We start from the raw sequence: 53896 nt of genomic DNA on the forward strand, positions 1-53896 counted from the left end.
TATTCGGCCTATATGGTCCAGGGCCTCGACAAGAACGGCGACGGCAAGATCACCCCGGACGAACTGACCGAGCTCGCCAAGGTGAACATGGAATCGCTGCCGGATGTCGGCTTCTTCACCATCGCCAAGGCGAACGGCAAGGTGCAGGAATTCGGCACGCCGGGCGAAGCCTCGCTCGCCTATGAGAACAAGATCCTGACACTGACCTATACGCTGCCGCTGAAGACCCCGGCGACCGCCAACCGCTCCTTCGGCATCGAGGTCGGCGACCCCACCTATTTCGTCGCCTTCGAGATCGGCGAGGAGGCCGATGCGGTGGCGACGCGCGATGCGCCCAAGGGCTGCATCGTCCGGATCATGCGCCCGCCCAAGCTCGATGCGGCGACGCAGCAGCGCCTGGCGCAGGAGGACATCACCGCAACGCCGGATATGAGCGCCTATCAGGTCACCACCAGGGCGCTGGTTGCATGTCCCTGAGCGCTCCCGCCGTGCCGGGCCTGCCGCTCTGGCCGCGCCGTTTGCTCGTTGTGCTGCTGGCGCTGGCGCTCGTCGCCGGCGCGCTCGGGCTGATCGCCTGGCTGGCCAGTCTCTATTTCCCGCCGCCGCCCCCGCCGCCGCGCAATCCGTTCGGCACGGCCTTGCCGCGCGAGGCGCTGCCGGCGACGACCGGCCTCGGCGCGGTCATCCTCGCCTGGCAGTCGAGCTTTTATCGCGAGCTGACGGCGACGCTTAAGGCGATCGCGCAATCGCCGGCGGCGCTGCCCGGGCTGCTCGGGCTCGCCTTCGCCTATGGCGTCTTCCATGCGGCCGGGCCCGGCCACGGCAAGGCGGTGATCTCCGGCTACATCGTCGCCGACAACCGCAGCCTGAAGCGTGGGCTGGCGCTCTCCTTCGCAGCGGCGCTGGTGCAGGCGCTGGTGGCGATCGGGCTGGTCGGGGCGCTGACGCTGGCGCTGAACGCGACGGCCAAGACCATGGCTTCGACCACCTGGGTGATCGAGCAGGGCAGCTTCGCGCTGGTCGCGATGGTCGGGCTCTACGTGCTCTGGCGCAAGGCTGGCAGCCTCGTCGCGCTCGGCGGCGGCGCGGCGCATGACCCTGCAACCTGCGACCACGTCCATATGCCTGGTGCCGACGAGGTCTCGCGCCTGCGCTCGTTCCGCGAGATGGCCGGCGTCGTGCTGGCGGCGGGCCTGCGTCCCTGCGCGGGTGCGCTGATCATCCTGGTCTTCGCCAATGCACAGGGCCTGCTCTGGGCCGGCATCGCCGCGACCTTCGCCATGGCGCTCGGCACGGCGCTGACCACCGGGGCGCTGGCGGCGCTGGCGGTGTTCTTCAAGTTCGCGGCCCTGCGCTTCGCCGGCGGCGGCTCGTTGAAGGGAGCTCGGATCATCGCCGGGCTCGAAGTGCTGGCGGCCGCCTTCGTCGCGGTGCTCGGCGCGGCGCTGTTCTTCGGCCTGTGGGCCGCAGGGCAGGGGAGTTAAGCCACCTTCTCCCCCTCGGGGGAGAAGGTCCCGGCAGGGGGATGAGGGCGCTTTGACTGGGCGAGCCAACCTTCCCTCATCCGTCAGCGCTTCGCGCTGCCACCTTCTCCCCCGAGGGGAGAAGGGAAACCTTCACTTCGCCTCGTAGATGAGCAGCGTCGACTTGTCGTCATCCGGCACAAAATAGGCGCGCACGCCTTCACCCGCTGGTTCGACCCAGAACGGGTTCTGCGTCATCGGCAGACCGGAGGGCGACCAGAGCTCGACCGGCATCTGGAAGACCGGGCGGTTGTCCTTGAGGTCGACGATCTCGAAGCCGCCGAGGCGGAAGACCGGCCCGTCCTTGCTGGCGCGGTAATTGTTGAGGCCGGAGCAGAGCATCCGGCCCATGCCGATAAAGTGGCAGTCCTGATAGTCGATGTAGAGCGCCGGATTGGCGACGCGCAGGCTCTCCGGCGCAGCGTCGGCGTTGGTGATCTTGCCGTCGGCGCCGAGCGGCCAGGCGTAGAAGCGGCGCGAGCCCCAGCTGACGCCGTGCAGCGACTTGCCGTCGGTATTGTGGACGATGCCGCCGACATGGTCCTTGAAGCGGAAGACCTCGGTCGCCTTCAGCGTCGCGGGGTCGACCTTGTAGATGATCGACTGGCTGTTCGGCCGGTATTCGGCGACGGGGACCCAGAGATCCCGGCCGTCGAAATCGATGCCGCCGGGATGGTAGATCGTGCCCTCGCCGAGCGTGACGCTGCCGAGAAGCTTGCCCTGCGCATCGACCTTGAAGAGATGGCCGGCGCCCTCGCCGGTGTCGCGGTCATAGCCGTCCTTCGGCTCGGCGTAGCGCGTCGTCGGCTTCCTGATCTCGACCGAGGAAATGAAGAAGGCGTCGCCGATCTTGACCATGCCCTGCGGGTGGTGGGTCGGGAACTGCAGCTCGATCGCCGCCTTTTGCGTCCATTGCGTCGCGCGCGTCAGCTTCGGAAGCAGCGTGTTGAGCGCGGGGTCGGCGGCCAGCGCCGTCGTCGCCAGCACCGTGGCGGCGAGCGCCATTATTGCAGTCCTCATCGCGATCCTCCTGCGGCAGCCCGGTTCTCGGGTGTTGCCGGGATAATCGCGCTTCGTGACGAGGATGCAAAGCTGCGTTCAGCGCAGCGGGTCGTTCTCCAGCAGGATCGGCTTGCCGTGCGGCGTCGCCTCGGCGGCGCGCTCCCAGGCGGCGGCGCGGGCATCGACGCTCGTCTGCGAGGCGAGGCCCTTCTCGATCAGGAGCTGTTCCAGCGCCTCGCACCAGCGCTCGTAATAGTCCGAGCCGTCGCGGCAGCCGCCATTGGCCAGCGCCTCACGGATCTCGGCGCCGAGCGCCTGCGCCCATTCATCGGCGCTGAAGACGCCGCGGTTCTGCAGGGCGACGACGAGGGCGAAGGCCTGGGCCTGCCAGGGCTCGGCGAAGACCGGCCCCTCGGCGTCGCGCGGAATCGGTGTGCCGGCGGCGAGCGCCTCTGCGAGAGCGGTATCAGGCCGGCTCAAGATAACTCTCCCAGGCCTCTATGCTGACGGTCGACGTCGGATCGGCATCGCGGCCCCAGAGCTCCGGGCCGGTGAAGACGACGGTGTAGAGCCATTGCGCCGTCTCGGGCGCGCCATGGGCGCCGGTGTCAGGGAAGACATGGCAGCCGGTGACGCGCTCGATGACGCCCTGCTTGCCGCGGGCATAGCGCGGCAGGCGGGTATGGTGCTGCGGGTGCATCACGATGGTGCGGACGGTGTCGCCGACCTTGAAGCGGGCTGGTGCAGCCGCCTCGCGCTCATAGGGGAAGCCGCGGCGCAGGACGGTGGGAACCTCCTCGCCCTTCAAGACACGCTTGGGTTCCCGGCGCGCGGTCCCGGCGACGCCTGAGGCCAGTTCCTCCTTGCTCAGGAAGCCGTGCTGGACCAGCACCTTGTCGAGCGCCGCCAGCCAGATCTGGTAATAGCTCGACGACAGGTATTGTGCCGGCGGCAGGCTTTCGCGCGCATGGCGGATGCCGTCGATCGTCCAGGCGCCCATCGCGCCGGCGGCGACGTTGATCGCCAGGACCTTCTTCTCCCAGTCGGCATGGAAGATCGGCTCGTCCTTCTCGGGCACGACCGGGCCGAAGCCCATCTGGCCGCCAAGGTCGTGGGCGCTGTTCATGGCTTATCCTCGGGGGAGGGCAGGCCGACGCCGATCATCGAGTCGCGGCTGACGATCGATGCCAGTTCGTCCTCGCTCCAGCCTTCGGTGCCTTCCGGCCGCATCGGGATAACGATGAAGCGGGTCTCGGCAGTCGAATCCCAGACGCGGATGCGCTGGCCTTCCGGCAGGGTCACGCCGAAATCGGCGAGCGCGCCGCGCGGGTCGATCACCGCCTTGGCGCGATAGGGCGGCGATTTGTACCAGACCGGCGGCAGTCCCAGCACCGGCCACGGATAGCAGGAGCACAGGGTGCAGACGATGAGGTTGTGCTCCTCGGGCGTGTTGAAGCAGGCGACGATGTGCTCGCCGCCACGCCCGCCATAGCCGAGCTCGGCGACGGCGGCGGTGCCGTCGGCCTTCAGGCGCGCGGCATAGGCCGGGTCGCTCCAGGCCTTGGCGACGACGCGTGCGCCGTTGCGCGGCCCGATCCTGGTCTCGTAGGTGTCGATGATCGCATCGAGCGCGCTCGGGTCGACATAGCCCTTCTCGACCATCAGCGATTCCAGCGCCTTCACCCGCGCTTCGATCGGGGTGAAGTGGTTGTCGTGGTCATGGTCATGATGATGGTGGTGGTCGTGGCCGCTCATCGGGCCCTCCTCGTCATGCCAGCCTGATCCGCGCCGCCCGCTCGAACTTCACGGCAAAGGCGACGAGCGATTTGTCCGAGCCCTTCGGCCCGATCAGCGACAAGCCCAGCGGCGCGTCGTCGCGATGGGCGACGGGGATCGAAATCTGCGGGAAGCCCGACAAGCCCGCAAGGCAGAGCAGACGCAGGGCACGGTTGCGGAAATCCTCGAGCTCGGGCTCGCCGGCGCTGACCAGCGGCGCGACATCGGGCACCGTCGGCAGCAACAGCACGCCATCCTTGCCGAGCAGCCTGGCGAGCTTCGCGCGGAAGGCCTTGCGCACGCTGTCGCCGCGGGCGACCTCGGCATCGCTGACCGCCTTGCCGAAGGCGAAGCGCTCGGCGACCCCCGGCCCGAGCGGCACGGCGTGGCGCTCGATCATCGCGCCGTCCGAAGCCCAAGCCTCACGGCCCTGGATCCAGCGGAAGGCCCAGTAGAGCGCGTCCATGTCGCTGACGGCGCGCACAGCCTCGGGCTGGCCGAGGATCGGCACGATCCGCTGCACGACATTGCGCAGGATGCGCTCAGCCTCGGGCACGGCCTGGGCGAAGAGGTCGTCGGCGAGCAGGAGGCGCGGCGCCTCCGGCAGCGTCACCTTGTCTTTGCCGAGAACGGCGTTGGCGGCGCGGGCGAAGACCTCGCTATCCCGGGCGAAGAAGCCGGCGGTGTCGAGGCTCTCGGCCAGCGGCCAGGCGCGCTTCAGCGAGAGCCGGCCATGCGTCGGACGGATGCCGAACAGGCCGCCATAGCTCGCCGGCGCCCGCACCGAGCCGCCGGTGTCGGAACCCAAGCCGATATCGGCGAGCCGTCCCGCGACCGCAGCCATCGAGCCGGAGGAGGAGCCGCCGGTGATGCGGTCAGGCGCAGCCGGATTCACAGGCGAGCCGAAATGAGCGTTCTTGCCGTTGAGCGAGAAGGCGAGCTCGTCGGTATGGGTCTTGCCGACGAAGCGGGCCCCGGCCTCCAGGAAGGCCTTCACGATTGGCGCCGTCTTGGTCTTGATCCCCGACTGCGCCAGCACGGTCGGAGAGCCCGCGCCGGTCGGATAGCCCTTGACGTCGAACAGGTCCTTGACCGCGAGCGTCAACCCGGCGAGCGGGCCTGAGGAAGCATGTTTCACCGGCGCTTCGGGGTAAGGCACGAAGCAGCGGAACGGGTCGTTCTCGATCATGGTTGTCTCAGATCTCCCCCAAGATCCTAATCAGATGCCGCGGGCGTCGCCGTCCGAGCGCGGGTCATGCGTCGCCTCGACATGCCCCTTCTGGTGCTTCACCAGCATGCCGGCATGGCCGAACTGGTCGGAATAGGCCTCGCTGTATTCCTCGACCGGGTGGCCGGCGGCGGTCAGCCTTGCCAGCAGCATCGGATCGAAGCGGTTCTCCAGCTTGAGCGAGATCGAGCCGGCGCCCCAGGTGCGGCCGAAGAGCCAGCGCGGCGCATCGACCGCGTCGGCGACGCCCTGGCCGAAGCGGTAGCGCGACAGGATCTGCGCCTGGAATTGCGGCTGGCCGTCGCCGCCCATCGCGCCGTAGCTGACGATGCGGCCATCGTCGAACCGGGCGAGCGGCGGGTTCAGCGTATGGAACGGCTTGCGGCCGGGCGTCAGTGGATTGAGCGCCTTCGCATCCAGCGAGAACGAGACGCCGCGGTTCTGCCAGTTGACCCCGGTCTTCGGCAGGACGCAGCCCGAGCCGTATTCCCAGTAGAGCGACTGGATATAGGACACCGCAAGGCCGGAGCCGTCGATCGCGCCCATCCAGATCGTGTCGCCCTCGCCGGGGCGGAACGGCCAGCTCGCGGCGCGCCTGCGGTCGATGCTGGCGGCCTCGCGTTCCAGGGCCGTCTCGGTCAATAGGCTCGCCGGGTCGACCGTCATGAAGGCGGGGTCGGTGATCACCTTGTCGCGGATGGCGAGCGCCCGCTTCACCGCCTCTACCAGCCCGTGATGATGGTCGAAGCTCTCCGGCCGGGTGACGCCGAGCTTCTCGAAGATGCCGAGGATCATCAGGGCGGTGAGCCCCTGCGTCGGCGGCGGGAAATTGTAGACGGTGAGGCCCGGCAGCTTCAGCGACAGCGCCTGCACAGCCCGGGCGCGGAAGGCTTCGAGATCGGCGCGGGTGATCGGCGCGCCGATCCGGCCGAGGTCCTCGGCGAGCTCGCGGCCGATGTCGCCGCGATAGAAATCGTCGAGCCCGGCATGGGCCAACTGCTCCAGCGTCGCGCCGAGCGCTGTGGGCTTGCGGCGCTCGCCGGCCTTCGGCCGTTCTCCGTTCGGCCAAAAGAAGTCGCTGAAGCCGGGCGCCGCCTTCACGGCATCGACTTCCTGCGGCCAGGTGCGCAGCTCCGACTCCGAGATGTCGTAACCCTCCGCGCCATGGCGGATGGCGTCGGTGAGCAAATCCTTCAGTGGTAGCCTGCCGCCGAGGCTGGCGGACAAAGCGAGTGCCGCCTGCCAGCCGCCGATCGCGCCGGCGACGGTGATCGCCGCATCCGGGCCGCGCGCCGGCAGGACGTCATGCCCCTTCTCGCGATAGCGCTCGATCGTGGCGAGGCTCCCCGCCGGACCACAGGCCTCGATCGCATGGACCTTGCCGCCGGGCTCGTGCACCAGCCAGAAGCCGTCGCCGCCGATCGCGTTCATATGGGGGTAGACGACTGCGATGGTCGCGGCCATGGCGACCATCGCCTCGATCGCATTGCCGCCCTCGGCTAGGATGGCGCGCCCGGCTTCGGATGCGAGGCGGTGGGGTGCGGCGACGGCGGCCGAGTTGAAAACCGGTGAATCGGGCATCAGGTTCTTTTCATTCAGGCAGGCGGGACCATATGCCGGTAGGCGCGATTTTGTTGCATGCCGACGCCGGCTAGGCTAGAGCACGTTCCGCAAAAGTGGGGACCACTTTTGCGATCAGAACATGCTCCAATCTATTGATTTGGCGCGAATTCTGGTCGTTCGCCCGTTCCGGGCGACCGGAATGCGCGCCGGCGGTCCGTGCATGGGTTCCGAGGGTAAAAGCATGGCGGCTGGCCGCACCAACTGGCGCAACGTGATCATGGTGGTCTCGCTCGCCATCCTGATAGCGGTCGAAATCTTTGGCGTCGCGCTGGCGTCAGGCTGGGCGCTCGCCGGCCTGTTCGAGCTCGGCCACGTCGTCGCCTATGTTCTGATGGGCCTGTTCTCGGTGCTTGCCGCCTATGGCCTTGTGAATTTCATGCGCCGGGTCGTGAAGATCGAGCGCCTGACCCATCGCGGCTGAGGTTCAGCCGCACGCCTTCATCACCACCGGGTCGGCATCTGCCGGCAGCAGTTCGTCGAGCGACCGGCAGCGACTCTCCACGCAGATCCGCCAGTCGGCGGTCGCGCTGGAGCGGCGCATCACCACGTCCGGCAGCGCGGGCAGGTTCGGTTTCCAGCGCCAGAAGCCCTCGACCAGTTTCGCGCCATCGGGCGGGTCCATGCCGGCGCCCGAGCCCTCGATGCGGGCCTCGGTTATGACGAGGCCCTCAGGCGTTTCCTGCCAGACTTCCTCCCACAGCGATTTCTGCACCGAATGCCGCCAGGACAGCGTGATCTCGCTCGCGCCGAGCGAAATCACCAGCGCGCCGGCGGCGAGGCAGATGCTCATGTCGCCGGGTGCGCGTCGGCTCTCGCCCGCCAGAGATGCTGGCCGATCATCGCGGCGGCGAGCGCAAAGCCGATCTCGTCGGTGAGCGGGACCGCCGCGACGAGGAAGGCGGCGGCGATGGCGGCGAGCGCCCTCTCCCACAGCGCAAGTGATCGCGAGAGATAGCCGACGAAGGCCGCACCCCAGAGCACCATGGCGAGCGTCGCCTTGATGGCGATGTAGGCGACGGCGAGCCAGTAGGACGCGCCGGAGAGGCCGGCGACCGGCTGCAGCATCAGCGTCGGGTCATAGACCGCCATATAGGGCACGACGAAGCCGGGCAGGGCGATCTTCACGGCCTGCACGCCGATCTTCATGCCGGAGACCTTGGCCATCGGCGCCGCCGCGAAGGCGGCGAGCGCCACTGGCGGGGTCAGGTCGGCCATGATGCCGAAATAGAAGACGAACATGTGGCTGACGATCAGCGGCACATCGAGCTGCAGCAGGATCGGCGCGGCGAGCGAGGAGGTGATGATATAGTTCGGGATGGTCGGGATGCCCATGCCGAGGATCAGGCTGAACACCATGGTCAGGATCAGGGCGAGGAACATCGAGTTCTTGCCGATGCCGATCAGCCAGGAGCCGAAGATGGTGCCGAGGCCGGTCAGGGTCATGGTGCCGATGACGATGCCGACGAGGGCGCAGGCGAGGCCGACCGGCAACGCCTGGCGGGCGCCATCGGCGAGCGCTTCGATGCAGCTCCGCAGGACTTCGCGGCCGGAGGCGCCGCGCAGCACGTTCCAGATCACCAGAGCGAGCACGACGAGCAGCACGGTCGCGATGCTGACGCTCATCGAGGCCGCGCAGATCAGGCCGAAGCCGACCCAGAAGACGACACGCAGGGCCGGTGTCGTCAGTCCGGCCGAGACGGCCAGAGCCAGGATCAGCGCGACGGTGAGCGCAAGGCCGATCGCCCCGGCGAAGAGCGGGGTGAAGCCGGCGAAGAGCAGCACGACCAGCACAAGCAGCGGCGCGATCAGGTACCAGTGCCGGCGCAGTTCCTCTCGGGCGCTCGGCAGTTCGGATTTCGGCAGGCCGCGCAGGCCGAGCTTGCCGGCCTCCAGATGCACCGCCCAGTAGCAGGCGGCGAAATAGAGCAGCGCCGGGATGATCGCCGCCTCGACGATCTTGGAATAGGGCACGTCGATCGTCTCGGCCATGATGAAGGCGACGGCGCCCATCACCGGCGGCATGATCTGGCCGCCCATGGACGAGGTCGCCTCGACGCCGCCGGCAAAGGCGCCGTTGAAGCCGGAGCGCTTCATCAGGGGAATGGTGAACTGGCCCGACGCCACGACATTGGCGACGCCCGAGCCGGAGACCGTGCCCATCAAGGCCGAGGAGGCGACGCAGACCTTGCCCGGCCCGCCCTGCTTGCCGCCGAACACCGCCATCGACAGGTCGTTGAAGAAGTCGATCACGCCGGCGCGTTCCATGAAGGCGCCAAACAGGATGAACAGGAAGATGAAGGTGGCGGAGACGGCGGTCGGGGTCGAGTAGAGCCCTTCCGTGCCGAAGGCCATCTGCTCGATGACCTGCTCCAGGCTGTAGCCACGATGGTCGTAAGGGGCGGGCAGGTAATTGCCGAACAGGCAGTAGGCGAGGAAGGTGCCGGCTACCAGCGGCAGGGCGATGCCCATGGCGCGCCAGACCAAGAGGAACAGCACGATCAGGGCGCTGATGCCGACGACCATGTCGGCATGGGTCAGCTCGCCCGCCCGGTTCACCAGCTCGTTGTAGTTCCACCAGTGATAGAGGCCGAGCGTAAAGCCGACGATGCCGACCGCCCACCAGAAGATGCGTGCCGGCGGCGAGGTCTCGTCGGCATTGGCGAGCAACCCGCAGGCGGTCAGGCAGAGGAAGCCGACATGGAGGGTGCGCAGCACCTGGTTCGGCAAGGTGCCGGTATAGAGCGAGACCAGCTCGAAGGCGCCGAACAGGGTGAGAAAGGCGAGGATCGCCTCGATGTTCGCCCTGCCCCGCGCGGCGCCGAGCAGGATCCAGACCAACCAGAGCGCAAAGGCGATGCGGATCAGCAGGATCGGGGTCAGCCAGGACAGCGACGGCACGATCCGGAAATCGAGCGGGATGCCGAAGGCGGTGACGATCTGGAAGGCGGAGAAGGCGACGGCGATCCAGAACAGCAGGCGGCCCTTCCAGCCTGTGCCGAAGGTCGCCGGCAGGCCGTGTTCCGGGTCATGCGGCACGGCCGGTGCGGTGCCGGCAGTGTCCGGCACGGCCAGGGGCCTGCTGGTTTCGTTGCTCATGCCTCTTCCCCGTCCCCGTCGCGCTTATGCGCGGTCGTTCTTTGATCGGCTAACGCAAGCGGGGCCGGTCGTCCGGCCCCGCTGATGGCGAATCTGCCAATAGGCTCAGGAACCGACCTTCAGGCCCTTTTCCTTGAAATAGCGCGCAGCGCCGGGGTGCAGCGGCAGCGGCATGCCTTCGAGCGCGCTCTCGAGCTTGATCGAGCGCGCGGCGGCATGGGCGGCGGCGAGGTCGGGCAGGCTGTCGAAGACGGCCTTGGTCATCTGGTAGACCGTCTCCTCCTTCACGCCCTCGTGGGTGACGAGGTAGTTGACGACGGCGGCGGCGGGCACCGCCGCAGTCTGGCCGGTATAGGTGTTGGCCGGGATCGAGACCTTGACGAAGGGCGGGCCGGCCTTGTCGACCACGGCGGCGGGCACCTCGACCACGGTGATTTCGACCGAGGTCGCGAGGTCGCGCAGCGAGGCGACGCCGAGGCCGGCCGATTGCAGGGTGGCGTCGAGCTGGCGGTTCTTCATGAGCTCGACCGATTCGGCGAAGGGCAGGTACTCGATCTTGCCGAGATCCTTGTAGGACATGCCGGCGGCCGCGAGGATGGCGCGGGCGTTGAGCTCGGTGCCGGATTTCGGCGCGCCGACCGAAAGCCGCTTGCCCTTGAGGTCGGCCAGGGTCTTGATGCCGCTGTCCTTCGAGGCGACGATCTGGACATAGTTCGGGTAGATCGCGGTGATGCCGCGCAGCTTCTTCAGCGGACTCTTGAAGCCGGCCTCCTCGTCGCCCTTCCAGGCCGCGTCGAGCGAATCGCCGAGGGTGAAGGCGATCTCGCCCTTGCCCTGCTGCAGCAATTGCAGGTTCTCGACCGAGGCCTTGGTCGCCTGAACGGTCGGGCGGACGTTCTGGATCTTCTCGCCGTAGATCTTCGAGAGCGCGACGCCGAGCGGGTAGTAGACGCCCGAGGTGCCGCCGGTCAGCACGTTGATGAAATCCTGCGCACGCGCCGCCATAGGCGTGGCGGCGAGGGTGAGCGCGGCAATACCGGCCAGGGCCCGGCGATGAAGCGAAATAGACATGAATCCTCCCGAGAGACGAAAGACCGCATCCCGGCTCTCAAGGCCGGCTGACGCTGTTGTAGGACGCTTGCGGGCAAAAAGGGAACCCGCGCCAATGGGATAAGAGGCCGGCGCGTCGCCTTTCCGCGCGATTTTCGCCCTGCTCGCGCCAGGAAGCTGCGGAGATTGCCCTCGCCGGCTGGACAGGCTAGCCGGAAACACCAACTGTCGATCTTCCCCGATGGAGCGCCCCGCCCGATGCAACCGCGACAGCCGACCATACCTCTGATCGACCGCCGCACATTGCTCGCGGGTGCCGCCGGTACGGCCGCTCTCGCCGCAGCCGGTTTCTCCGGCACGGCGCTGGCGCAGCAGGGCCTGAAGCTCGGCGCCGCCGAGGCGTTCTCCTTCGAAGGGTTGAAGGCGCGGGCCCGCGATCTCGCCGCCAAGCCGTATGAGGCGCCGCCGAACCCCAAGCCTGACGTGCTCGAGAAGATCGACTACGACGCCCACGGCAAGATCAAGTTCAAGCCGGAGCTGGCGCTCTGGGCCAATGGCCCGTCGCCCTGGCCGGTGACCTTCTTCCATCTCGGCCGCTACTTCCAGAAGCCCGTGCGCATGCATGTCCTCGACGACGGCAAGGCGCGCGAGATCGTCTACGACGAGAGCTATTTCGAGATGCCGGCCGACTCCCCGGCGAAGCAGTTGCCTCCAGGCGCGGGCTTCGCCGGCTTTCGCTTCCAGGAGAGCCGCTCCGGCCATCCCGGCCGCAAGGGCGAGAAGCTCGACTGGCAGAAGAACGACTGGGTCGCCTTCCTCGGCGCCTCCTATTTCCGCGCCATCGGCGAGCTCTACCAGTACGGGCTCTCGGCCCGCGGCCTTGCGGTCGATCCGGCGGTCGGCGACCGGCCGGAGGAGTTCCCCGATTTCACCCATGTCTGGCTCGAGACACCCGGCGAGGCGGCCGAGCATGTCGTGGTCTACGCCCTGCTCTCGGGACCGAGCGTCTCGGGCGCCTTCCGCTTCCGCATGCATCGCGGCAAGGGCGTCGACATGGAGATCGAGCAGGAGTTGCACCTGCGCAATGATGTCGCGCGGCTCGGCATCGCACCACTGACCTCGATGTACTGGTATTCCGAGACCGGCAAGGCGACCATGGTCGACTGGCGGCCGGAGGTGCACGATTCCGACGGGCTCGCGCTCTGGACCGGCAGCGGCGAGCGCGCCTGGCGCCCGCTCAACAATCCGCAGCGTACTGTCGCCTCGTCCTTCGTCGACGACAACCCGCGCGGCTTTGGCCTGATGCAGCGCGACCGCGCCTTCGACCACTATATGGACGGCGTCTACTACGAGCGCCGGCCGAGCCTGTGGATCGAGACGCTCGGCCAATGGGGCAAGGGCGCGGTCCAGCTGATCGAGATCCCGACCGACGACGAGATCCACGACAACATCGTCGCCATGTGGGTGCCGGAAGCTCGCGCCAAGGCCGGCAATTCCTATAATTTCCGCTATCGCCTGCATTGGCTCGCCGACGAGCCCTTCCCGCCGACGCTCGGCCGCGTCGTCGCGACGAGGCTCGGCAATGGCGGCCAGCCCGGCACGGCGAGGCCCAAGGGCGTGCGCAAGTTCATGCTGGAGTTCAGGGGGCCGGCGCTCGAGGACATCCCGTTCGGGATCAAGCCCGAGGTCGTGCTCTCGGCCTCGCGCGGTACCTTCTCCTACATCTTCGCCGAAGCCGTGCCGAACGATATCCCCGGCCACTGGCGGGCGCAGTTCGACCTCACCGTCGACGGCACCGACCCTGTGGAGATGCGCTGCTTCCTGCGCGGCGGCGACAAGGTGCTGACCGAGACCTGGCTCTACCAGTACTGGCCGGCCTGAGCCGAGCCGTCATTGCGAGGAGTGCAGCGACGAAGCAATCCCGAGGCCGCAGAGCGCGACGACACCGGATTGCTTCGCTGCGCTCGCAATGACGGTTCAAACTAGCCCTCGATCTGGCGCTTCTGGACGCGGTCGACCGAGACGAAGAGCGTATTGGCCGCGCCGGGCTCGACGCAGAACACGTCGAAGCTCGGCGCCTGCGGATCGTCGGCTGGCATGTGCAGGGTCGCCGAGCCCTTGCGGCCGGCAAAGGCCATGACCTTGAAGCTCAACCCGTCCGGCAGGCAAATCTCGATCGCATCGGCTGCGATCTCGGTCGCGACGCCATTGCGTATCGCTTTGAAGGTCACCCGCTCGGCGCTCACCGGCCTGCTCCTGTTCGGATATCGTCGACGGTGCCGATAACGCAGTGGCGTTGCGCTCGATGCAAGGGTGATCGTGCTTGCTCCTGAACGAGCGTAATATTATATCATTTACTATGGCTCATGATCACGCCCACCATCGCCAGCCTGTCGCCGAGGTTCCCGGCTGGTCGCTGCTGCGGCTGTCGGCCGGGCAAAGGCTCGGTCTGGCAACCGGCGTGATCCTGCTGCTCTGGGCGGCGACCCTCGCCGTTATCGTGTGAACAAGAGTATCCCTGTGCCCGCCATCCGCTTCAGCGACCTGACGCTCGGCTATGACCGCCACCCGGCGGTGCATCATCTCTGCGGCGAGGTCGCACCGGGCAGCCTGACCGCGATCGTCGGGCCGAACGGCGCCGGCAAGTCGACCTTGCTCAAAGCCATCGCCGGCGCGCTCTCGCCGCTCGACGGCACGGTGACGCTCGCTAAGGGCAAGCGCCTCGCCTATCTCCCGCAATCGGCCGAGCTAGACCGCTCCTTCCCGATCCATGTCTACGATCTCGTCGCCATGGGCCTGTGGGGCGCGGCCGGCATCTTCGGCAAGATCGGCCTCAGGCAACGCGGCAAGGTCGAGGCGGCGATCGCAGCGGTCGGCCTCACCGGCTTCGAAAGCCGCAGCATCGGCACGCTCTCGGGTGGCCAGATGCAGCGCGCGCTGTTCGCCCGGCTGCTGCTGCAGGACGCCGACATCATCCTGCTCGACGAGCCGTTCACGGCGATCGATGCCCGTACCAGCGCCGACCTGCTGGCGCTGGTCCAGCGCTGGCATGGCGAGAACCGCACCGTCGTCGCCGTGCTGCATGACATCGAGACGGTGAAGCGCGCCTTCCCGCAGACGCTGCTGCTGGCGCGCGAGGCGATCGCCTGGGGCGAGACCGGCGAGGTGCTGACGGCGAACAACCTGCTCAAGGCGCGGCGCATGGTCGAGGCCTTCGACAGCCATGCCGCGCCCTGCGCGGCGTGAGCTTTGCGCCCTTCTTTTCGATTGAAACATCCTGTGCCGGGTCATCCCGGGCGACCGAGGGGAAACCCGGGATCCATTCCTGAACCGTTCCGGAATGGCTCCCGGGTCTTCTCTCCGCTACGCCCGGAACGACCGCGCCTTTGAATTGAACGCGATGCTCTACGACCTCCTGATCGGCCCCTTCGCCGAATTCGATTTCATGCGCCGGGCGCTGGTCGGCGTGATCGCGCTGTCGGTCTCCGGCGCGCCGGTCGGCGTCTTCCTGATGCTGCGGCGGATGAGCCTGACCGGCGATGCCATGGCGCATGCGATCCTGCCCGGGGCCGCGCTCGGCTATCTCGTCGCCGGTTTCTCGCTGCCGGCGATGACCTTGGGCGGCCTCGTCGCCGGTTTCACCGTGGCCCTCGCAGCCGGCGCGGTGGCGCGCCTGACCGTGCTCAAAGAAGACGCCTCGCTCGCCGCCTTCTACCTGATCTCGCTGGCGCTCGGCGTCACCCTGGTTTCGCTGCGGGGTTCGGCCGTCGATCTCTTCCATGTGCTGTTCGGCAATGTGCTGGCGCTCGACGACGACGTGCTGGTGCTGCTCTCCGGCGTCGCCAGCCTGACGCTCGGCGTGCTGGCGCTGGCCTATCGCCCGCTCGTGCTCGAATGCGTCGATCCCGGCTTCCTGCGCTCGGTCAGCCGGTCCGGCGGCTTCGTGCACCTGACCTTCCTCGGCCTCGTCGTGGTCAACCTCGTCGCCGGCTTCCATGCGCTCGGCACGCTGCTCGCCGTCGGGCTGATGATGCTGCCGGCCGCTGCGGCGCGCTTCTGGACCGCCGACATCACCCGGCTGATCCTGCTCGCCTCCGGCTTCGGCATGGCGTCCGGATATATCGGGCTCGTCGCCTCCTATGCCGCCGGCAGCAATCTCCCGGCCGGGCCGGCGATCATCCTCTCGGCCGGCGCGCTCTATCTCGGTTCGCTCCTGCTGGGATCGCAGGGCGGCCTTGCGCGGCGGCTCTTGCCGAGGGCCCATCTCCAGCGCTAGTTATGTTATACTGTTTCATATAGCGCGAGTGCCATCATGCTGAACCGCCGCTCCGTCCTCCTCGGCCTTGTTGCCGGCGTTGCCCTGCCATTGCCGGCCTTTGCCCAGGAGAAGCTGCCGGTCGTCGCGAGCTTCTCGATCCTCGGCGATTTCGTGCGCGAGATCGGCGGCGAGCGCGTCACGGTGACCACATTGGTCGGGCCCGACGGCGACGCCCATGTCTATTCGCCGACACCGGCCGACGCGAAGACGGTGGCCGGCGCCAAGCTCGTCGTCGTCAACGGGCTGAAATTCGAGGGCTGGCTGACCCGGCTGGTGAAATCGTCGGGCACCAAGGCGACCGTCGCGACGGCGACCACCGGGATCACGCCGCTGAAGATGGCCGACGATCACGGCCACGGCCATGGCGGCGAGGATCCGCATGCCTGGCAGAGCGTCGCCAACGCCAGGCTCTATGTCGGCAATGTCCGCGATGCACTCATCGCCGCCGATCCAGCCGGCAAGGCGACCTACGAGGCCAATGCCGCGGCCTATCAGACCAAGCTCGATGCGCTCGAAGCCGAGATCAAGGCCGCGGTCGCGCGCATTCCGGCAGACCGGCGCAAGGCTATCACCTCGCATGACGCCTTCGGCTATTTCGTCAAAGCCTACGGCATCGCGTTCATCGCGCCGCAGGGCGTCTCGACCGAGGCCGAGGCCTCGGCCAAGGACGTCGCCCGCATCATCCGCCAGATCAAGGCGGAGAAGGTGCCGGCGGTCTTCCTCGAGAACATCACCAATCCGCGCCTGGCCGAGCAGATCGCCAGGGAGAGCGGCGCGAAGATCGGCGGCCGGCTCTATTCGGACGCGCTTTCGGCCGCCGATGGTCCGGCCGGGACTTACATCGCGATGATGAAACACAATATAAGCCAGATCGAGAAGGCGCTCGTCGCCGGCCCGGCCTGACCGGACCGCGATCGCAGCAGCGCCACCAACCAGGTCGTTTCCCATGTCCGAGAAGATTCCCGTCACGGTGCTCACCGGCTATCTGGGCGCCGGCAAGACCACGCTCCTCAACCGCATCCTCACCGAGGACCACGGCAAGAAATTCGCCGTGATCGTCAACGAGTTCGGCGAGACCGGCATCGATGGCGACCTCGTCGTCGGCGCCGACGAGGAAGTGTTCGAGATGAACAATGGCTGCATCTGCTGCACGGTGCGCGGCGACCTGATCCGCATCCTCGACGGCCTGATGAAGCGCAAGGGCAAGTTCGACGCGATCATCGTCGAGACGACCGGCCTCGCCGATCCCGCCCCGGTCGCGCAGACTTTCTTCGTCGACCAGGATGTCGGCGACGCCACCAAGCTCGACGCGGTCGTGACCGTCACCGATGCGAAGTGGCTGCAGGACCGGCTGAAGGATGCGCCGGAGGCGAAGAACCAGATCGCCTTCGCCGACGTGATCATCCTGAACAAGACCGATCTCGTCAGCGCCGAAGGGCTCGCCGAGGTCGAGGCGGCGATCCGCGCGATCAACCCCTATGCCAAGCTGCACAAGACGACGCGCTGCGACCTGCCGATCGCCGAGCTGCTCGACCGCAACGCGTTTGATCTCGACCGCATCCTCGACATCGAGCCGGACTTCCTCGAAGCCGGCCACCATCACCATCACTCGGAGGACGTCCGGTCGATGTCCTTCACCATCCCCGGCGATGTCGATCCCGAGAAGTTCATGCCGTGGATCAACGACATCAGCCAGGTGCAGGGGCCGAACATCCTGCGCTCCAAGGGTATTTTGGCCTTCAAGGACGAGCCGCGGCGTTTCGTCTTCCAGGGCGTGCACATGATCCTCGACGGCGATTTGCAGCGCGACTGGAAATCCGGCGAGAAGCGTGAATCGCGCCTCGTCTTCATCGGCCGCGATCTCGACGAGGCAGCGCTGCGCAAGGGGTTCATGGCCTGCGCGGCTTGAGCTAAAGCGTGGGTATGGATTCGATCAGCAAACCGGTCTCGCTGCGCGAGCATGTCGTTCCCGTCGAAGCCGGCGAGCATGTCGTCGGCGCCGTCTGGCTGAAGCAGACGCTGGCGCTTGCCCTCGCCGATGGCCGCGTGCTGCGCTGGCGCGATGGCGAGACGCAGAGCGTCGAGGCGCATGGCGGCGGCCTGCTCTGCGTCGCCTCGGACGGTGCGCGCCTGATCAGCGGCGGCGATGACGGCCGCGTCGTCGCGACCTCGGCCGATGGCGCGCCGGAAGAACTCGCCCGCGATCAAAAGCGGCGCTGGATCGATGCCGTCACGGTATCATCGTCCGGCAGCATCGCCTGGAACAGCGGCCGCAATGTCCACGCCCGCGACGACAAGGGCAGGCTCAGGTCGATCGAGGTCGCCTCGACGCCACAGGGCCTCAGCCTGGCGCCGAAGGGCTATCGCCTCGCCATTGCCCAAATGAACGGCGTGCTGCTCTGGTATCCGAACACCGAGGCCAAGCCCGATTTCCTGGAATGGAAAGGCTCGCATCTCGACGTGACCTGGTCGCCGGACGGGCGCTTCATCGTCACAGCCATGCAGGAGAATGCGCTGCATGGCTGGCGGCTCGGCGAGAAGCCGAGCCATATGCGCATGACCGGCTACCCGGCCAAGCCGCGTTCGCTATCCTGGTCGCATGACGGGCTCTGGCTCGCCTCCAGCGGCGCGGATGCCGCGATCGTCTGGCCTTTCCAGGGCGAGGGGCCGACGGGCAAGGCGCCGCGCGAATGCGGCGCGCGACACGCCAAGGTCACCCGCGTCGCCTTCCATCCCAAGGCGCTGGTGCTGGCCGTCGGCTATGATGACGGCTGCATTCTGATGATCCGTCTGACCGATGCTTCCGAGCTGCTGGTTCGGCCGGCGCAACGCGGCAGCGGCATCACCGCCTTTGCCTGGGACAAGCTCGGCAAGCGCCTTGCCTTCGGCACCGAGGACGGTGAAGCCGGCGTCCTGACCCTGCCGGGTGGCTGAGCGGCGATGCGCTTCGGCCTCTTTGGCAGGGAAAAGCGCGAGGCCGCCGGCGCGGATGCCGCGGCGCAGGTCAAGCGACAGGTGCGCGAACTGCTCGGCCTGCCTGAGAACGCTGTGGTCGCGGTCAACGAGATCCTCTGCGCCGATCCCGCCTGCCCGGGCACCGAGACGGTGATTCTGGTGATGAAGCCAGGCGAGAAGACGAGGGCGTTCAAGGTCCAGATGGGGCTGGCGGAGCTGACGCCGGAGGCGCTGGCGCAGGCGTTGTCGACGGCAGGTTGAGCTAGCGAAGACCACCGCCATGATATGTCAGCAGATGGCGGCACCGCGCCTTAACCTTCGGCAATCGCATGGCTAGCTTATGCCGATGGCGACGCGACCGCGAAAGATCCTGACGCTCGACAAGGCCGAGGCGCGCCGGATCTGGCTCAAGGCCCAGAAGCTCGACACGCGCGAGCCCTTCGGCTCCGGTCCCGCGGCGACGGCGGCTGCGGTCGCCCATCTCGGTTATGTCCAGATCGATACGATCAACGTGGTCGAGCGCTGCCACCACCATATCCTCTACAGCCGGATCCCCGATTATCGCCGCGACGACCTCGCGCAGGCGCAGTCGCAGGACAAGTCGGTGTTCGAGTACTGGACGCATGCGCTGTCCTATGTGCCGACCGCGGACTTCCGCTATTTCCTGCCGGCGATGCAGGCGCACCGCGCCGAGCCCAAGCGCTGGGCCTCGGTCGGTAGCCGCGAGGAGGCGCGCAAGCTGCTGCGCCGTATTCGCAAGGACGGCGCCCTCACCATCCGCGACATCGACACTGACGTTCTGGTCGAGAAGGCGCATCTCTGGGCCAGCAAGAAGCCGTCAAAAGGGCTGCTCGAACGCGCCTTCTACGATGGCGAACTCGTGATCTCCGCCCGCTCCGGCATGCTCAAGACCTATGAGTTGATCGATCGGCACTTCGGCTGGGAGAAGCAGCCGGCGCCGGCATCCGAGCGCCAGATTGCGGCCTACAAGCTCGACCGCGCCCTGCGTGCGCAGGGCATCGTTAGCCTCGATTCGATCTGCCATCTCGATGCGCCCAGCAAGAAGGGCGTCGCCGCGCTGATCGCAGGACGCGTCAGGCGCAAGGAACTGGTGCCGGTCGCGATCGAAGGTGCAGAGAAGACGCCGCACTGGGCTGCGCCGGGCGTGCTGGAGCCGTCCAAGCCGGCCGATGACAGCCTGATCCACATCCTCTCGCCCTTCGACCCGCTGGTCATCCAGCGCAAGCGGCTGAAGCTGTTCTTCGGCTACGACCATGTCTTCGAGGCCTATCTGCCGAAGGAGAAGCGCGTCTTCGGCTATTTCGGCCTGCCGGTGCTGGCGGGGGACCGGATCGTCGCCGTCGCGGATCTCAAGACCGATCGGGCGGCGCGCAAGCTCCTGGTGCAGCAATGGACCTGGCTGGAGCCGGAGCCGTCACTCGAACTGAAGCGGCAGGTCGACGAGGAGATGCAGCGCTTCGAGCGCTTTCAGCTGGCCTGAGCCACCTCAGTTCGGTCGCGGCCAACGGAAATCGTCGGCGCGGCCGGGGCGCGGCTCCGGCGCGATGCCTTGGCCAAACACGCGCTCGAGCCCGGCTGCGACATCGCCGCGGCCGCGCGCCTCCTGGATCGAGGCGATCAGCGCGGCGTCGTCACCGGGGGAGACGGCCCCGGTCAAGGGCAGGATCGGGCCCGCGAGCGGCCGGAGCGGGGCCACCGGGACGAGCGGAAGATCGGTCGGGACGCCGCTGACCATGCGGTCGATCAGGCGCTCGACATCGATGGGCTGAGTCGGTGCGGGCGTGCCCTCTGCCTCGGGAGGAACAGGCAGGGCGATGACGTTCTGCGTCGGCGTCTTCTCCAGGATACGGCGGATGACGACGTCGACGAAATGAGCGGCCTTGCGGGCGCCGGCCTTGGTGAAATGGACGCCGTCGCCGAGCCGCAGCCGGGCGACCTGGCCGTTCACGTCCGGTCCCATGGCGGCGTAGCGGTTCTCGGCGTCGACATAGGCACCCCAGAGGTCGACGAACTCACCGCCGGCCGCCTCGGCGCCCTTGCGGAAGAGGTCGTTCAGCGTGGTCAGGTCGGCCGAGAGGCGTGCATTCTGCATCGGCGGCGCGCCGACCCAGATCAGCGGTACGCGTTTGGCGCTGAAGGCTGCCGCGACGGCCTCGATCCGCGCCTTGTAGAGCTGGAGCCAGCGCTCGCTCAGCGGCTCATGGGTGATCTCGCCCTCGCGGATCACCTGGCGGTCGTTCGGCCCGAGCACGACGACGCCGACCATGACCTTGGCGTCCCCCGCCAGCAGTTCGCCGGTTGCCTTCGGCCAGTCGTAGAAGTCGGTCCGGACAAGGCCGCTGTCGGCCTTGGCTTTGTTCACCACGGCGACATCGGCTCGGTCCTGCAGGCTGTCTTCCAGCCCTTCGGCGATCTGCCCGGCGAGCGTGTCGCCGATCACCAGGACATGGTGATTGACGTCCACCTTGGGGATAACCGGGTCGTCGCGGACGACAACGCGGGTCGGTGCCCGGCGCTGGGCCGGCGCGACGCGTTCGCGTGGCTGCCGTTGCTGTACGGCGGGCCGCTCGGGAATCTGCCAGAACATGTTGAAGAGGCTGCGGCCTTGCGGCTGTGCCTGCGGTATCCGGCCGGGCGGCACCGGGTTCTGGGCGATCGAAACCGGCCCGCCGGTCACGAGCAGGATGAGGGCAGCTGCCAGAACCATGAAGAGCGAACGCAGGCGCATCATGCTCTCGATCGACGCCGTGCGAGGGTGGCGCCGAGAGCCAATATAGGCGCGATCGCTCGCTCCGTCAGCGGGGCGCCTTCATCCGCGTCAGCAGGGCCGGGGTCGGGTAGCCGTCGGCGAGCAGGCCGACGCGCAGCTGGTACTGCCTGACCGCCTCGCGCGTGCCGGTGCCGATGCGTCCGTCGGCGTCGTGATTGTAGAGGCCCAAGCCCTTCAGCCGGAGCTGGACATCGGTGATCCCTGCCTTGTCGAGGCGCGGCGCCTTCACCGGCCAGTCGCCCTGCAAGGCAGGCCGGCCGACGATCCGGTCGCCGAGATGGCCGACGGCGAGCGCATAGGCGTCGGAGGAATTGTACTTCTTGATGACGTCGAAATTCGCGGTCAGCAGCAGGGCCGGGCCGGTATGGCCGGCCGGGTAGAACAGCCTGGCCTCGCCTGAGGACGGGAGCGAGCCGCCATCGGCGCGGCGCACCCCGGCCGAGCGGAAGGACGAGAAGCTGGCGCGGTAGAGATTATGGTCGAAGCCATCGGGCACCACGACCTCGATGCCCCAGGGCAGGCCGGGGGTCCAGCCATAGCCCTTGAGATAGTTGGCGGTCGAGGCGATGGCGTCGCTGCTCGAGGTCCAGATATCGGCATGGCCGTCGCCGGTATGATCGACCGCGTATTTCATGTAGCTCGACGGCATGAACTGGGTGTGACCCATCGCGCCGGCCCAGGAGCCGCGCAGCTCGCTGCGCTCGACATGGCCCTTCTCGATCAGCTCCAGCGCGGTCAGGAGCTCGTCGCGAAAGAAGTCGCCGCGATAGCGGATGTTCGCCAGCGTCGCGAGCGAGCGGATCACGTCCTTGTCGCCCTTGAACGAGCCGTAATTGGTTTCCATCCCCCAGATGCCGAGGATGATCTCCTTGGGCACGCCATAGCGGGATTCGGCTTGGGCCAGCACGCTGGCATGGGCCTCCAGCATCTCGCGGCCGCGCGAGATCCGGCCGCCGCCGACCGCGCTGTTGAGATAGCTCCAGATCGGCGCGGTGAATTCTGATTGCTTGCGGGTCAGCGCGACAATGGAGGGATCGGGCGTCACGCCCTGGAAAGCCAGGTCGAAGGTCTGGCGCGAGATGCCGCGCGCCTGCGCCATCGGCCAGAGCGTCCTGAGGAAGCCGTCGAAGCCGGGCGCAGCCGGCCGCGCCTCGGGCCTGGGGGTCTGCGCCCGTGCCGGATTGATCGAACCCGTCGTCTGCGCGAGCGCCGGCCCGAGGCCGAGCGCAACGGCGAAGGCGAGAACGGTGACGGGGCGCATGATGGCTCCTCTGGCTCGGCCGCGGTGTCTTTCCACCACAGCGCCCGATCGAGGTTAACCATGGGTTAACGCCGCGCCAAATCCCGTCGCTCAGCTCGCATTGCGCTTGCGCAGGCTTTCCTCCCAGGCGAGCGCTTGTGTCACGATCTGCGTGAGGTCGTCATGCTCCGGCTGCCAGCCGAGTTCGGCGCGAATGCGATCGGCCTTGGCGACCAGAGCGGCCGGGTCGCCGGGGCGGCGCGGCGAGAGCCGGACGGGGAAATCGACGCCGGAGACGTCTTTCACCACCTCGACCACTTCCTTGACCGAATAGCCGCGGCCATAGCCGCAGTTCAGCGTCAGATTGCCGCCACCGGCGCGCAAATGGTCGAGCGCGGCGAGATGGGCGCGGGCAAGGTCGGTGACGTGGATGTAGTCGCGCACGCAGGTGCCGTCGGGTGTCGCGTAGTCGGTGCCGAAGATATCGAGCCCGGCGCGCTGGCCGAGCGCCGCCTGGCTCGCGACCTTGATCAGATGGGTGGCAGTGGCGCTGGACTGCCCGGAGCGGCCCTTGGGATCGGCGCCGGCGACGTTGAAATAGCGCAGGGCGACATAGGTCAGGCCATGGGCGCGGGCGACGTCGCCGAGCATCCACTCGCTCATCAGCTTGGAGCGGCCATAGGGATTGATCGGATTGAGGGCGATCTCCTCCGGCACCGGCGAGACCGGCGGCTCGCCATAGACGGCAGCGGTCGAGGAGAAGATCACATGCTTGACGCCGCCACGCACGGCGCTTTCCAAGAGGGCGCGCGTCTTGACGGTGTTGTTGTGGTAATAACCGAGCGGATCCGACACGGAATCCGGCACGACGATCTTGGCAGCGAAATGGGCAATCTCGGTGATGCCGTGCTCGGCAATGGTGCGCTCGACCACGGCCTGGTCGCCCATGTCGCCACGCACGAGCGTCGCTTCCTGCGGCACTGCCCACCAGAAGCCGGTCGAGAGATCGTCGAGCACGACGACCTTCTCGCCGCGGTCGAGCAGCTCGAGGACCATGTGGCTGCCGATATAGCCTGCGCCGCCCGAAACCAGAATCGCCATCTTCGTCTCCTCGTCACGTGATCGGCATAATCCGGAATCACGACAGTTCGATCCAGCCTCTCCGGCGCACATGGCTAATCTCGGGCGCGGCGCGAGTGAAGCCATGCAAGAATGATGACCAGGGCGGCAAAGTGCGCCAAAGGCATTGACGCATCGGCAAGGTCAGAATGGTATTCGAAGATGGGGCTGGCCCGGCTTTTGCCAGAATCGCGGGCCAGCCTTCAGCGGCCGGCATGAATGGGCGACGCCGGCTCTCCCCGAAGCCCTCCGATTTTCAGCAGGCGCGCGCCGGGCGCGCGCGAGATGGACGCGCATGATCAAGAAAATCCGCAAGGCGGTCTTTCCCGTCGCTGGTCTCGGCACCCGCTTCCTGCCTGCCACCAAGGCGATCCCGAAGGAGATGCTGACCATCGTCGACCGGCCGGTCGTCCAGCACGTGGTCGACGAGGCGCGCGCTGCCGGGATCGAGCATTTTGTCTTCGTGACCGGGCGCAACAAGGCCGTGATCGAGGACCATTTCGACATGGCCTACGAGCTCGACGACACGCTGGCCAAGCGTGGCAAGACCAAGGAGCTGGAGGCGCTCAAGCACGATCTGCCGGCCGCCGGCGCAGCGAGCTTCACCCGCCAGCAGGCGCCGCTCGGCCTCGGACATGCCGTCTGGTGCGCCCGCGAGATCGTCGGCGACGAGCCGTTCGCACTGCTGCTGCCGGACATGCTGCACCATGGGGCGGGCAAGGGCTGCCTCGCCGAGATGATCGCGGCCTATGAGGAGCATGGCGGCAACCACATTGCGGTGGCGCCGGTGCCGGACGACCAGACCCATCAATACGGCATCGTCGGCGTTGCCGACGCCAAGGCCAAGGTCTCGCAGATCAGCAAGATGGTCGAGAAGCCGCCCAAAGGCACGGCGCCATCGAACCTGCACATCACCGGCCGCTACATCCTGCAGCCGACGATCTTCGACCTGCTCGCCAAGCAGGAGAAGGGCGCTGGCAACGAGATCCAGCTCACGGATTCGATGATCGCGCTGGCGCAGCAGGAAAAATTCTTCGCCGTGCGCTTCGACGGCGACATCTACGACACCGGCTCGAAGATCGGCTTCCTCAGCGCCAATGTCGCCTATGCGCTGGAGCGCGGCGATCTCGGTCCGCAATTGCGGGCCGAGATCGAGCGGCTGCTGAAGAAATAGAAAACGCCGACGCCATGGCCGGGGTCAGCCCGGCCATGGCGCTTTTCTCAATGACAGGGGATCAGCCCGACTTGGCCTTCTTGGCCCGCTCGATCGCCTCGACGATCAGCTGCTTGGCCTTGGCGGCGTCGCCCCAGCCGGTGAGCTTCACCCACTTGCCGGGTTCCAGGTCCTTGTAGTGCTCGAAGAAGTGCTGGATCTGGTCGAGCGTGATCTGCGGCAGATCGGTGTAGTTCGTGACGTTCTCGTAGCGCTTGGTCAGCTTGGGGACCGGCACGGCGATGATCTTCTCGTCGCCGCCGCCCTCGTCTTCCATCATCATCACGCCGATCGGGCGGACCGCGATGTAGGACCCCGGCACCAGCGGGCGGGTATTGGCGACGAGCACGTCGCAGGGATCGCCGTCTTCCGACAGCGTATGGGGGATGAAGCCGTAATTCCCGGGATAGCGCATCGGCGTATAGAGGAAGCGGTCGACGAAGAGCGTGCCGGCTTCCTTGTCCATCTCGTATTTGATCGGTTCGCCGCCGATCGCGACTTCGATGACGACGTTGACCTCGTCCGGGGGGTTCTTGCCGATGGCGATGGCGTCGAGCCGCATGTACCTGACCTATCGATGATAAAACTTCGGCGGCGTTATGCGCGGTTGCGGCGCAAAGGCCAAGCCCGGCTTTTAGTCGGAGTTACCGATTTGCGCAGCAAGGCTCCCGCTGCTATCGGGCGGGCATGACAGGTGCGATCCCATGCTGAACCGCTGGCGGCGGCCGGAAGACCGCTATGCGAGGCGCATGGCTCGGATCGCGCGCTGGGATCGCCCTTTGCGCGGCCGGCTCGATCGCGCTCGCGCCTGGACCAATATGCTGCTGTCCGACCACGGCATCTTCCGGCTCGTCTATCTCAATGCGCACCGCATCACCCCGCAGCTCTGGCGCGCCGCCCAGCCGGCCCCGACCGACATCGCCTGGTTCGCCCGCCAGGGCGTGAAGACGATCGTCAACCTGCGCGGCGGCCGCGAGCACGGCGCCTGGCCGCTGCAGAAGGAGGCCTGCGAGCGCCACGGCATCGCGCTGGTCGAATTCGTCCTGCGGTCGCGTGGCGCGCCGGACCGCGACACCCTTCTGGCTGCCCCCGCGTTCTTTGCGGGGTTGCAGACGCCTGCTCTGGTCCATTGTAAATCGGGCGCCGACCGGGCCGGTTTCTTCTCTGCGCTCTATCTGCTGATCCACGAGCGGCGGCCGCTCGCAGAGGCGATGGCCGAGCTTTCGCTGCGCTACGGCCATTTCCGCTTCGCCAAGACCGGGATTCTCGACGCCTTCTTCGAGACCTATGCGCGCGAGGGCGCCAGCAAGGGCACGCCGTTCCTCGACTGGGTGGCGAAGGAGTACGATCCCGAGCGGCTCGAGCGCGAATTCAAGCCGGGCTTCTTCTCCTCGCTGCTCGCCGACCGGCTGATCCGGCGGGAATAGCCTCGAGCATTTTCGAGCGAAGTGGGCACCGGTTCGCGCGAAGAAAATGCGATAAGAGAAAGACTTAGAGCAATTCTGCGATTCGAAGAATTGCTGAATAGCCTAGCTTGGGTTGGCCAATCGCTGGTCGCCGATCGCGGTCCATGTCAGGCGCAGATGCAGCAGCAGGCGCCCCAGCGAGATCAACCCGATCACCGCGAGCAGGGCGGGAGACAGGCTGCCGAACCCCCAGATCACGATCGCCGCGGCGGCCAGCGCCACCGCATTGGCCGTCATCTGGCTATGCGGGCGGGAGGAGAAGGCGCCCATTTCCTGCAAGGGGCCGGCCAGGGCGCCGCTGCCATAGAACAGCGCCATGATCGCCATCACCTCGCCAATGCCGTCCCATTTGGTGCCGCTCAGGAGCAATTCGTCGGTGCTGACAGCGACGAAGGCGATCGCGGTAAAGAGCATCGCCACGATGGCCACCATCCCCAGGGTGACGAGGCGGGCTCGCTTCTGCTGATCGTGGCCGCGATGCCTGCGCAGATTGTTCATCACCAGCGGCGTCGTCACCGCGCCGAACATCTGCGCCGGCACGTCGAGCAGGCGCGTCGCCAGGGCGACATGGGCCGCCAGCACCGGGTTGCTCGACATCGGCAGCGCCAGCAGCGGCGCCGCCGAGAAGCCGAAGGAGAGCAGTGCCGAGGGCAGGAGGAAGGTCGGCGAGTTGCGCCATTGCCAGCCTGCCATGATCAGCTCGGTCAGCGACCAGCGCGCGGGATGCATCAGGCGCAGCAGCGAGTCGCGTCGGCGCCAGGCGAGATAGCACGCCGCGACGGCGTGGCCGAATGCGTCTGCGGCGAACAGGGCCAGAGATACCGGCCCGAGCGGCCAGATCAGCAGGATCATCATCCCTGGCTGGAGCAGCGCCTGGGCGATATTGGTGTTGCCGATCGTGGCGAAGTCGCCTTCCGCCGTGGCTTCGGCCAGCAGCAGCCGGATCGCCGCCCGGCTCGCCAGCGAGATCAGGAACAGCGCGCCGAAGCCGCGCAGGATCCAGCCCTGCGCCGCTGCGAACAGGACCGCGATCACGGCCCCGGCGAGAAAGATCGTGCCGGTGGCGACCGCCAGGCGGAAGGCCCGGCCGAGCCGCAGCCGGTCGTTGTTCTGGAAGAACACCGCCTCGAACCGCAGCAGGACAGCGATCGAAGCCAGGTTCGCCAGGGCCGCGAAGATCGCGAAGTCGGCGAAGACCTTGGGTGGACACAGGGCGGCGGCCAGCAGCAGCCCCCAGACCGACAGGAGGCGCGCCTGCACGAAGCGCAGCGCCAGCATCACCCCGTTGCGGAAGCCCGCGTGCTTGGCGAGCGATGACAGCCCTGCTATGGGGCCGGCTGCGGACGCCGGCCCGATCAGGTCCTTGGCGAGGCTGACCCGTGTCAGGGCGAGCTGTGCCGCCATCGCAGCGTCCTCAGCCGGAGTCTCGGGCAGGCCGTCTGCGCCGGCCGGCCGGCCGTGGCGCTCACCTGTCGGAGGCCGTGCGCGATCAACGGTGTCGATCACGTCACTTGTCTCCGCAGCCAGAAAGCTGCGCTTCTATGGTTAACGCTTGGTAAATTCTCGATCTTTCGCGATATTTCAGGCCCCGCTCACCCGATATGGCGGTGCTTGTGGCGGAAGCGTGGCGACTGACGTCATTTGTCAGCGATCAGCCTGCGGCCATGCGCATGCTGCGTGACGAGAAAGCCCCCGCCGGGGATGGCGGAGGCTCGGATCAATTGCCCGTCAGCCGGAGTCGGTCGGTCTCAGGCGAAGTCGCGCTTCAGCGCCTCGAAGCGTGCGACCTGATCGGGCAGGAGCTCGCGCGCCGCATCGCGGCGGACGAAGACCTTGAACATCGCCTCGCCGGCACCATTGAAGAATTGCACCGAGCAGGAGCGGCGGCCGTGGAACTGCCGGTCGACGAGATAGATCGCCCTGCAGTTGCCGGCCTTGATATGACCGCCGATCGGGCTGTCGCCATGGATGTTGTAATAGCCGTGGCCGAACGAGCCGAACGGCAGCGAGCCCTCGCATTCCAGCACGATGTCGGGCGTGTGCACGATGAAGAGCACCGTGCCCCAGGTCGCAAGCTCCCGCCAGAGCGCCTCGAAGCGCTCCGCCGCGATGAAGCGGCGCTGCTCTTCCGGGGTGACCTCGAGCACGGCTAGGGTGGAGACGCCATGCTCGCGCGCGACCGCCTCGATCACGCCGTCCGGCTTGGCGGCGAGCGCCGCCCGGACCTTCGCCATGGCTTCGGCGGGAGCAGGCGGTGCCAATGTCTCGGCAAACGACATCGTGATCAGCCTCTCACTCGGCCGCCTGGCGCGGCAGATGCGGATTGTGCTCGGTCAGGATCGTCTCGAAGCCTTCGAATTCGGGATGGCCGAGATAGAGCGGCGTCGGCCGCGGCTGGCCGGCATTGCGGTGCGACTCGCGGAACTGGTCCGACTTGGTCCAGGCGGTGAAATCGTCCTTCGAGGCCCAGGTCGTATGCGAGGAGTAGAGGGTGTGATCCTCCTTCTCCGGCCCCTTGAGCAGATGGAAGGCGATGAAGCCCTTCATCTCATCGAGGCGAGTCTTGCGCGAGGACCAGACCGTCTCGAAGGCCTCCTCCTCACCCTTGACGACCTTGAAGCGGTTCATGGCGATGAACATCGGGAAATCCTCGGCGATTTGCAAAAGCGTGATGGTCCGGCAGCTTGCGCCGCTCTTGACCCTCCTTAGTAAAGCTGCATATCACCGTCAATAACGGCTCCAATAATCGTTGTTTTGAATGATTATAAAAGAGCCATTACTTTGTAATGACTTCAGTGTAGCTGGGCGTTGCGAGCGCTTCTGCTGCGCGTCGTCGCACGCACGAGATCGATCATGGGCACGCTGCAAGCGCCTTCATCCGCTCCGCTCGCAGGCTTCAGGGCCAAGCGCCTCGGCCGGGAGATCGCGGCTGCTGCGGTCGTGTCCCTGCTGGCGCTGGGCGGCCTCTCCGGGTCGCTGGAGTCGCTGGCCGTCGTCGCTCCCGCCCAGGCGCAGGCCGCCGAGCGTATCGTCGCTGCCGGCGGCGTCGTCACCGAGGTGCTCTATGCGCTCGGCCAGCAGGACAAGGTCGTCGGCGTCGACACCACCAGCCAGTGGCCGCCGGACGCGCTGAAGGACAAGAAGAGCGTCGGCTATGTCCGGGCGCTCTCGGCCGAGGGCGTGCTGTCGCTGAAACCCTCGCAGGTGATCGCGGCTGAAGGCGCCGGTCCGCCAGACGCGCTCGCTCTGCTCAAGGAATCCGGCACGCCGATCACGATGATCCCCGAGGCGCTTTCTCCGGAGGCAGTCGTTGGCAAGATCGCGGCGATCGGCAAGGCCGCCGGTGTCGCCGAGCCGGCGCAGCAACTCGCCGCCGCAGTGAAAGGGCGCTTCCAAGAGCTCGACAAGCTGCGCTCTGGCCTGCCCGGGCAGAAGCGCGTCCTGTTCGTGCTCTCGCTGCAGAACGGGCGCACCCTGGTCGGTGGCAGGGCCACCACGGCCGATGCGATCATCGCGCTCGCCGGTGGCGTCAATGCCGCCAGCGCCGTCGAAGGCTTCAAGCCGATGACCGACGAGGCGATCATCACCGCAGCGCCCGATGTCGTGCTGATGATGCGCCATTCCAGCGCCCACAATGCCGGCCCCGACGAGCTCTTCGCCATGCCGGCCTTCTCGGAGACACCGGCGGCGAAGCAGAAGGCGCTGATCCGGATGGACGGGCTCTATCTGCTCGGCTTCGGGCCTCGGACCCCGAACGCGGCGCGCGACCTGATGGCCGAACTCTATCCCGAAGCCAAGGTCGCCCAGCTTTCCGCCGCCAAATGACGCTTGCCGTGAAGCAGCCCCTGAGTGCGAGTGCTGCGGCGCTGGCCGTGCTCACGGCCGGCCACCGCCGCAAGGGCGTCATCGCCGTCGCCGCGCTCGTCGGGCTCTGCCTGCTGTTGATGCTGCTCTCGCTCGGGGCAGGGGCCTTCGCGATCGCGCCCGGCCGCGTCGCCGACATCCTGCTGGCGAAGCTCGGCTTCGGTCCGGCTGAGCTGCTGGGAAGCCGGGAGGCGCTGGTCGTGCTCAATATCCGCATGCCGCGCCTGCTGCTCGGCGCGCTGGTCGGGGCGGCGCTCGCGATCTCCGGCGCGCTGATGCAGGGCCTGTTCCGCAATCCGCTCGCCGATCCCGGCCTGGTCGGCGTCTCCGCCGGCGCCGGTCTCGCCGCCGCTGCGACCATCGTGCTCGGAGACCGCCTCCTCGCGGCCTTCGCGATGAAGCTGCCCTTCGCGGTGCTGCCTTTCGGAGCCTTTTTCGGCGGCCTCGTCTCGACGCTGGCGCTCTATCTGATCGCGACGCGCCAGGGCCGCACCTCGGTCGCGACCATGCTGCTCGCCGGTGTTGCGCTCGGCGCGCTCGCCGGCTCGCTCACCGGCCTGCTCGCCTTCGTCTCCGACGACCGGCAATTGCGCGACCTGACCTTCTGGTCGCTGGGCAGCCTCGGCGGGGCGAGCTGGACCAAGCTCTCGGTGGTAGCGCCGATCGTGCTGCCGCTGCTCTTCGCCGTGCCCTTGCTGGCGCGCGGCCTCAACGCTCTGATGCTGGGTGAGGCCGAGGCCTATCATCTCGGCGTGCCCGTCCAGCGCATCAAGGCGCTCGCGATCCTGCTGGTCGCCCTCGCGGTCGGCGCCAGCGTTGCCGCAGCCGGCGTGATCGGCTTCGTCGGCATCGTCGTGCCGCATCTGATCCGGCTCTCGATCGGTCCCGATCACCGCCTGCTGCTGCCGCTCTCGGCGATCGGCGGCGCCGCCCTTCTGGTCGGCGCCGACATCATTGCCCGCCTCGTCGTCGTGCCGGCGGAATTGCCGATCGGCATCGTCACCGCCTTCATCGGCGCGCCCTTCTTCCTGTGGCTGCTGCTGCGCCGCGGCCGGATCGCGGAGCTCTGAGCATGGCGATTCTCGAAGCCGATGGTCTTTCCTTCTCGGTGCGTGGCAGCACCCTGGTTCGCGGTGCCTCGCTTGCGCTCGAAGAGGGAGCGACCACGATCGTCGTCGGCCCCAACGGTGCCGGCAAGTCGACGCTGCTCAAGCTGCTGACCGGTGAACTCGCTCCCTCGCAGGGCACGGTCCGCATGGACGGCGCGACGCTGCCGCAGATCCCGGCCTGGGAACTCGCCTGCCGACGCGCCGTGATGGTGCAGAACCAGCGTCTCGCCTTTCCGTTCAGCGTCTATGAGGTTGCGCGGCTGGGGCTGGAAGGTGTCGGCCGGGCCCAATCGCGTGGCCGCAAGGCTGAGATCATCGCCCAAGCGCTGGAGATCGCCGGCGTGATCGGCCTTGCCGGCCGCCAGTATCAGACACTGTCCGGCGGCGAACAGCAGCGCGTGCAGTTCGCCCGGGCGCTCTGCCAGCTCGAAGCGGGCCGCAGCGTCGCTCAGCGCCAGATCCTCTTCCTCGACGAGCCGATCGCCAGCCTCGACCTCTGCCATCAGCTCTCGCTGCTCGACGCCGCCCGCAGCATCGCGGCGCAGGGCGCCGCCGTTCTGGTCGTGCTGCATGATCTCAACCTCGCCGTGACCTATGCCGACCGGCTGGTGGTGATGCATGAGGGTTCGATCGTCGCACAGGGCGAGCCGGCGACCATCCTCGACGACAACCTGCTGCGCGGCGTCTTCCGCGTCTCGCTCTCCTTCAGCCGCCTGCCGCCGGCCGGCCAGCCTTTCCTGCTGCCGCAGCAGCACCTTTCGGCAATTTAGCTCGGCCGGGCGCGACAACTTTGCGGTTGTGCGCTGCGACAACAGGTCTATAGCGGGCGCTCCGGCGCCTTCCGCCCGACCAGGCGAGCGGGCGCATCGCTGGACCGTCGAGCGCGCCATGAACCTCCCCACCGACCGGCTTTCCTTTCCGAAGGACCGCCTCCGCGTCCTCCTGCTCGAGGGAATCAACGATTCCGCCGTCGCTGCCTTGCAGCAGGCCGGATACACGAACCTCACCCGCCTGCCGAAGGCGCTCGATGAGGCCCAGCTGATCGAAGCGATCGAGAAGACGCACATCCTCGGCATCCGCTCGCGCACCCAGCTGACCGAGCCGGTCTTCGCCGCCGCCAAACGCCTCTTCGCCGTCGGCTGCTTCTCGGTCGGCACCAACCAGGTCGATCTCGACGCCGCCCGCCTGCGCGGCGTCCCGGTCTTCAACGCGCCCTTCTCCAACACCCGCAGCGTCGCCGAACTGACCATCGGCGAGATCGTCATGCTGCTGCGCCGGATTCCGGACCGCTCCCGCTCGGCACATGAGGGCGGCTGGGACAAGTCGGCCAACGGCTCCTTCGAGGTCCGCGGCAAGGTGCTCGGCATCGTCGGCTACGGCAATATCGGCAGCCAACTCTCCAACATCGCCGAGGCGATGGGCATGCGCGTGATCTATTACGATCACACCGACCGCCTGCGCCATGGCAATACCGAGCCGGTCGAAAGCCTGAAGGCCCTGCTCGCAAACAGCGACGTCGTCTCGCTGCATGTCCCGGAAACGCCGGCCACGCACAACATGATCGGCAAGGCCGAGATCGCGGCGATGAAGCAGGGCGCCTATCTCATCAACAACTCGCGCGGCACGGTCGTCGATCTCGATGCTCTCGCCGAAGCGCTGCGCAGCGGCGCGCTCGCCGGCGCGGCGGTCGATGTCTTCCCGAAGGAGCCGGCCTCCAACAGCGAGCGCTTCGTCACTCCGCTGCAAGGCTTGTCCAACGTCATCCTGACCCCGCATGTCGGCGGCTCGACGGAAGAGGCGCAGGAGCGCATCGGCGCCGAGGTGGCACGCAAGCTGGTCGACTATTCCGATGTCGGCTCGACCGTCGGCGCGGTCAATTTCCCGCAGGTGCAACTGCCGGCGCGCCCGGCCGGCACCCGCTTCATCCAGGTCCAGCGCAATGCGCCGGGCATGCTGCGCCGCCTCAACGACGTCTTCGCCAGCCGCAACATCAACATCGCCGCCCAGAATTTCCAGACCGACGGCGAGATCGGCTATGTCGTGATGGAGGCCGATCCGGTCGGCGAGGTCGCGCGCGAGATCATCGAGGAGATCCGCGCTCTCGACGGCACGATCCGCGCCCGGCTGCTCTACGAACGCGGCTGAGCGGAGCGCGAGCGTTAGTCCCCGAAGGGCTCGACCACCATCTCCATCCGCTCGCCGGCGAAGACGCTGTTGACGATGTGGATCGGCGTCAGGTCGGGCAGCGCGTCGACGGCCAGCGAGACCAGCACCGCCGCACCGGGCTCGATCCGCAGCAACGCCGCCTCGCGCTCTGTGGCGGGCCTTGCCGTCAACCGGGTCGAGCGGCGCACATAGTCAAGGATGCCATAGGCCTTGAACGCCGCCGTGATCGACGCCTCCGCATCGCGATAGACCTTGTCGAAGCCGGGGAACCGCGCGACCGCGAGCCAATGCGTCCCGGTCCCCATCGGCGTGCCGTCGGCGAGGCTGAGCCCTTCGCACCGCCATAGCGGCGTTCCCGGCTCGAGTGCCAGTGCCTCGCAAATCTCCGGATCACCCGCCACCACCTCCGCCGAGAGCATGCGGCTGGAGCCGATCATGCCGATCCGTCCGAGATTGGCGCGCATGCTGACGCGCCGGCCGAGCGGATAGGGCACGCGCCGGGAACTGACCTGCGTGCCGCGTCCGCGCGCGACCGTGACCAGCCCCTGTTCCGCCAGATGCCGAAAGGCCTGTCGTACCGTGTGCCGGTGCACACCGTATTGCTCGGCGAGCACGATCGCCGCCGGCAGCGTATCGCCGGGCTCGTATTCGCCTTGCTCGATCGAGGCCGCCAGCGCATCGGCTATCCGCCGCCAGGCTGTGCCGCCATCGCCGCCCTGATTGTCCGGCAAGCTCGGCGTCATCAAAATTTCATCCAAAATGTATAGACCTTTTCCAACGACACGCTTATCTTAGTCTAGACATTAGCCCTTGGCGAGAGGCCGACACGGTATGACGGACATCGCGACACGCCAGCATTGGATGGCAGTTCTGGCCCGTGCGACGCAAGGCGAGATCGACGCCTTGCTGCAGCAGACCGGCCCGCTGCCGACGCACGAGCTGCTCAAGGCGCCGCAGACCGGCACCGTCATGGTCGAGGGCCGCGCCGGCGGCGCCGGCCGCCGCTTCAATCTCGGCGAGGCCACGGTGACGCGCTGCGTCGTCCGGCTGGAAGGCGGCGCTATGGGCTTCTCCTACGCACTCGGCCGCGACGGCCGCAAGGCGCGCCTCGCCGCTGTCACCGACGCGCTCCTCCAGGGTGAGGCCGAGACCGGCCCGCTGCGGCGCGGCGTCTTTGCCCTCGCCCAGAAGCAGCAGGCTGCCCGCGAGCTCGCCTCGCGCAAGGCCGCTGCCACCAAGGTCGATTTCTTCACGCTGGTCAGGGGCGGCTGATGGCTCCCAACGACACCCTCATAGCCGCCGGCTTCGCCGATCCGGTCTTCCAGTCGCAAGGTGCCTTCCGTGCCCTCCTGGCAGCGCTCTCGGAGCCGGGACTCGCCTGCGATCTTGGCGATGCGATCGTGCCGCCCGCCGGGCTCGAAGCTGCGACTGCCGTCGCGCTGCTGACCCTCGCCGATTACGAGACGCCGATCTGGCTTCCGGCCGCCTTGCGTGATGGCCCGGCCGGCGCCTGGCTGCGTTTCCATTGCGGCACCGCCCTCGTCGATGATCCCGCCCGCGCCGCCTTCGTCATGATCGACGGTGCCGCGCCGGAGCCGAGGCTCGCCGCCTTCAACGCCGGCGATGACCAGTTCCCCGATCGCTCGACCACCGTGCTGATCCAGTGTGCCGGCTTCGAAGGCGGCGAGGCTGTCACGCTCGAAGGCCCGGGCATTGCCGGCCAGCGCAGCATCGCCCCGATTGGTCTGCGTCCCGGCTTCTGGGCCGAGGTCGAAGACAACGCTGCAGTCTACCCGCTCGGTGTCGACCTTCTGCTGGTCCATGGCGCGCAGGTGCTCGGCTTGCCGCGCTCGACGCAAATCGTGGGAACCCGCTGAATGCCCCGCCGGGAGCTTTGCTGATGTATGTCGCGGTCAAGGGCGGCGAAGCCGCCATCCTCGCCACCCATGATCTCGTTGCCGAAGCACGCCGCGGCGACGAAAGCGTGCCGGAACTCGGTGTCGCGCAGATCCGCGAGCAGTTGGGCCTCGCCTGCGGTCGCGTCATGAACGAGGGCTCGCTCTACGATCCCGACCTCGCCGCGCTGGCGCTGAAGCAGGCACAGGGCGATGCGATCGAGGCCGCCTTCCTGATGCGCGCCTATCGCACGACGCTGCCGCGCTTCGGCTCCTCCGAGCCGCTCGACACCGCCAGGATGGCGATCCGTCGCCGCGTCTCGGCGACCTACAAGGATCTGCCGGGCGGCCAGGTGCTCGGCCCGACCTATGACTACACCCACCGGCTCTTCGATTTTTCGCTGATGGACGAGACTGCGCCGAGTGAGACGCAGGCCCGTCCGGCCGCGCAGCCGCTCGACGCCTCGATGCCGCGTGTGCCGGATATCCTCGGCGCCGAAGGCCTGATGGAGGAGGAAGCGCCTCCCGCAGGCGATCCGCGCCCCTTCGATCTCACCCGCGAGCCCGTTACCTTTCCGGCCGAGCGCGATGTCCGCCTGCAGGCGATGGCGCGCGGCGACGAGGGCTTCCTGCTCGGCCTCGGCTATTCCGTGCAGCGCGGCTTCGGCGGCAACCACCCCTTCGTCGGCGAGATCCGGGTCGGCGAGGTCGCGGTCGAATATGTGCCGGAGGAGCTGGGCTTCGCCGTCGATCTCGGCGACATCACCCTGACCGAATGCCAGATGGTCAACCAGTTCGCCGGCTCCAAGGAGGTCCCGCCGCAGTTCACCCGCGGATACGGGCTCTCCTTCGGCCACAGCGAGCGCAAGGCGATGTCGATGTCGCTGGTCGATAGGGCGCTCAAATGCCGCGAATTTGGCGAAGCGGCGACCTATCCGGCCCAGCAGGACGAGTTCGTCCTCTACCACTCCGACAATGTCGAGGCTGCCGGCTTCGTCGAGCACCTGAAGCTGCCGCACTATGTCGATTTCCAGGGCGAGCTCGAACTGATCCGCCGCATCCGCAAGGAGCGCGAGCAGCGCCTTGCCGAGCAACAGAGCGAAGCCCTGCCGGAGGCCGCGGAATGACCGTGCACCAGAACATCACGGACGAGACCAGGCCGGCCTACAACTACGCCTATCTCGACGAGCAGACCAAGCGGATGATCCGCCGCGCGCTGCTCAAGGCGGTCGCGATTCCCGGCTACCAGGTGCCGTTCGGCTCGCGCGAGATGCCGCTTGCCCGCGGCTGGGGCACCGGCGGCATCCAGGTCACCGCTGCGATCATCGGGCCCGACGATACGCTGAAGGTCATCGACCAGGGCGCCGACGATACCACCAACGCCGTCTCGATCCGCCGCTTCTTCGAGCGCACCGCCGATGCGCGCACCACAGAGGCGACGCACGAGGCGACGATCATCCAGACCCGCCACCGCATCCCGGAGGCGCCGCTGAAGGCCGGCCAGATCATGGTCTACCAGGTGCCGCAGCCCGAGCCGCTCAGGAAGCTCGAGCCGCACGAGACCGAGACGCGCAAGATGCACGCCTGGGCCGAATACGGGCTGATGCAGGTCAAGCTCTACGAGAACATCGCCCGCTTCGGCGAGGTGACGACCACCTACGACTACCCGGTCATGGTCAACGGCCGCTATGTAATGGCGCCGTCGCCGATCCCGAAATTCGACAATCCGAAGATGCAGATGTCGCCGGCGCTGCAACTCTTCGGCGCCGGGCGTGAGAAGCGCATCTATGCGGTGCCGCCGCATACCAGCGTGCGCAGCCTCGATTTCGACGACCATCCTTTCCGCATCCAGAGCTGGGAGCAGCCCTGCGCGCTCTGCGGCGCGGCCGATTCCTATCTCGACGAGGTCGTCATCGACGACCAGGGCGGGCGCATGTTCGTCTGCTCCGACAGCCATCATTGCGAGACGCGGCGGGCCGACGGCCATCGCGGCGCCATGCTCGCCGACGCTTCGGCGCTGCATCTTGTCGAAGACGAGGCCAAGCCATGAACATGCAGGTCAACCCGCAGGAGCTCGCGCTCGATCCTGCCCCGCTGCTCTCGGTCGCCGGCGTCGGCCGCTTCTATGGCGAGCGCATCGGCTGCGCCGACGTCTCCTTCGACCTCTGGCCGGGCGAGGTTCTCGGCATCGTCGGCGAATCCGGCTCGGGCAAGTCGACCCTGCTGCGCTGCCTTGCCGGCATCGACAAGCCCGACGAGGGGCAGGTGCTGTTCCGGGGCGGGGTCGAACCGCTCGACATCTATTCGGTCGCCGAGCAGGAGCGGCGCCGGCTGATGCGCACTGCCTGGGGCATCGTCCACCAGAACCCGCGCGACGGTCTGCGCATGGACGTCTCGGCCGGCGGCAATGTCGGCGAACGCCTGATGGACAATGGCGCGCGGCATTACGGCAGGATCCGCGAGACCGCGCTCGACTGGCTGCAGCGCGTCGAGATCGCCGCGGGCCGCATCGACGACCGGCCACGCCAGTTCTCCGGCGGCATGCAGCAGCGCCTGCAGATCGCCCGCGTGCTGGTCTCCGAGCCGAAGCTGGTCTTCATGGACGAGCCGACCGGCGGCCTCGACGTCTCCGTCCAGGCCCGCCTGCTCGACCTGCTTCGTGTGCTGGTGCGCGATCTCGGCCTCGCCGCGATCATCGTCACCCATGATCTTGCCGTCGCACGCCTGCTCACCGACCGCCTGATGGTGATGAAGGATGGCCGCGTCGCCGAGCAGGGCCTGACCGACCAGGTCCTCGACGATCCCCAGCACGCCTACACGCAGCTCCTGACCTCCGCGGTGCTCACCGTATGAGCGCCGTCACATCCTCGTCACCGCGCCGGCCGAAGGCACTGACACCATGACCACGATGATTCACGTCGAGAACGTCGCCAAGGAATTCACCCTGCACAACCAGGGCGGCGTGCGCCTGCCGGTGTTCGACAACGTCAACTTCTCGGTCGCTGCCGGCGAGGCGCTTGTGCTGGCAGGTGCTTCGGGCGCCGGTAAATCCAGCCTGCTGCGCATCCTTTACGGCAATTACCGGCCGACCTCCGGCACCATCGCCATCACCCATGGCGGCCGGCAGATCGACATCGTTTCGGCCGTGCCGCGCACCGTGCTCGACATCCGCCGCCGCACGCTCGGTTTCGTCTCGCAGTTCCTGCGGGTCATCCCGCGCGTCACGGCGCTCGACATCGTCCGCGACCCGCTGCTCGCTCGCGGCGCCACGCCCGAGGAAGCCGGCGCGCGCGCGAAAGCCATGCTCGCCCGCCTCAACCTGCCGCAGCGCCTCTGGGACCTTGCTCCCGCAACCTTCTCCGGCGGCGAGCAGCAGCGCGTCAACATCGCCCGCTCCTTCGTCGATCCCTCGCCGATCATGCTGATCGACGAGCCGACCGCCTCGCTCGACGCCAACAACCGCAATGTCGTGGTCAGGCTGATCGCGGAGGCCCGCGAACAGGGCTCCGCCATCGTCGGTATCTTCCATGACGAAGCCGTGCGAGAGGCTGTCGCGACCCGCTATCTCGACATCACCGATTTCCGGAAGGCCGCCTGATGTCCACCATCCTGACCAATGCCCGCCTGATCCTCGAGGACGAGGTCGTCACCGGGACCATCGCCTTCGACGAGAGCGGCATCCGTTCAGTCGACCAGGGCCGCTCCTCGCTGCCGGAGGCGATCGACGCCCAGGGCGACTATGTCGCGCCCGGCCTCGTCGAGATGCACACCGACAACATGGAAAAGCACTTCATGCCGCGCCCCAAGGTCTTCTGGCCGAACGGGCTCGCGGCGGCGCTGGTCCATGACGCGCAGATGGCGGCCGCCGGCGTCACCACCGTCTATGACGCGATCTGCGCCGGCACGCCCTTCTCGGCCAAGGACTATCGCAAGGACATCTTCGCCGACGTGATGGATGCGCTGCGGCTGGGTACCGCCGAGAACGTCTTCCGCATCGACCACCGCATCCATATGCGCTGCGAACTGACCAGCCCCGATTTGCTGAGGGATATCGAGCCCTATCAGGACGATGCCCTGGTCCAGCTGATCTCGCTGATGGACCACACCCCCGGCCAACGGCAGTGGCGCGATCTCGCCCACTTGCGCACCTACGCGCTCGGCAACGGCAAGACCGAAGCGGAGTTCGAGGAGGATGTCAGCGTCCGCCAGCGCGAGGGGACGGCCAATGTCGGCCGCAACTGGAGCGCCGTCGTCGAGATGTTCCAGGCCCGCGGCATCCCGATCGCGACCCATGACGACACGACGATCGAGCATGTCGAGGCCGGCATCGCCTCGGGCGCGGTGATCTCGGAATTCCCGACCACGGTCGAGGCGGCGCAGGCCGCCAAGCAGCGCGGCCTCGCCACCATCGCCGGCGCGCCCAATGTCGTGCGCGGCGGCTCGCATTCCGGCGGCGTTTCGGTGGCCGAGCTCGCCGAGAAGGACCTGCTCGACGGGCTCTCCTCCGACTATGTCCCGGCGAGCCTGCTGCAGGCCGTGCTCAAGCTCCATGGCAAGCACGGCATCACCCTGCCGGCGGCGATGGCCAAGGTCACCTGGAAGGTCGCCGACATTCTCGGCCTGAAGGATCGCGGCCATCTCAAGCCCGGCCTGCGCGCCGATCTCGTGCGCTTCAAGGCGCTGGGCCCGACGCCGGTGATCGCCACCGTCTGGTCGCAGGGACGCCGGGCCTTCTGAGCGCAGCATGACCCAACCTGCGCCGCGCTACGCGCTCTACTACGCCCCCGCCGCCGAAAGCGCCCTCTGGCGCTTCGGCAGCGCCACGCTGGGTTATGATGCCGTCACCGGTGCGGATGTCGACTTGGCGGTCCCGCCGGGCTACGAAGGTCTCGACTGGTCGGAGATCACCGCCGAGCCGCGCCGCTACGGCTTCCACGCCACGTTGAAGGCGCCGTTCGAGCTTGCCAATGGCCGCAATGAGGGCGCCTTGCGCGCCTTCGCCCGCAATTATGTCGCCGGGCGCCCGCCGGTCCGGCTCGCCGGGCTTTCGATCAACGCGCTCGGCCGCTTCATCGCGCTGACTCCGTCGGAACCGAGCGAGGAGCTGCAGCGCTTCGCCTTCGACATTGTGCAGGCCTTCGAGCCGTTCCGCGCCCCGCTCTCGCAGGCTGATCTGGCGCGCCGGCTGCAGAGCCCGCTGACGCCGGCGCACCGGGCCTATCTCGAGGCCTATGGCTACCCTTATGTCGGTGACGCCTTTCGCTTCCACATGACGCTGACCGGGTCGTTGCCAGACGCAGAGGTGGCTTCGGTCAAGGCGGCACTGGCGCAGGCTTATGTGCAGGCCTTGCCGGCTGGCCCGGTCCCGATCGACCGCGTCGCCATCTTCAAGCAGCAGAGCCGCAGCAGCCACTTCGTGCTGCTCGACAGCATCCCGCTCGGCTAGTTCATCCCCAACGGAAGGCCCGTCATGGCAGGCAAGAAGCTCGGGCTCGAACCCGTGATCGACCCGACCGCGACCGTCCGCGACGCCGTGCTCGGCCGCTATACCGAGATCGGTGCCCGCACCGTCTTCGCGGAATCGACGCTTGGCGACTATTCCTATGTCGTGAACGATTCCAACATCATCTACACGACGATCGGCAAGTTCTGCTCGATCGCGGCGCATACCCGGATCAACCCCGGCAACCATCCGATGCAGCGGGCGAGCCAGGCGCATTTCACCTATCGCGCCAGCGCCTATTTCGAGGATGCGCAGGACGAGGCCGCCTTCTTCGACTGGCGCCGCTCGACGCCCGTCACGATCGGCCATGATGTCTGGATCGGCCATGGCGCCATCGTACTCGCTGGGCGCAGCATCGGCACTGGCGCGGTCGTCGCAGGCGGCGCGGTCGTGACCAAGGACGTGCCCGACTACACCATCGTCGCCGGCAACCCGGCCCGCATCATCCGCCGGCGTTTCCCGGAGGAGATCGCCGAGCGGCTGAAGGCACTGGCCTGGTGGGATTGGGAGCACGCCGCCCTGCGCACCGCGCTCGACGACTTCCGGGCGCTGAGCGTCGAGGCGTTCCTGGACAAATACGAGGGCTGAGAGCCCGGCGCCGTCAGAACTGCACGCGCAAGCCGACCTGCGCGACGTTCGCGGTGTAGTCGGAGCCCTGGTTGGTCGAGTTCAGCCGCTCATGGGTGAAGCTGGCGCGGATCGCGAAGGTCCGGGTCAGCTTGTATTCGATCCTGGCACCGATGGTGGAGAGGTTCTCGCGCAGGTCCTGGCCGTCATATTCGGTGCGGGCGAAGGTGGTGAAGCCGGTGACGGTCAGGTTGCGGCGTAGCGCATGCGCCACTTCGAGGCCGACGCGGCGCGCCGTCGTGCCGCTCGAGCCGGGGATGGTGGTGTCGCCGAGCTCGGCCGAGCCGCGCAGCGTCACCGTGGTCAGCGGCGTCGGCGTCCACAGGATCGCGGCATCGCCGACGAAGCCGCGCAGGTTCCGCAGGCGGCCATCCTCGTATTTGCGATCCTGATAGCCGCCGGAGACCTCGCCGGTGAGCATGCGGCTGATCTCGAAGCTCGAGCCGAGGCGAAGGGTATAGCCGTCGGAGGAGCGCATATAGCCGCTGGAATCGACCTTTTCGTCGAACTGGCGCGTGTCGATTTCGCCCTGGACGAAGGGCTTGAAGCCTGGCGTCACCTCATAGGCGGCGCGCAGGCGCAGGCCGTATTGCGTCTGGTTGCGGTCGGCCTGGCTGAGGATGCGGCCATTGCCGAGTTCGGCGTCCTCGTAGTCCTGCCGGTCGATTGCGCCACGCAAGGTCACCTGCAAGCGGTTGAAATCATGGGTGACGCCGGCCGCGGCGCCATAGTTCCAGGTGATCGGCCGGCCCTGCACGGCGGAGGTCAGGTCGGGTGAGCCCGGGCGCTGGGTGTCGAGCCGCAGGCGCGATTCGAGCAGGATGCGGGTGTCGCGCGTCGCGTCGAGGCGCAAGGACATGTTGCCTTCCGCGTCTGGGCGCGAGGCACTGTCGTTGCGATAATAGCGGCTGTAGCCGCCGCGCAGCATGCCGGTGAGCTCGTGAACGTTCCAGTCGGACTGGACGCCGAGCTCGCCCTCGGTGCGGGTGAACAGCGAACCCTTGCTCGGCCCGGAAATGCGCTCGGGATTGCTGTCGTAGCCGACCGAGCCGGTGATCGCCGGGCGCAGGATGACATTGCCGAGCCGCAGGCCGAGCGGCGCGTAGGGGTCTTCCTCCGGCCGCTTGCGCTTGCGCGGTTCGGGTACCGGCAGGGGCGCCGGCGGCAGGTTGGACACGCTCTGCGGTGGCGCGCGGAACTCACGCTGGGTGACGCCGCGAAGGCGCGAGGACCGGACCGGCTGGCTGGCGCGCGTCGGCTGGCCGTTTGAGATCGCGCTGGAGCGGCCGCGCGGGGCAGGGGCGGCATCGTCGACACCATCCGGCAGCGCGGACGCAGTCCCCGGAGCCGGGTTCGGCCTTTGCGCGACATAGTCCGGCGTACCGGTCCGCAAGGCCGGCGTCCGTGCGCGTGCCGGCGTATCGGCCGGCTGCGTCTGCGCGGAGGCCTGCTCCGGCCAGGCCGTCAGCCCGGCGACGCCGCAGCAGCCTGCGACGCCTGCCAGCCAGCAGATCTGGGCGAAACGGGACACGGGCGCGACGATGCTCCGGCGAGGCAAAGGCTTATCCGCGCCGGGTCGGCGCGCATGGTTAATGGAGTTAGAACGAAGAGGGTTAATGCCCCGTCAATGCGCCGGCGCCGGTGGCCAGGCGGACCTGCGCCGTGCTAGAGGCGCGCTCCATGACCGCGACCATCAGCGCCTCCGCCCTCCGCACCATCGCCACCGAACGCGCCGGGCTCGACGCCTTGCATCAGGCGATCGGCAACGGCCTTGCCGAGCCTTTCGCCGCCGCCGTCGAGATGATCCGCGCCGCCACTGGTCGCGTCATCGTCACCGGCATGGGCAAGTCCGGCCATGTCGGCCGCAAGATCGCGGCGACGCTCGCCTCGACCGGGACACCCTCCTATTTCGTCCACCCGGCCGAGGCCAGCCATGGCGATCTCGGCATGGTCCAGCCCGAGGACGTCGTCATCGCCCTGTCCTGGTCGGGCGAGGCGGTCGAGCTCTCGGCGATCGTCGGCTACACCCGCCGTTTCCGCGTCGGGCTGATCGCGATCACCGCCAATCGCGACAGCGCACTCGGCCGCGAGGCCGATGTCCCGCTCGTCCTGCCCAAGGCCGAGGAGGCCTGCCCGAACGGGCTCGCGCCGACGACCTCGACGACGATGCAGATGGCGCTCGGCGATGCGCTCGCGGTCGCCTTGTTGGAGGCGCGCGGCTTTTCGCGGCAGGACTTCTACGTCTACCACCCCGGCGGCAAGCTGGGCGCGCAGCTCAAGACCGTCGCGACCATCATGCATTCCGGCGAGCGCCTGCCGGTCGTCGGCGAGACCGCTGCGATGGCCGATGTCGTCTCGATGATCACCGCCAAGGGCTTCGGCTGCGCCATCGTGATCGATGCCGACGGCAAGCTCACCGGGGTCGTCACCGATGGCGATCTCCGCCGTAAGCTCGGCTCTGGCTGGGGCGGCCGGCTGGCGAGCGACGTGATGACCCGGGATCCGCGCAGGATTGCGCCGGACGCGCTGACGGCCGAAGCTTTGGAGATGGTCAACCGTCTGCGCGTCACGGCGCTGATCGTCGCCGATGCCGACGACAGGCCGGTCGGCCTCGTCCACGTTCACGATCTCTTGGCACTGGGCGTCGCCTGACCCTTAGCATCTGGCGAGGGGCCCATGGCCGCGCTCGAATGGGATGATCTGCGCTATGTCCTCGCCGTTGCCGAGGCCGGTTCGCTCGCCGGCGCGGCGCGCGAACTGCGCGTCAACCATTCGACGGTGCTGCGCCGCATCGCCGCCTTCGAGCAGCAACTGGGCCTTCGCCTGTTTGAGCGCCTGCCGACCGGCTATGTGCTGACGGCCGGCGGGGAGGAGCTGGTCGCGGCGGCGCGCAGCATCGCCGGCACCGTCACCGAGCTCGAACGCAGGATCGCCGGCCAGGACCTGCGACTCTCCGGCACGCTCCGGGTCACCGCCACCGACACGCTGATGGGCTCGATCCTGCCCGAGATCCTCGCCGAGTTCGGCGAGGCCCATCCCGGCATCGCCCTGGAGGTCGCGGTCTCCAACCTGATGTTCAACCTGACCAAGCGCGATGCCGATGTCGCCTTGCGCACCGCCGACAATCCGCCGGTGACCTTGGTCGGGCGCCGGGTCGGCAGGATCGCCTTCGCGATCTACGCCGCGCCCGCCTATCTCGCGCGCTACGATCATGCCGACCTCGCCGAGCATCGCTGGATCGGGCCGGACGACACGCTCGCGGGAACCTCGGTGGCGCGCTGGATGCAGGCGAAATTGCCGAAGAGCGATATCGCGTTGCGGGCCGATTCGCTGCTGGCGATGCAGCAGGCGGCGGTGGCGGGCCTCGGGCTGGTCGCGCTGCCCTGCTATCTCGGTGACAGCCTCCCGGCCCTCGCTTGCGTGCGCCGTCCCCTGCCGGAGATGGAGACGGCCTTGTGGATCCTGACCCATGAGGATCTGCGCGCCGCGGCGCGGGTCCGCGCCTTCACCGATTTTGCCTATGGCGCCTTCCGCAAGCGCCGCGCCTTGTTGGAGGGCGAGGCCGCGTCGTCCGCCTGAGGATCAGGCCTCGACCAGCTTGAGGCCGATCACGCCGATCAGGATCAGCGCGAGCAGGCCAAGGCGCGCGGGCGAGGCGCTCTCGCCGAGGGCGACGATGCCCGCGATGGCGACACCGAGCGCGCCGATGCCGACCCAGACCGCATAGGCGGTCCCGACCGGCAATTGCTTCAGCGCCAGCGACAGCATGACGAAGCTAACGATCGCCGAGACGATGCCGATCAGGCTCGGCCAGAAACGGGTGAAGCCGCCGGCCTGCTTCAGCGCAATCGCCCAGACGATCTCAAGCAGTCCGGCTCCGGTGAGCAGCAACCAGGACATGGGATGTCTCCGTGGAAATGGGGTGACGGCGTCGGATCGGCGCCGTCGGGAAGCGTTCAGAAGACCTTGATCGCAGCGACGCCGAGCAGCAGGACCACGACGCCGGCAAAGCGCAGGGTCGAGATTTCGCGCTGGGGTAGGCGGAACCAGCCGTAACGATCGACGAAGAGCGAGACGATCTGCTGGCCGGCGACGGTCAGGCCGACGGTCGCGGCGGTGCCGATGGCAGGGATCGCGACGAAGACGGTGGTGACATAGGTCGCGCCGCAGACCGCGCCGATCCAGCCCCACCAGGGCATGGCCTTGAGGCCGCCGAGCTGCGGTTTCGCGCCACCCGTCAGCAGCGTCACCAAGAGAACGACGATCATCGACAGGGTCGCGACCGCGAAGCTGATCGTTCCGACGACGAAGGGCGCGCCGAGATCCTGCCGCAGCAGCCCGTTGATCGCGCCCTGGACCGGCAGCACCGCGCCGGCGACGAGGGCGAGCAGCATCCAGCCGAGTTTCGAGCCGGAAAGCTCCTTGGTCGCGGCCTTCTGGCCGAAGACGATCGCCACCACACCGGCGAGCACGGCCGCCGTGCCGATCAGCGTCGCGGGCTTCGGCGCCTGCCGGGGTACGCCGAGCACGCCGAAGCTGTCGAGCGCGAGCGAGGCCAGCATCTGGCCGGCGATGAAGAGGCCGACCGCGACGACCGCGCCGAGCCGCGGGAAGACCAGGATGGTCGAGGCGACATAGAGCGCCGTCGCGACGCCGCCGATCGCATGCCACCACGGCACGGCCTGCAGGCCTCCGAAGGCGGCCGCCGTGCCGGTTGCGATCGCGACGATCAGCAGGAGGAGGGCGGCGAGCACGACCTGGATCGTCGTCGCGGCGAAGGGGCTTCCCGTCGCCTTCGACAATTGCGCATTGGCGCCGGCCTGCACCGCCAGCAGACCGCCGGCGGCGAGGGACAGCGGGATGAAGAGGGTATCCATGACGAATATCCTGTCGGGAGCGACGCGCTCAGGCGTCGGCGTGCGCGAGCGCCGGCACGGCAAGGCCGCGCTGCACGGCGGGGCGGGCGGCGATCGTCTCGTGCCAGCGTTGCAGATGAGGGGTCTTGGCGAGGCTCAGGCCGAGTTTCGGCAGAGCGTTGATCCAGGGCCAGACCATGATGTCGGCGATGCCGTAGCTGGCTTCGACCAGATAGGGCCGCAGCGCCAGCTCGCCGTCGAGGACACGTAGGATGCGGGCGGTCTCGCGCTCATAGCGCTCGATCGCGTAGGGCAGCGTCTCCTTGGCGAAGACCTTGAAATGCCAGAGCTGGCCGATCATCGGCCCGACATGAGCCGCCTGGAAGAAGCTCCATTGCAGCGTCTTGCTCAGCGCCGGTGGGCCGTTGGGCCGGAGCACGCCGGAACGCTCGGCGAGATAAAGCAGGATCGCGCCGGACTCGAAGACCGTCCGGTCATGATCGTGGTCGACGATGACCGGGATCTTGTTGTTCGGGTTGAGCGCCAGGAAGCTCGGCCGGTGCTGGTCGCCCGCCTCGATGTCGATGACGGTGACGGCGTAGGGCAGCCCGGCTTCCTCGAGCATGATCGAGGCCTTGTGGCCGTTCGGGGTCTGGTAGGTGTAGAGGTCGATCGGGGTCATCGGCTTGCTCCGAAGTCTGGATGCCGATGAGATAGATTGTGCGATGGCGCATCACGATGTGTGATGTAGCCTTGAGATTATGCGAATTCGCACAGGCCTCGGATCATGCTGGCAATCTCGCATCATGGCCGGGGCATATTGCGCCGGCCATGACGAATGAGGGTTTCAGATCGCCCGCTTGCCGATGATGGCGAACCGCAGCTTGCTCGAGAGGAAGTCGATCGCGGTCACCGCCGCCAGGATCAGCAGGATCAGGAACGAGACCTGCTGCCATTCGAGCGTGCGGATGGTCTCGGCGAGATAGAGGCCGATGCCGCCGGCCCCGACGATGCCGATGATGGTCGAGGAGCGGGTGTTCGACTCGATGTAGTAGAGCACCTGGCTGGCGATCACCGGCAGCACCTGCGGGATCAGGCCGAAGCGGATCTCGTGCAGCTTGCCGCCGCCGACCGAGGCGACGCCCTCGACGGGTTTGCGGTCGGCGGATTCGATCGCCTCGGAGAACAGTTTGCCGAAGGCGCCGAGATCGCTGGTCATGATCGCCAGCATGCCGGCGAAGGGGCCGAGGCCAACGACATTGACCCAGATCAGCGCCCAGATCAGCGCGTCGACGCCGCGCACGGTGTCCATCGAGCGCCGTGCCAGGAAATGCACGATGCGGTTGGCGACGACGTTCTTGGCGGCGAGGAAGCCGAGCGGGAAGGCGAGGATCGCCGCCATGATGGTGCCGAGGAAGGCGATGGCGATCGTCTCGAACAGCGCCTTGACGAAGATGACGGCGCGGGCGAACGAGCCGGGATCGGGCGGCAGCATCAGCGCGATGAAGGTGCCGAGATTGGCGAAGCCGGCGATGATCTTCCAGAGCGAGGTCTCGAGCGTCGTCAGCCCGTAGAGGAAGAGTCCGACGAGGCCGCCGACGACGACGATGGTCATCAGCTTGGTCTTCAGCGAGCCGGCGATCGCGGCCTTGTGGCGGGCGATCAGCGCGGCGCGGTCGGCAGCGGAGAGAGCGAGCGTCATTTGCCGTGCTCCAGGCTGAGCAGCGCATGGCGCAGGCGCTCGGTGCCGTAGTCGATGAGCATCACCGTGACGATGATCAGCAAGAGGATGGCGCTGACATCGGTGAAGTAGAATTTGCGGATCGCCTCGATCAGATCCTGCCCGATGCCGCCGGCGCCGACGAAGCCCATGATCGAGGCGCCGCGGACATTGATCTCGAAGCGCAGCAGCGCGTAGCTGGCGAAGTTCGACAGCACCTGCGGCACCACGGCGAAGCGGATGGTCTGCCACCAGCCTGCGCCGGTCGCGGTCAGGCCGTCGACCGGCTTCATGTCGATGTTCTCGACCACCTCGGAGAAGAGCTTGCCCATCGCGCCCATGGTGTGGATGGCGATGGCGAGCACGCCGGGCAGCGGTCCCAGCCCGAACGCGATGACGAAGATCAGCGCGAAGACGATCTCGGGGACGGTGCGGCAGAATTCGAGGAAGCGGCGCGTTCCCCAGCGCAGCCAGGGAAAACGGCCGAGATTGCTGGCGGCGGCGAAGCAGAGGAAGAAGCCTCCGATAGCGCCGAGCACGGTACCGACATAGGCGATCAGCAGCGTCTGCCAGAGCAGCTTCAGCCAGCCATTCAGGCCCCAGTACCATTCCTTGAGATCGGCGCCGAGCGTCGCCAGGCGCAGCGTCGGCAGGGTCTCGAGGATGTATTTCGGGAAACGCCAGGCATTCGCGGCGAATTTCGCGATATCGACCTCGGAGCCGATGCCGGCGAGGACGACACAGGCGACGAAGACGCCCAGGCCGAGCAGGGTCTGGAGCCGCTTGGCCGCCATTTCGCGCCGATAGAGCTCGGCATGGGCGGCGATGGCGGGATCGGTGCGGTCGATCGCGAGTGTCATGACAGGTCCGTCGCCGAGGGAAGTGGCGGCTAGAGCGCGCCGCCGCCGTCATGCTCGCCCTTGTGGCGAGCATCCACGTCTTGGGCGCCGCGCGCGATCAGCGAGGCGAAGGCGTGGATGGTCGGGACAAGCCCGACCATGACGGGTAGCGGATGAGAAGACTTACGACGACTTCTTCTTGCGGAGAGCGTCGACGAACTTGTTCAGCTCGATGATCGGGTCGTAGGCCTTGTTGTCGACGGCGACGAGCGGGCCCTGCTTGCCTTCATAGATCTTGTCGAAGGCGGCCTTGTCCTTGGTGGCGAGGTTCAGCACCGCGTCGCGGATCTTGGCCTTCAGCTCGTCCGGCAGCTCGGTGAGATAGGCCATCGGCGAGTTCACGATCTGCTCGGACTTGTAGATGATCCGGAAGTCGTCCGCCTTGACCATCTTCTTGCGGTCCATGCGCAGCAGGTTCGATTCCTGCTCGTCGTTCCACCAGTTCGCGGCGATGTCGACGGTGCCCTGCTGCAGGGCGATGATCGCGTTCTCGTGGCTGCCCGTGTAGACGACCTTGCCGAAGAAGGTCTCGGGTTCGATCTTCATGCCGTCGAGCGCAAAGCGCGGGACGTTGTTGCCCGAGGTCGAGTTCGGGTCGACGAGGCCGAGATTCTTGCCCTTGAGATCCTCGATCTTCTGATAGGGCGAGTCCTTCTTCACGTAGAAGACCGAGTAGTAGCCCTTGGTGCCGTCGATATTGGTCTCGATCGCGAAGGCGTCGACCTTGGCGCCGGTCATCAGCGCGCGGGCGAAGGAGGCCGGGCCGTACATGCCGATATGGATGTTGCCGGCGCGCTGGCCCTCGATGATCGCGGCGTAGTCGTTGGCGATGCGCAGCGTGACCTTGGTGCCGAGCTCCTTGGCGAGATAGTTCACGAAGGGGGTGTAGCGCTCGACCACGCCCGAGGCGTTCTCGGAGGGGATGATGGCGAAGACCAGCTCGGGATATTTCGCCTTCCAGTCCTGCGCGAAGGCAGGCGCAGCGAGCGTCGCGGCGAGGCCAGCCGCGGCAAGCGTGAGGGTATGACGACGGGTCAGCATGGTGGTGCTCCTTTGGAAAAGTCGGTGGTGAAAGGTCAGGCGTAAGGGCAGGCCCGCGGGCACGCCGCCGGCTGTCTCAGGCGGCGTTCTGCTTGGCGCGCTTGGCTTCCTGGCTGGCGATGGCTTCGAGCGCGTCGAGCGCTTCGGCACCGGCATCCTTGGCCTCGATGCCGTAGAGTTCGGCGGCAAGCTCGCTCGTCAGTGCATGCGGCGGGCCGTCGAATACGACCTTGCCGCCGGCCATGCCGATCAGCCGGTCGCAATACTTCGCGGCGATGTCGAGATGGTGGAGATTGCAGACCACGGTGATGCCGTCCTCGCGATTGATGCGGAACAGCGCGTCCATGACGACCTGGGTGTTGCGCGGGTCGAGCGAGGCGATCGGCTCGTCGGCCAGGATGATCTTCGGCTCCTGCACCAGAGCGCGGGCGATGGCGACGCGCTGCTGCTGGCCGCCGGAGAGGGTCTCGGCGCGCTGCGCGAGCAGATGGCCCATGTCGAGCCGCTCGAGCGCGGCAATGGCGCGAACCTTGTCGTCCTGCGAGAAGCTCTTGACCAGTGTCAGCGCGGCGGAGCGATGGTTGAGGCGGCCGAGCAGGACATTGGTCAGCACGTCAAGGCGGCCGACCAGGTTGAACTGCTGGAAGATCATTGCGGTATCGCGCCGCCAGGCCCGCAGCGCCGCGCCGCGCAGGGCGGTGACGTCGCGCTCCTCGCTGAGGATACGGCCTTCGCTGGCGTCGGCGAGGCGGTTGAGCATGCGCAGCAGCGTCGACTTGCCGGCGCCCGAGCGGCCGATGATGCCGACCATCTCGCCGCGTGGAATCGACAGGGTGACGTTGTCGACGGCGGCCTTACCGCCGAAACGCTTGGTCAGACCCTCGATACGCAGCATCGACACTCTCCCGCGATTGCGGGATGATGCGGTATCGGCGGCAGATGACAGCGCCGTGACAGGAGGTGCATTCCGGGACGGCCGAGGTGGAAGGCCGGTCATCGACCGTCAACCATATCGCCCGCACTCGCGGCAGAAGGTGGACTGTCAGCCCGCGCGCAGCAGCAAGTCGACGCAGGCGGCGACATAAGCCTTGCGCTCGGCGTCGGCCGCGCGCGCGATGCCGAACAGGCCGCGGACCTGATGGAAGCCGCGCAGCATGCCGATGAACTGCTCGGCGAGCCTGTCGGCCTCCTCGTCGGCCAAGGGCCGAGGCAGGCCATCACCCGATCGTGAACGCTGCGCGAGCAAGGCGGAGAGGTCCGTTATCATGCGGCCTGCCCCAGCCTCGTACGCAGCCTGTCCCAGTTCGGGAAAGCGGGCGGCGGCTCCGACGATCAGGCGATGCAAATCGAGCGAGGCCGGATGCAGCATCATCGCCAGCGCATCCTCGCCGAGACGCAGCAAGGTGGAGCGCAGATCGCCGGTCTCTCTGGCCGGTCTGCGCAGCGGAATCGTCAATTTTTCAGTGAGTTCGGTGCAGATCGCCAGGAACAGCGCCTGCTTGTCGGCGAAATGGCTGTAGATGGTCTGCTTGGAGACGCCGGCGCGCTGGGCGATCTGATCGAGGCTGGCGCGATCGAAGCCCTCGGCCAGGAACGTCTCCGACGCGGCCCTGGTGATCGCGTCATGTTTATCCGGCCGTGATTTTTCGGCCGGCATCGGTCTTGCTTCTGCAGCGGTGGCGCTACCGCGTCCGTGCATTGATCATTCCGTCACGCTTCCGCCCTTAAAGGGTGCTTATCAAACTAGACCGTCCAGTCTAGAATATGTCCGTACTCCCGGAGCGTCCAGCCTGATGAAGCGTTTTCTCCTCCTTATCCTGATCGCCGGGCTGGCGGGCGGCGGATATTACGGCTACCGCAACCACTTCAAGGGCAGCGGCCAGCAGGTCCAGGCGCAAGCGACCGCCCCCGGGCAGGCTGCGGCCGTGCCGGTCGAGGTCGGCGCGATCGAGCTCTCTTCGGTCAATGAGGAGGTCGAGGCGCTCGGCACGCTCGCCGCCGACGAATCCGTGGTGATCGCTCCCGAAATGGCTGGCCGCGTGGTCGCGCTCGGCTTCAAGGAGGGCGAGAAGGTCGCCAAGGACCAGAAGCTGGTGATGCTCGACACCGCCATGCTCGACGCCGAGCTGAAGCAGGCCCAGGCCGATCTCTCGCTCGCCCGCGACACCTATGACCGCAATCGCTCGCTGGTGCAGCGCGGCTCCGGCACGCAGGTCGCGCTGGAGCAGGCCACGGCGCAGCTCGCCTCCCAGGAAGCGAAGATCCAGCTCGTCCAGGCCAAGCTCGCTCTGGCGACGATCAAGGCGCCGTTCACCGGTGTCGTCGGTCTGCGCTCGGTCGGCATCGGCGATTTCGTCTCGGTCGGCAAGCAGTTGATCACGCTGACCAATATCGACCCGATCAAGGTCGATTTCCGCGTGCCCGAGATCTTCCTGACCCAGGTCAAGGTGGGCCAGCCGATCCAGCTCAAGGTGGATGCGGTGCCTGACCGGCCGTTCACCGGCCAGGTCTTCGCGATCGACCCCGTGGTCGACGTCAATGGCCGCGCCGTGAAGCTGCGCGCCAGCATCCCCAATGCCGACCTCGTGCTGAAGCCCGGCCTGTTCGCCCGCGTCACAGTGGTGGTCGACAAGCGCGACAATGCCCTGCTCGTGCCGGAGACCGCCGTGGTGCCTGATGGCGTCGGCAAGGCGGTCTTCGTCGTCGAGGGCGGCAAGGCGCGGCGCATGCCGGTCGAGCTCGGCAAGCGCCTGCTCGGCAAGGTCGAGGTGGTGAAGGGGCTGAAAGCCGGCCAGCAGATCGTCACCGCCGGCCAGATGCGCCTGCGCGATGGCTCGACCGTTGCGATCAAGGAGAAGGCTTCGGTCCAGACCAGCGCGCTGCCGGGTGCCGTGCCGCCAGGTGTGGCGCAGCAATGAGCCTGTTCGAGCTCTTCGTCCGCCGGCCGGTCCTCTCGACTGTGCTCAGCCTGCTCGTCGTCCTGATCGGCTTCGTCTCCTATACGCGCCTGACGGTGCGCGAGTATCCGAACATCGACGAGCCGATCGTCTCGGTGCAGACGACCTATCGCGGCGCCAGCGCCGAGATCATCGAGACGCAGGTCACGCAGATCCTGGAGAACTCGATCGCCGGCATCGAAGGCATCGAGATCATCAACTCGACCAGCCGCCAGGAGCGCAGCCAGATCTCGGTGCGCTTCCGCCCCGACGTCGATCCCGACGTCGCGGCCTCCGACGTGCGCGACCGCGTCAGCCGCGTGCGGGGCCGCATGCCCGACGAGATCGACGAGCCGATCATCGCCAAGGTCGAGGCCGACGCCCAGCCGGTGATGTATCTGTCGCTGACCAGCAAGCGGCATTCGCCGCTGGAGCTGACCGACTTCGCCGACCGCTTCATCTCCGACCGGGTCCAGAACATCACCGGCGTCGCCGAAGTCCGCATCCTCGGCCAGCGCCAGTTCGCCATGCGCATCTGGCTCGATCGCGCCCGCATGGCCGCCTATGCCATCACCGTGCAGGAGATCGAGGCGGCGCTGCGTGCCCAGAACGTCGAGATCCCGTCCGGCCGGATCGAGAGCAACGACCGCGAATTCACGGTGCTTTCGCAGACTAGCCTGATCACGCCGGAGCAGTTCCGCGAGATCACGGTCAAGGACGCCAGCGGCTTCCCGGTCAAGCTGCGTGATCTCGCCAAGGTGGAGCTCGGCGCGCGCGAGGAGCGCAACGCGGCCTGGTTCGGCGGCCAGCCTTCGGTGACGATCGGCATCGTCAAGCAGGCGACGGCCAATCCGCTCGACGTCTCCGCCGGCGTCGTCGC

The 53896-nt window shown here is 67.5% G+C and carries 58 protein-coding genes (2 of these 58 running past the window's edge); 31 read left to right on the plus strand and 27 right to left on the minus strand.

Annotated elements, in window-relative coordinates; all coding sequences use genetic code 11:
- Positions 1-477 carry the 3' portion of a DUF1007 family protein gene (locus BMZ21_RS09710; protein WP_158673247.1) on the plus strand. Its footprint begins 174 nt before the window's first position, so only the last 477 of its 651 coding nucleotides appear in the window; its start codon lies off the left edge, out of view; its stop codon occupies positions 475-477.
- Positions 468-1484 carry a nickel/cobalt transporter gene (locus BMZ21_RS09715; RefSeq protein ID WP_091832637.1) on the plus strand — a complete coding sequence of 339 codons (1017 nt, stop codon included), beginning with the start codon at positions 468-470 and terminating at the stop codon, positions 1482-1484. The genes BMZ21_RS09710 and BMZ21_RS09715 overlap by 10 nt, the downstream gene beginning before the upstream one ends.
- Positions 1485-1616: 132 nt before the next feature.
- Here BMZ21_RS09715 and BMZ21_RS09720 read toward each other — a convergent pair whose 3' ends face one another.
- The 6 genes from BMZ21_RS09720 to BMZ21_RS09745 all read right to left on the minus strand — a co-directional run bounded on the left by BMZ21_RS09720 (position 1617) and on the right by BMZ21_RS09745 (position 7110).
- The gene (locus BMZ21_RS09720) at positions 1617-2543 is read right to left on the minus strand and encodes a DUF6454 family protein (protein ID WP_208862255.1); all 927 of its coding nucleotides are present in this window, start codon (positions 2541-2543) and stop codon (positions 1617-1619) included.
- A gap of 78 nt (positions 2544-2621) precedes the next feature.
- Positions 2622-3005: a nitrile hydratase accessory protein gene (locus BMZ21_RS09725; protein WP_091832643.1), complete on the minus strand. Its 384-nt coding sequence runs from the start codon at positions 3003-3005 to the stop codon at positions 2622-2624.
- Positions 2992-3651: a nitrile hydratase subunit beta gene (gene nthB / locus BMZ21_RS09730; RefSeq protein ID WP_091832646.1), complete on the minus strand. Its 660-nt coding sequence runs from the start codon at positions 3649-3651 to the stop codon at positions 2992-2994. Before nthB ends, BMZ21_RS09725 begins: the two co-directional genes overlap by 14 nt.
- Positions 3648-4280, minus strand: coding sequence for a nitrile hydratase subunit alpha (gene nthA, locus BMZ21_RS09735; RefSeq protein ID WP_091832650.1), 633 nt, complete (start codon positions 4278-4280; stop codon positions 3648-3650). The genes nthB and nthA overlap by 4 nt, the downstream gene beginning before the upstream one ends.
- Before the next feature lie 13 nt (positions 4281-4293).
- Entirely contained in the window at positions 4294-5490 is a 1197-nt protein-coding gene (locus tag BMZ21_RS09740; RefSeq protein ID WP_091832653.1) for an amidase, read from the minus strand.
- 30 nt (positions 5491-5520) lie between these two features.
- Positions 5521-7110 carry a gamma-glutamyltransferase family protein gene (locus BMZ21_RS09745; protein ID WP_091832656.1) on the minus strand — a complete coding sequence of 530 codons (1590 nt, stop codon included), beginning with the start codon at positions 7108-7110 and terminating at the stop codon, positions 5521-5523.
- A 223-nt stretch (positions 7111-7333) separates the two neighbouring features.
- On the opposite strand from BMZ21_RS09745, the gene BMZ21_RS09750 reads away from it, so the two are divergent.
- Positions 7334-7573, plus strand: a complete 240-nt coding sequence (locus tag BMZ21_RS09750) for a hypothetical protein (RefSeq protein ID WP_091832659.1) — start codon at positions 7334-7336, stop codon at positions 7571-7573.
- Positions 7574-7576: 3 nt separating this feature from the next.
- On the opposite strand, the gene BMZ21_RS09755 is transcribed toward BMZ21_RS09750, so the two are convergent.
- From BMZ21_RS09755 to BMZ21_RS09765, 3 genes are all read right to left on the minus strand, one after another.
- Entirely contained in the window at positions 7577-7942 is a 366-nt protein-coding gene (locus tag BMZ21_RS09755) for a DUF1850 domain-containing protein (protein ID WP_091832662.1), read from the minus strand.
- Positions 7939-10248 carry a TRAP transporter permease gene (locus tag BMZ21_RS09760; RefSeq protein WP_091832665.1) on the minus strand — a complete coding sequence of 770 codons (2310 nt, stop codon included), beginning with the start codon at positions 10246-10248 and terminating at the stop codon, positions 7939-7941. The genes BMZ21_RS09755 and BMZ21_RS09760 overlap by 4 nt, the downstream gene beginning before the upstream one ends.
- Positions 10249-10353: 105 nt before the next feature.
- Positions 10354-11319, minus strand: a complete 966-nt coding sequence (locus BMZ21_RS09765) for a TAXI family TRAP transporter solute-binding subunit (protein ID WP_091832668.1) — start codon at positions 11317-11319, stop codon at positions 10354-10356.
- 237 nt (positions 11320-11556) lie between these two features.
- On the opposite strand from BMZ21_RS09765, the gene BMZ21_RS09770 reads away from it, so the two are divergent.
- Entirely contained in the window at positions 11557-13179 is a 1623-nt protein-coding gene (locus BMZ21_RS09770; RefSeq protein WP_208862256.1) for an OpgD/OpgG family glucan biosynthesis protein, read from the plus strand.
- A gap of 101 nt (positions 13180-13280) precedes the next feature.
- On the opposite strand, the gene BMZ21_RS09775 is transcribed toward BMZ21_RS09770, so the two are convergent.
- Positions 13281-13544 (minus strand): macro domain-containing protein, encoded by a 264-nt coding sequence (locus BMZ21_RS09775; protein WP_091832671.1) that lies wholly within the window; start codon positions 13542-13544, stop codon positions 13281-13283.
- A 113-nt stretch (positions 13545-13657) separates the two neighbouring features.
- Here BMZ21_RS09775 and BMZ21_RS30335 point away from each other — a divergent pair, with 113 nt between their 5' ends.
- The 8 genes from BMZ21_RS30335 (at position 13658) to BMZ21_RS09810 (ending at position 20072) form a co-directional block, all read left to right on the plus strand.
- Complete coding sequence (locus tag BMZ21_RS30335; RefSeq protein ID WP_167561593.1) at positions 13658-13804, plus strand: hypothetical protein; 147 nt, start codon at positions 13658-13660, stop codon at positions 13802-13804.
- Positions 13805-13818: 14 nt separating this feature from the next.
- Positions 13819-14544 carry a zinc ABC transporter ATP-binding protein AztA gene (aztA, locus tag BMZ21_RS09780; protein ID WP_091832674.1) on the plus strand — a complete coding sequence of 242 codons (726 nt, stop codon included), beginning with the start codon at positions 13819-13821 and terminating at the stop codon, positions 14542-14544.
- 154 nt (positions 14545-14698) lie between these two features.
- Positions 14699-15574 carry a metal ABC transporter permease gene (locus BMZ21_RS09785; RefSeq protein ID WP_091832677.1) on the plus strand — a complete coding sequence of 292 codons (876 nt, stop codon included), beginning with the start codon at positions 14699-14701 and terminating at the stop codon, positions 15572-15574.
- 36 nt (positions 15575-15610) lie between these two features.
- Positions 15611-16519 (plus strand): metal ABC transporter substrate-binding protein, encoded by a 909-nt coding sequence (locus BMZ21_RS09790; protein ID WP_091832680.1) that lies wholly within the window; start codon positions 15611-15613, stop codon positions 16517-16519.
- Between the two features lie 43 nt (positions 16520-16562).
- Entirely contained in the window at positions 16563-17525 is a 963-nt protein-coding gene (locus BMZ21_RS09795; RefSeq protein ID WP_091832683.1) for a CobW family GTP-binding protein, read from the plus strand.
- 14 nt (positions 17526-17539) lie between these two features.
- Positions 17540-18550: a WD40 repeat domain-containing protein gene (locus BMZ21_RS09800; protein WP_091832686.1), complete on the plus strand. Its 1011-nt coding sequence runs from the start codon at positions 17540-17542 to the stop codon at positions 18548-18550.
- A gap of 6 nt (positions 18551-18556) precedes the next feature.
- Positions 18557-18832 carry a hypothetical protein gene (locus BMZ21_RS09805; RefSeq protein WP_091832689.1) on the plus strand — a complete coding sequence of 92 codons (276 nt, stop codon included), beginning with the start codon at positions 18557-18559 and terminating at the stop codon, positions 18830-18832.
- A gap of 79 nt (positions 18833-18911) precedes the next feature.
- Positions 18912-20072 (plus strand): winged helix-turn-helix domain-containing protein, encoded by a 1161-nt coding sequence (locus BMZ21_RS09810; protein ID WP_091832693.1) that lies wholly within the window; start codon positions 18912-18914, stop codon positions 20070-20072.
- A gap of 6 nt (positions 20073-20078) precedes the next feature.
- Here BMZ21_RS09810 and BMZ21_RS09815 read toward each other — a convergent pair whose 3' ends face one another.
- The 3 genes from BMZ21_RS09815 to galE all read right to left on the minus strand — a co-directional run bounded on the left by BMZ21_RS09815 (position 20079) and on the right by galE (position 23703).
- Positions 20079-21320, minus strand: coding sequence for an SGNH/GDSL hydrolase family protein (locus tag BMZ21_RS09815; RefSeq protein WP_167561594.1), 1242 nt, complete (start codon positions 21318-21320; stop codon positions 20079-20081).
- A 67-nt stretch (positions 21321-21387) separates the two neighbouring features.
- Positions 21388-22623 carry a lytic murein transglycosylase gene (locus BMZ21_RS09820; RefSeq protein WP_091832699.1) on the minus strand — a complete coding sequence of 412 codons (1236 nt, stop codon included), beginning with the start codon at positions 22621-22623 and terminating at the stop codon, positions 21388-21390.
- Between the two features lie 90 nt (positions 22624-22713).
- On the minus strand, positions 22714-23703 hold the full coding sequence (galE, locus tag BMZ21_RS09825) for a UDP-glucose 4-epimerase GalE (RefSeq protein ID WP_091832702.1): 990 nt from the start codon (positions 23701-23703) through the stop codon (positions 22714-22716).
- A 313-nt stretch (positions 23704-24016) separates the two neighbouring features.
- Here galE and galU point away from each other — a divergent pair, with 313 nt between their 5' ends.
- Complete coding sequence (galU, locus tag BMZ21_RS09830) at positions 24017-24895, plus strand: UTP--glucose-1-phosphate uridylyltransferase GalU (protein ID WP_091832705.1); 879 nt, start codon at positions 24017-24019, stop codon at positions 24893-24895.
- A 61-nt stretch (positions 24896-24956) separates the two neighbouring features.
- On the opposite strand, the gene ppa is transcribed toward galU, so the two are convergent.
- A complete protein-coding gene (ppa, locus tag BMZ21_RS09835) occupies positions 24957-25496 on the minus strand; it encodes an inorganic diphosphatase (RefSeq protein WP_091832708.1) in 540 nt (179 codons plus the stop codon).
- A 142-nt stretch (positions 25497-25638) separates the two neighbouring features.
- On the opposite strand from ppa, the gene BMZ21_RS09840 reads away from it, so the two are divergent.
- Positions 25639-26361, plus strand: a complete 723-nt coding sequence (locus tag BMZ21_RS09840; RefSeq protein WP_091832711.1) for a fused DSP-PTPase phosphatase/NAD kinase-like protein — start codon at positions 25639-25641, stop codon at positions 26359-26361.
- A 102-nt stretch (positions 26362-26463) separates the two neighbouring features.
- Here BMZ21_RS09840 and BMZ21_RS09845 read toward each other — a convergent pair whose 3' ends face one another.
- The 3 genes from BMZ21_RS09845 to hmuQ form a co-directional block, all read right to left on the minus strand.
- Positions 26464-27906, minus strand: a complete 1443-nt coding sequence (locus BMZ21_RS09845) for a hypothetical protein (protein ID WP_091832714.1) — start codon at positions 27904-27906, stop codon at positions 26464-26466.
- Positions 27907-28148: 242 nt separating this feature from the next.
- Positions 28149-28679 carry a heme utilization cystosolic carrier protein HutX gene (hutX, locus tag BMZ21_RS09850; RefSeq protein WP_091832717.1) on the minus strand — a complete coding sequence of 177 codons (531 nt, stop codon included), beginning with the start codon at positions 28677-28679 and terminating at the stop codon, positions 28149-28151.
- A 13-nt stretch (positions 28680-28692) separates the two neighbouring features.
- The gene (hmuQ, locus tag BMZ21_RS09855) at positions 28693-29040 is read right to left on the minus strand and encodes a heme-degrading protein HmuQ (RefSeq protein WP_091832719.1); all 348 of its coding nucleotides are present in this window, start codon (positions 29038-29040) and stop codon (positions 28693-28695) included.
- Positions 29041-29253: 213 nt separating this feature from the next.
- Between hmuQ and BMZ21_RS09860 the strand changes: the two genes are divergently transcribed.
- The 4 genes from BMZ21_RS09860 (at position 29254) to serA (ending at position 33518) form a co-directional block, all read left to right on the plus strand.
- The gene (locus BMZ21_RS09860) at positions 29254-30225 is read left to right on the plus strand and encodes a heme/hemin ABC transporter substrate-binding protein (protein WP_091832722.1); all 972 of its coding nucleotides are present in this window, start codon (positions 29254-29256) and stop codon (positions 30223-30225) included.
- Positions 30222-31334 (plus strand): FecCD family ABC transporter permease, encoded by a 1113-nt coding sequence (locus BMZ21_RS09865; RefSeq protein WP_091832725.1) that lies wholly within the window; start codon positions 30222-30224, stop codon positions 31332-31334. The genes BMZ21_RS09860 and BMZ21_RS09865 overlap by 4 nt, the downstream gene beginning before the upstream one ends.
- Positions 31335-31336: 2 nt before the next feature.
- Positions 31337-32143, plus strand: a complete 807-nt coding sequence (locus BMZ21_RS09870; RefSeq protein ID WP_091832728.1) for a heme ABC transporter ATP-binding protein — start codon at positions 31337-31339, stop codon at positions 32141-32143.
- A gap of 118 nt (positions 32144-32261) precedes the next feature.
- Positions 32262-33518: a phosphoglycerate dehydrogenase gene (gene serA / locus BMZ21_RS09875; protein ID WP_091832731.1), complete on the plus strand. Its 1257-nt coding sequence runs from the start codon at positions 32262-32264 to the stop codon at positions 33516-33518.
- Positions 33519-33532: 14 nt separating this feature from the next.
- Here the strand turns inward: serA and phnF are convergent, their stop codons facing one another.
- Complete coding sequence (phnF, locus tag BMZ21_RS09880; RefSeq protein WP_091832734.1) at positions 33533-34282, minus strand: phosphonate metabolism transcriptional regulator PhnF; 750 nt, start codon at positions 34280-34282, stop codon at positions 33533-33535.
- A gap of 88 nt (positions 34283-34370) precedes the next feature.
- Between phnF and phnG the strand changes: the two genes are divergently transcribed.
- The 9 genes from phnG to BMZ21_RS09925 are packed head-to-tail and all read left to right on the plus strand — an operon-like array spanning position 34371 to position 41525.
- Complete coding sequence (gene phnG, locus BMZ21_RS09885) at positions 34371-34811, plus strand: phosphonate C-P lyase system protein PhnG (RefSeq protein WP_091832737.1); 441 nt, start codon at positions 34371-34373, stop codon at positions 34809-34811.
- On the plus strand, positions 34811-35416 hold the full coding sequence (phnH, locus tag BMZ21_RS09890) for a phosphonate C-P lyase system protein PhnH (RefSeq protein WP_091832740.1): 606 nt from the start codon (positions 34811-34813) through the stop codon (positions 35414-35416). Before phnG ends, phnH begins: the two co-directional genes overlap by 1 nt.
- A gap of 23 nt (positions 35417-35439) precedes the next feature.
- Complete coding sequence (locus BMZ21_RS09895; RefSeq protein WP_091832743.1) at positions 35440-36561, plus strand: carbon-phosphorus lyase complex subunit; 1122 nt, start codon at positions 35440-35442, stop codon at positions 36559-36561.
- Positions 36558-37484 (plus strand): alpha-D-ribose 1-methylphosphonate 5-phosphate C-P-lyase PhnJ, encoded by a 927-nt coding sequence (locus tag BMZ21_RS09900; RefSeq protein ID WP_091832746.1) that lies wholly within the window; start codon positions 36558-36560, stop codon positions 37482-37484. Before BMZ21_RS09895 ends, BMZ21_RS09900 begins: the two co-directional genes overlap by 4 nt.
- The gene (phnK, locus tag BMZ21_RS09905; protein ID WP_425285428.1) at positions 37481-38287 is read left to right on the plus strand and encodes a phosphonate C-P lyase system protein PhnK; all 807 of its coding nucleotides are present in this window, start codon (positions 37481-37483) and stop codon (positions 38285-38287) included. Before BMZ21_RS09900 ends, phnK begins: the two co-directional genes overlap by 4 nt.
- 46 nt (positions 38288-38333) lie before the next feature.
- On the plus strand, positions 38334-39032 hold the full coding sequence (gene phnL / locus BMZ21_RS09910) for a phosphonate C-P lyase system protein PhnL (RefSeq protein WP_091832749.1): 699 nt from the start codon (positions 38334-38336) through the stop codon (positions 39030-39032).
- Positions 39032-40171: an alpha-D-ribose 1-methylphosphonate 5-triphosphate diphosphatase gene (locus BMZ21_RS09915; protein ID WP_091832752.1), complete on the plus strand. Its 1140-nt coding sequence runs from the start codon at positions 39032-39034 to the stop codon at positions 40169-40171. Before phnL ends, BMZ21_RS09915 begins: the two co-directional genes overlap by 1 nt.
- Before the next feature lie 7 nt (positions 40172-40178).
- Positions 40179-40880, plus strand: coding sequence for a DUF1045 domain-containing protein (locus tag BMZ21_RS09920; RefSeq protein WP_091832755.1), 702 nt, complete (start codon positions 40179-40181; stop codon positions 40878-40880).
- Between the two features lie 24 nt (positions 40881-40904).
- Positions 40905-41525 (plus strand): LbetaH domain-containing protein, encoded by a 621-nt coding sequence (locus BMZ21_RS09925; RefSeq protein ID WP_091832758.1) that lies wholly within the window; start codon positions 40905-40907, stop codon positions 41523-41525.
- Between the two features lie 13 nt (positions 41526-41538).
- Here BMZ21_RS09925 and BMZ21_RS09930 read toward each other — a convergent pair whose 3' ends face one another.
- Complete coding sequence (locus BMZ21_RS09930; protein WP_143079683.1) at positions 41539-43095, minus strand: outer membrane beta-barrel protein; 1557 nt, start codon at positions 43093-43095, stop codon at positions 41539-41541.
- A gap of 149 nt (positions 43096-43244) precedes the next feature.
- Here BMZ21_RS09930 and BMZ21_RS09935 point away from each other — a divergent pair, with 149 nt between their 5' ends.
- A complete protein-coding gene (locus BMZ21_RS09935) occupies positions 43245-44216 on the plus strand; it encodes a KpsF/GutQ family sugar-phosphate isomerase (RefSeq protein ID WP_091834267.1) in 972 nt (323 codons plus the stop codon).
- 24 nt (positions 44217-44240) lie between these two features.
- Complete coding sequence (locus tag BMZ21_RS09940; protein WP_091832764.1) at positions 44241-45143, plus strand: LysR family transcriptional regulator; 903 nt, start codon at positions 44241-44243, stop codon at positions 45141-45143.
- Between the two features lie 3 nt (positions 45144-45146).
- On the opposite strand, the gene BMZ21_RS09945 is transcribed toward BMZ21_RS09940, so the two are convergent.
- The 8 genes from BMZ21_RS09945 to BMZ21_RS09980 form a co-directional block, all read right to left on the minus strand.
- Positions 45147-45464, minus strand: a complete 318-nt coding sequence (locus BMZ21_RS09945; protein ID WP_091832767.1) for a DMT family transporter — start codon at positions 45462-45464, stop codon at positions 45147-45149.
- Between the two features lie 56 nt (positions 45465-45520).
- Positions 45521-46441: a DMT family transporter gene (locus BMZ21_RS09950; protein ID WP_091832771.1), complete on the minus strand. Its 921-nt coding sequence runs from the start codon at positions 46439-46441 to the stop codon at positions 45521-45523.
- Positions 46442-46469: 28 nt separating this feature from the next.
- The gene (locus BMZ21_RS09955; protein ID WP_091832774.1) at positions 46470-47102 is read right to left on the minus strand and encodes a glutathione S-transferase family protein; all 633 of its coding nucleotides are present in this window, start codon (positions 47100-47102) and stop codon (positions 46470-46472) included.
- A gap of 165 nt (positions 47103-47267) precedes the next feature.
- Positions 47268-48122 (minus strand): phosphonate ABC transporter, permease protein PhnE, encoded by an 855-nt coding sequence (phnE, locus tag BMZ21_RS09960; protein ID WP_091832777.1) that lies wholly within the window; start codon positions 48120-48122, stop codon positions 47268-47270.
- A complete protein-coding gene (gene phnE, locus BMZ21_RS09965; protein WP_091832780.1) occupies positions 48119-49000 on the minus strand; it encodes a phosphonate ABC transporter, permease protein PhnE in 882 nt (293 codons plus the stop codon). Before phnE (BMZ21_RS09965) ends, phnE (BMZ21_RS09960) begins: the two co-directional genes overlap by 4 nt.
- A gap of 162 nt (positions 49001-49162) precedes the next feature.
- Positions 49163-50080 carry a phosphonate ABC transporter substrate-binding protein gene (gene phnD, locus BMZ21_RS09970; RefSeq protein ID WP_091832783.1) on the minus strand — a complete coding sequence of 306 codons (918 nt, stop codon included), beginning with the start codon at positions 50078-50080 and terminating at the stop codon, positions 49163-49165.
- A 76-nt stretch (positions 50081-50156) separates the two neighbouring features.
- On the minus strand, positions 50157-50975 hold the full coding sequence (gene phnC, locus BMZ21_RS09975; protein WP_091832786.1) for a phosphonate ABC transporter ATP-binding protein: 819 nt from the start codon (positions 50973-50975) through the stop codon (positions 50157-50159).
- A 147-nt stretch (positions 50976-51122) separates the two neighbouring features.
- Positions 51123-51737 (minus strand): TetR/AcrR family transcriptional regulator, encoded by a 615-nt coding sequence (locus BMZ21_RS09980; RefSeq protein ID WP_167561595.1) that lies wholly within the window; start codon positions 51735-51737, stop codon positions 51123-51125.
- A 136-nt stretch (positions 51738-51873) separates the two neighbouring features.
- Between BMZ21_RS09980 and BMZ21_RS09985 the strand changes: the two genes are divergently transcribed.
- Together BMZ21_RS09985 and BMZ21_RS09990 are read left to right on the plus strand one after the other, a co-directional pair.
- Positions 51874-52998, plus strand: coding sequence for an efflux RND transporter periplasmic adaptor subunit (locus tag BMZ21_RS09985; RefSeq protein WP_091832792.1), 1125 nt, complete (start codon positions 51874-51876; stop codon positions 52996-52998).
- Positions 52995-53896, plus strand: partial view of an efflux RND transporter permease subunit gene (locus BMZ21_RS09990; RefSeq protein ID WP_091832795.1) — the start only. 2173 nt of this gene lie beyond the right edge of the window; only the first 902 of its 3075 coding nucleotides appear in the window; it begins with the start codon at positions 52995-52997; the stop codon falls past the right edge of the window. The genes BMZ21_RS09985 and BMZ21_RS09990 overlap by 4 nt, the downstream gene beginning before the upstream one ends.

It is taken from the genome of Allobosea lupini, assembly GCF_900109525.1.
Classification (GTDB): Bacteria; Pseudomonadota; Alphaproteobacteria; order Rhizobiales; family Beijerinckiaceae; genus Allobosea; species Allobosea lupini.

Bases quoted from the DNA above. Each gene is read 5' to 3' on its own strand.
- BMZ21_RS09715 (WP_091832637.1), top strand. From the start codon at position 468: ATGTCCCTGAGCGCTCCCGCCGTGCCGGGCCTGCCGCTCTGGCCGCGC.
- BMZ21_RS09720 (WP_208862255.1), bottom strand. From the start codon at position 2,543: ATGAGGACTGCAATAATGGCGCTCGCCGCCACGGTGCTGGCGACGACG.
- nthB (WP_091832646.1), bottom strand. From the start codon at position 3,651: ATGAACAGCGCCCACGACCTTGGCGGCCAGATGGGCTTCGGCCCGGTC.
- nthA (WP_091832650.1), bottom strand. From the start codon at position 4,280: ATGAGCGGCCACGACCACCACCATCATCATGACCATGACCACGACAAC.
- BMZ21_RS09740 (WP_091832653.1), bottom strand. From the start codon at position 5,490: ATGATCGAGAACGACCCGTTCCGCTGCTTCGTGCCTTACCCCGAAGCG.
- BMZ21_RS09745 (WP_091832656.1), bottom strand. From the start codon at position 7,110: ATGCCCGATTCACCGGTTTTCAACTCGGCCGCCGTCGCCGCACCCCAC.
- BMZ21_RS09750 (WP_091832659.1), top strand. From the start codon at position 7,334: ATGGCGGCTGGCCGCACCAACTGGCGCAACGTGATCATGGTGGTCTCG.
- BMZ21_RS09755 (WP_091832662.1), bottom strand. From the start codon at position 7,942: ATGAGCATCTGCCTCGCCGCCGGCGCGCTGGTGATTTCGCTCGGCGCG.
- BMZ21_RS09760 (WP_091832665.1), bottom strand. From the start codon at position 10,248: ATGAGCAACGAAACCAGCAGGCCCCTGGCCGTGCCGGACACTGCCGGC.
- BMZ21_RS09765 (WP_091832668.1), bottom strand. From the start codon at position 11,319: ATGTCTATTTCGCTTCATCGCCGGGCCCTGGCCGGTATTGCCGCGCTC.
- BMZ21_RS09770 (WP_208862256.1), top strand. From the start codon at position 11,557: ATGCAACCGCGACAGCCGACCATACCTCTGATCGACCGCCGCACATTG.
- BMZ21_RS30335 (WP_167561593.1), top strand. From the start codon at position 13,658: ATGGCTCATGATCACGCCCACCATCGCCAGCCTGTCGCCGAGGTTCCC.
- BMZ21_RS09785 (WP_091832677.1), top strand. From the start codon at position 14,699: ATGCTCTACGACCTCCTGATCGGCCCCTTCGCCGAATTCGATTTCATG.
- BMZ21_RS09790 (WP_091832680.1), top strand. From the start codon at position 15,611: ATGCTGAACCGCCGCTCCGTCCTCCTCGGCCTTGTTGCCGGCGTTGCC.
- BMZ21_RS09795 (WP_091832683.1), top strand. From the start codon at position 16,563: ATGTCCGAGAAGATTCCCGTCACGGTGCTCACCGGCTATCTGGGCGCC.
- BMZ21_RS09800 (WP_091832686.1), top strand. From the start codon at position 17,540: ATGGATTCGATCAGCAAACCGGTCTCGCTGCGCGAGCATGTCGTTCCC.
- BMZ21_RS09805 (WP_091832689.1), top strand. From the start codon at position 18,557: ATGCGCTTCGGCCTCTTTGGCAGGGAAAAGCGCGAGGCCGCCGGCGCG.
- BMZ21_RS09810 (WP_091832693.1), top strand. From the start codon at position 18,912: ATGCCGATGGCGACGCGACCGCGAAAGATCCTGACGCTCGACAAGGCC.
- BMZ21_RS09815 (WP_167561594.1), bottom strand. From the start codon at position 21,320: ATGCGCCTGCGTTCGCTCTTCATGGTTCTGGCAGCTGCCCTCATCCTG.
- BMZ21_RS09820 (WP_091832699.1), bottom strand. From the start codon at position 22,623: ATGCGCCCCGTCACCGTTCTCGCCTTCGCCGTTGCGCTCGGCCTCGGG.
- galE (WP_091832702.1), bottom strand. From the start codon at position 23,703: ATGGCGATTCTGGTTTCGGGCGGCGCAGGCTATATCGGCAGCCACATG.
- galU (WP_091832705.1), top strand. From the start codon at position 24,017: ATGATCAAGAAAATCCGCAAGGCGGTCTTTCCCGTCGCTGGTCTCGGC.
- ppa (WP_091832708.1), bottom strand. From the start codon at position 25,496: ATGCGGCTCGACGCCATCGCCATCGGCAAGAACCCCCCGGACGAGGTC.
- BMZ21_RS09840 (WP_091832711.1), top strand. From the start codon at position 25,639: ATGCTGAACCGCTGGCGGCGGCCGGAAGACCGCTATGCGAGGCGCATG.
- hutX (WP_091832717.1), bottom strand. From the start codon at position 28,679: ATGTCGTTTGCCGAGACATTGGCACCGCCTGCTCCCGCCGAAGCCATG.
- hmuQ (WP_091832719.1), bottom strand. From the start codon at position 29,040: ATGTTCATCGCCATGAACCGCTTCAAGGTCGTCAAGGGTGAGGAGGAG.
- BMZ21_RS09860 (WP_091832722.1), top strand. From the start codon at position 29,254: ATGGGCACGCTGCAAGCGCCTTCATCCGCTCCGCTCGCAGGCTTCAGG.
- BMZ21_RS09865 (WP_091832725.1), top strand. From the start codon at position 30,222: ATGACGCTTGCCGTGAAGCAGCCCCTGAGTGCGAGTGCTGCGGCGCTG.
- BMZ21_RS09870 (WP_091832728.1), top strand. From the start codon at position 31,337: ATGGCGATTCTCGAAGCCGATGGTCTTTCCTTCTCGGTGCGTGGCAGC.
- serA (WP_091832731.1), top strand. From the start codon at position 32,262: ATGAACCTCCCCACCGACCGGCTTTCCTTTCCGAAGGACCGCCTCCGC.
- phnF (WP_091832734.1), bottom strand. From the start codon at position 34,282: ATGACGCCGAGCTTGCCGGACAATCAGGGCGGCGATGGCGGCACAGCC.
- phnG (WP_091832737.1), top strand. From the start codon at position 34,371: ATGACGGACATCGCGACACGCCAGCATTGGATGGCAGTTCTGGCCCGT.
- phnH (WP_091832740.1), top strand. From the start codon at position 34,811: ATGGCTCCCAACGACACCCTCATAGCCGCCGGCTTCGCCGATCCGGTC.
- BMZ21_RS09895 (WP_091832743.1), top strand. From the start codon at position 35,440: ATGTATGTCGCGGTCAAGGGCGGCGAAGCCGCCATCCTCGCCACCCAT.
- BMZ21_RS09900 (WP_091832746.1), top strand. From the start codon at position 36,558: ATGACCGTGCACCAGAACATCACGGACGAGACCAGGCCGGCCTACAAC.
- phnK (WP_425285428.1), top strand. From the start codon at position 37,481: ATGAACATGCAGGTCAACCCGCAGGAGCTCGCGCTCGATCCTGCCCCG.
- phnL (WP_091832749.1), top strand. From the start codon at position 38,334: ATGACCACGATGATTCACGTCGAGAACGTCGCCAAGGAATTCACCCTG.
- BMZ21_RS09915 (WP_091832752.1), top strand. From the start codon at position 39,032: ATGTCCACCATCCTGACCAATGCCCGCCTGATCCTCGAGGACGAGGTC.
- BMZ21_RS09920 (WP_091832755.1), top strand. From the start codon at position 40,179: ATGACCCAACCTGCGCCGCGCTACGCGCTCTACTACGCCCCCGCCGCC.
- BMZ21_RS09925 (WP_091832758.1), top strand. From the start codon at position 40,905: ATGGCAGGCAAGAAGCTCGGGCTCGAACCCGTGATCGACCCGACCGCG.
- BMZ21_RS09935 (WP_091834267.1), top strand. From the start codon at position 43,245: ATGACCGCGACCATCAGCGCCTCCGCCCTCCGCACCATCGCCACCGAA.
- BMZ21_RS09940 (WP_091832764.1), top strand. From the start codon at position 44,241: ATGGCCGCGCTCGAATGGGATGATCTGCGCTATGTCCTCGCCGTTGCC.
- BMZ21_RS09945 (WP_091832767.1), bottom strand. From the start codon at position 45,464: ATGTCCTGGTTGCTGCTCACCGGAGCCGGACTGCTTGAGATCGTCTGG.
- BMZ21_RS09950 (WP_091832771.1), bottom strand. From the start codon at position 46,441: ATGGATACCCTCTTCATCCCGCTGTCCCTCGCCGCCGGCGGTCTGCTG.
- BMZ21_RS09955 (WP_091832774.1), bottom strand. From the start codon at position 47,102: ATGACCCCGATCGACCTCTACACCTACCAGACCCCGAACGGCCACAAG.
- phnE (WP_091832777.1), bottom strand. From the start codon at position 48,122: ATGACGCTCGCTCTCTCCGCTGCCGACCGCGCCGCGCTGATCGCCCGC.
- phnE (WP_091832780.1), bottom strand. From the start codon at position 49,000: ATGACACTCGCGATCGACCGCACCGATCCCGCCATCGCCGCCCATGCC.
- phnD (WP_091832783.1), bottom strand. From the start codon at position 50,080: ATGCTGACCCGTCGTCATACCCTCACGCTTGCCGCGGCTGGCCTCGCC.
- phnC (WP_091832786.1), bottom strand. From the start codon at position 50,975: ATGCTGCGTATCGAGGGTCTGACCAAGCGTTTCGGCGGTAAGGCCGCC.
- BMZ21_RS09980 (WP_167561595.1), bottom strand. From the start codon at position 51,737: ATGCCGGCCGAAAAATCACGGCCGGATAAACATGACGCGATCACCAGG.
- BMZ21_RS09985 (WP_091832792.1), top strand. From the start codon at position 51,874: ATGAAGCGTTTTCTCCTCCTTATCCTGATCGCCGGGCTGGCGGGCGGC.